Genomic DNA, 55,382 nt, shown 5'->3' with positions numbered 1-55,382 from the left:
CGGGATCGACGGCGACCGTGGGGGCCGCGCCGGCGCTTCCTCCGTCCGCGTATCGCGGCACGAGCTGCATATCCATGAAGGGCGACTTGCCGGGCTTGTCGAACTTCTGGTTGGGGAACATCGGATCGTACCAGTAAAGGACTTTGCCTGCCCCGGCGGGCGTGGTCGCCTCCGATTGCGGTGCCTGGCGATGGCCAGCCCAATAGCCTGTGCCGCCGGCCAGCAGCGCGACAGCCAGGATCGATGCGCCCCAGCGCAGCGCGGATTTATCGAGCGTCATGGCCGCTCCTCCCCATAGGTGATAGTGATGCGGACCGCGTCGCGCGCGACGTCGGCTTCGCGGTTGAGCGCCTCGACCTCGGCCTCCGCGAGCCCGAGCGTCGTGAGCAGCGCGGCGCCAAGGTCGAGCTTGCCGGCGCCATAGCTGTCGCGGTCGAGCTCGGCGCGGTGCCTGGCGAGTGGCACCAGCGTCTCGCGGGCATTGCGCAACCGGGAGAGATGCATGGCATGGTCTGCGAGATCGGCGTCGAGCTGCGCCACCAGCTCGCGGCGGATCGCCTCGCGGTCGAACCGACCCCCTTGCGCAAGGCTCTCGCTTGCAGCGATCCTGGGGTTCTGGCGCTTGCCGGCGAACAGCGGCAGGTCGATCGACACGCCGACCGAGGCCATGTCGCCGTACATGGGATCGCGCCGGCCATAGGTGACGCCGACCTTCCAGTCGGGGCGCTTGTCGGCGCGCGCGAGACGCACGTCCGCTTCGGCGACTGCGATCCGCGCGTCCTGCGCGCGCAGGGCGGGAAGCGCATCGATCCCGGCCCGCAGCCGGATCGGATCGACATCGAGCATCGGCGGGTCGCCCGTCGCCTGCGGGTCGGGGTCGCCGGTATAGCGCGCGAGCCGGGCCCGCGCCTGCGCCACCACCGCAGCCATCTCGGCGCGGCGATCGGCGATGGCGGCGCGGAGCTGGTCGGGCTCGAGCGCCTGGCTCGGGCGCGCGCTGCCCGACGCCAGGCGTGCGGTCACGGTCTTCTGCAGGTCGTCGAGGCTGGCATCGAGCAGGTCGAGCTGCCGGAGCCGGCGTTCTCCATAATAGAGATCGACCCAGGCGAGGGCGGTCTCGAGCCGCACGTTGCGGCCTTCGACCAGCTCGCCCGCCTCGGCGATACCGATATCGGCCGCGGCGCGCGCGGCGCGTGCATGGCGCTTGGCGAGATTGGGGAAGGTCTGGCTGAACCCGATCGTCGCCATAGTGAAATCGTCGCGCGTGAAGCTGCCGGCATTGGGGCCGCTCACCGGGAAGTTCTGCAGGCCCAGGTCGAGCGTCGGATCGGGCAGGCGATCGGCCGCGACCGCCGAAGAGCGGGCGCCGGCTGTCGCCGCCGCGCGCGCCTTGAGGCTTGGCGCGTTGGCGGCAGCGAGCCTCACTGCCTGCTCGTAGGTGAGCGGGCCGGCCGACACCGGCACGGCCCAGGCGCTCGCAAGCGTCGCACCGATAGAGAGCAACAGGCGTCGCACAGCGCGCCTCGGCATCATGATCATGGATATCATCCCCTCATGACAGAGGCGGCGCGCCAAGATGTGACGCGCCGCTCCGGAGCGGGTTTAGCCCTTGTCCGACCTGACTGCGCCGCGCATGCAGTCGGCGGCGCTTGCCTGCATCATCGCGCAATCGCAGCTGGCCATGTCCCGGCTGTCGGGCACCCATATGCGGACACGCGCAGGGCCAGTCGCCCGCGGACCATATTGCGGCGCCGACCGCCATTCCCAATGGCCTTGCGGCGTGCGGCTCGCGTCGGTTGCAAGCGCAGGCGCGGCGAGACTGAGGGCCGCCACAAGGGCGGCCGGAAGCAGTTTGATCATCACGAAAACCTTTGACTGAAAAGAAGGAAACCGGGCGCGCACGCATCGATCGATGCGCGCAGCCCGTGCTCGTTCAATCAGGCAAGGCTGGTGGGAGGATCCGGCTCGGGCGCAACCGCCTTGCCGGTCAATATCGTGTCGGTCGTCCAGAAGCTGGGCGCGTCGTAGAGACGCGCAGGCGCAACGCCGCCTGCCAGGTCCGCTGCGACCAGCGGGATCACGCACCCCATCGCGGCGATGCAATCGAGCGTCAGGCCCTTGCAGGGCTTTTCGCTGGGCGCAGGCTGCTGCTTGGCCATCATCGCCATGCAGTCCGCATCCATGCCCTTGGCCAGCGGCGCGCCTGCCGCCTGCGGCACGCTGTGCGCGGCCGCCATCTGGGCTCCGAAGAGACCGGACAGCGCTCCGATGACGAGCAGGAGGGCGAGCAGGCGTTTCACGGGCCTCGATATCTAGCGGGTTTCGCGGGCGCAGCCAACCAAAGTCTCGCGCCGCGCGGATTTTGAAGTGCTGACGGCTGATTCCGTCAACTCCGCGTCAATAAAGATCCGGCCCGGGGAAGAAGATCGGCTGCGGCCTCTACGTATATCGAGGCTGGACCCGGGACCGTAGTCCCAAGCCTGAAGAGACGCTCTTCCCCTCGGCAAAGTCCGGGCGGTGGCTTACCATCCAAGGAGGTGAATATGGTCAGAAAAACTCTCATGGTCGCGCTTGCCGGCATTTCGATGCTTGCTGCCGTCCCCACTATGGCCCAGAGCATCGGGCACAGCTTCTTCATGCGCGGTTCGATCGTCGACACGGGCAACAACGGCACCGTCGTGTGCATTGGCAAGGCCGACGGCGCCGAGGTCGGCCAGAAGCTCGAGGTCTATCGCGTCGTGACCCATCCGGGTCCGTCCAAGGGCGTGGCGCCGACCTATCACCGCCAGCTCGTCGGCCATGTAACGATCGACCATATCTTTGACGATCACTTCGCGCACGTGTCCGTCGCCGACGGCACGCCTGCCAAGCACGACATCGTCGAGCTTCGCAAGAACTGGGCGGCACGGGCTGCCCTGATGCGACGCGTCGGGGCAGCGGGCCGCCGGCGACGAGGAGACCGTTCGGGGTCAAAGCGAAACCGCTTGACCCTGGACCGTGGTCCAACCGGCATGATCGAGCGGATGACATGGGCAATTTCAAGATCGGCGAACTGGCCGCGGCCGCAGGCGTGGGGCGGGATACGATCCGCTATTATGAGCGAATGGGCCTGCTGCGCGAGCCCGCGCGCACGGCAGCGGGCTACAGGCTCTACGACGCGACCGACCTCGAGCGCGTCAACTTCATCCGCTCGGCGCAGGAGCTTGGCTTCACCCTCGATCAGGCCCGGCAGCTGCTGGCGCTCAGGGCATCGGACACCGCGCATGCGCAGGCCGTGCTCGATATCACGCTCGCCAAGATTACGGACGCCGAAGTCCGGCTCAAGCGCCTGTCCGATATTCGCGACATGCTTCGATTGCTTGCCGATGAGTGCCCGGGCGAAGTTCCTGTTTCCGATTGCCCTATTCTCACGTTCCTCACGGAAAGGCGGAGAACTGATCACCGAAAGATATAAGAGCAAACCTCGCAGGAAGAACAAACACCATTATTAAAAGGGGATTTATCATGACACGAATACATATAGTGGCTGGGATTGTTCCAGCATTGCTTCTGGGCGCCTGTGCGACGACGCCGCCTACCTCCGCACAGGTCGAAAGCTGTAGGGCCATGGAGGGCGATATGGGTCTCCAGACACGTCATGACCATGGCGAGATGAAACAGCAGGGTCGTAATCCCATGAACCTGTCGCACGATCAGTGCCGCAAGATTCTTCGCCAAGCCCAATGATTTCTGCTCCGGGTGGCTCACGGCCACCCGGAGATTCCTCCAGTACGAAAGGAAGAAGCAATGGTCGGAAATCGAAAAGCCATACTGTCGCTAATCAGCGTTAGCCTGCTCTCGATGGCGGCGCTTTCGGGCTGTGAGCGCAAGACCGATCAGACGGTGCCGGCTGCGGCCAACAGCGCCGCACCCGCGGCTGGCGCTGATAGCGTAAATCCCGCCGGCATGGATCATTCGGACGCCATGGCCAATGAACAGGAGATGGAGCGGCATCACCAGCAGGCCATGGACCATGATGCGATGCGCCAGGGAGGCATGAACAGCAGCGCTCCGAAGACCGAGCCTGCGCCTGCGGATTCGGCGATGCCGATGAAGGACATGTAAGGGCGCGAAGGGGGTCGACATGTGCGTTTGGACCAGCCTTCGCCTTTCGGGTCTGGGGTTGTTGCTCGCTTTCAGCCTTCCCTCTGCGAGCGTGCACGCTCAGGAGGGCGAAGACCATTCGGCACATCATGGGGATACTTCGGGCGGTGCGGGGATGGCCGATGGCGCAATGTCCGCAAAGCCCGAGGTCGGCACCTCCGATATGGCCTCGATGATGAACTCCATGATGGAGCGCATGATCAACGGCGAAGGCGAGAATGAACATGGGCACGATTCCCGCCGCACCGCATTTTTTTCGCAGTTGCTCGCCTTTCCCGCGCTCGACGAAGCGGCCCGGCAGCGGGTCGCTGCGCAGGCCGGGGAACGGGTAAGCATGGGCTTGGCGATGATCAACGCCGCCTCGGCCGACGGCGCGCGTGCGACCACGGTCTCGGCCCGGCTCGATGCGGCGCGCCGCCTGCGCGAGGGAACCGACCTGTTCCGGTCCGGCACCGCCGCGCAGGGCGCGATCGGAGGCTTGCAGCCGCCCCGGGAGGTCGGGCTTGCCTGGCTGCGCGATCAGCTCGACATCGACCAGGCCGCGCCCGGCCATGCCGATCACTGGTTCGGCATCTCGCCTTCGCACCTCCTTCTCATGCTGTTCCTGGGGCTGGTGAGCGCCACGCTGATCGCGCTGCAGATCTTCCGCCTGCGGCGTATCGCGGCGATCGCCGGCGGTGTCGCCACCGGCAAGGCATTGGCAAAGCCGGAGCCGAAGGCTGCCCCTCCCGCTACCAGGGTTGCGCCCGCGCCCGCGCCTGCACCCGTTGCCGATAGCGCTGGGCTCGCGCCGAGCAATGCGGCCGCGCCCGCGGGGGCTTCGCTGCGCAAGCCCAAAAGCTGGGCGGGGCAGCTGCGTGTGGTACAGATCGTGCGAGAAACGCCGACCGTGCTGACCTTCCGGCTCGCGGACCCGGCTGCCGACCGGCTGCCGTTCGACTTCCTGCCGGGACAGTTCCTGCAGGTCGAGGTGGTGCCCGAGCCAGGCAAGACCGCGCGTCGCTCGTACACGATCGCCTCCTCCCCGACCCAGCGGGCCTATGTCGAGCTGACGGTCAAGCGCGAGGAGCAGGGCGTGGTCTCGCGGCACCTGCACGACAAGATCGTCGCAGATGATCTGCTGAAGGTCAGCGGACCGTTCGGCACCTTCACCTTCACGGGGACGGATGCCGAAAGCATCGTGCTGATCGCGGGCGGGGTCGGCATCACGCCGATGATGTCGGTGCTGCGCTATCTCACCGACACCGCGTGGAAGGGCGATATCTTCTTCTTCTACGGCGCACGGTCGACCGAGGAATTCGTGTTCCGCGACGAGCTCGAGCGGCTCGAACGCCGTTTTCCCAACCTCCATGTCGTCGCCGCGATGCAGCGCGCGCCCGGCACCGTCTGGATGGGCCCCGAAGGGCCGATCACCCGCGAGATGATCCTGGCCGCGGTGCCGGAGATCGCGAGCCGGCGGATCCATATGTGCGGCCCGCCGGCGATGATGGGCGCGATGCGCGGCGTGCTGGCGGAACTCGGCGTCCCCGAAGCGCAGCTGCACACCGAGGCGTTCGGTCCGGCCTCGCTGCCGGCCGACCACGAGGATCTCGAGGTCAAGCCCGCGCCCGCGCCAGCGGATAAGCCCGCCCCGAGCACCGAGGTGGCGCCGAGCACGGTGACCTTCTCCGTGTCGGGGGTGTCGGCCGCCTTGCCCGCGGACGAGACCGTGCTCGAGGCGGCCGAGGGCGCGGGCGTCGAGATCCCCTATGCCTGCCGTGCGGGCACATGCGGCGCCTGTGTCGTCAAGCTGCTGCAGGGCGAAGTGACGATGGAGGTCGAGTCCGGCCTCGCGCCCGCCGACAAGGCGCAGGGCTATGTGCTGGCGTGCCAGGCGAAGGGGACGGGCACGCCGCTCGTGGTCGAAGCCTGATGCGCGAACGCAGCGACATCGCCGTCGGCCTGCTGGTCGCGTTCCTGCTGCTGTTCCCGTTCGGCTACCTCGTGCATGTGTCACCGCGCTTTCCGGGCAGCCTCGCTGGCGGGATCATCGGGATCGCAGCGCTCGTGCTGATGCTGCTGACGCTTCCCTATGTCGCGGCCAAGCACATCGCCTGGGTCGACAAAGTGCTCTCCCGGCTCGTCAGCAAGCCGACCCTGCTCGCCATCCACATCTATGCCGGCGTGCTGGCGCCGATCCTGGGTCTGGTCCACGCCGCGCACAAGCTCGAAAGCCCGGTCGGACTGCTTCTGACCGTCCTCCTGCTGATGACGGTCATTACCGGCTTCATCGGCCGCTACCTGCTTGCCCAGCTTGGTCGGGCGCTGCGCGGACGCAGGTCGGAACTGGCCTCGCTTCGCGCCGCCTTCCTTGAGGAGCCGGCGGCGCCGGCGCAGGCCGATACCGCAGCCGCGCCGCTGTCGGGCTGGAGGCGCTATCTGTTCGTCGCCGGGGATGCGCCCGCGGGCCAACACCCCCAGGACAAGGCGGGGATCGCCGCGGCGCTGGCCGATACCGAATTCGCGATCCGTGCCGAAGAGGCAACCAACTCCCTGTTCACACGGTGGCGGATCCTGCACATCCTGCTGGGCTGTCTCATCTTCGCGCTGCTCGCGCTCCATGTCGGCGCGGCGCTCTATTACGGGCTGCGCTGGCTATGAGCTGGCAGCGTCTTTCCTACGCCGTCTTCATCGCAGCCCTGCTGGTGATGGTCGCCGCGGTCGCAATCCGGATGCGATCGGACGCGCCGAGGGATGCCGGCCCGCGAAAGCGACGCAGTGCACCTCCTGCCACGTCGAACATGAGGGAGAGCGCGGCATCATCCGCATGGATCACGCCGCGTTGCTCGACATGGCGAAGTGGCGGCAGCCGTTGGCGGGCATGTCGACAAACATTCGAAGCGTGACCCCCGAGACCGCGCTCAATTGCGCAAGCTGCCATGCGTTCCGCGATCCGCACCAGGGCCTGTTCGGCACCGACTGCGCGAGCTGCCACAAGACCGACAGCTGGAAGATCGCCAATTACCGCCATCCATCGGTCAATTCGATGCAGTGCGCCGAGTGCCACAAGGCGCCGCCCAGTCACTTCATGGAGCATTTCAGCATGGTCTCGCAGCGCGCAGCCGGATCGAAGGCGCGCGTCGACCAATGCTATGCCTGTCACGCCACCGACAGCTTCAACAATATCCGCAAGCGAGGCTGGTATGATCACCATTGAGGCCGACTGGCTGAGCGCCTTCTTCCGGCTTGCGGTGATCGGCCTGGAACTGGCGGGCACGCTGACCATCCTCGTCGGCGCGGGGCTCGCAACCTTTCTGTTTGCGCGGCGGGCGAGGGCGGGCGACCGGACCGAGGCCTATAGCGCGTTCCGCTCGGCGCTCGGCCGCAGCATCCTGCTCGGTTTGGAATTTCTGGTCGCCGGCGACATCGTCAAGTCGCTGGCGGGGCTCGCAACCTTTCTGTTTGCGCGGCGGGCGAGGGCGGGCGACCGAACCGAGGCCTATAGCACGTTCCGCTCGGCGCTCGGCCGCAGCATCCTGCTCGGCCTGGAATTTCTGGTCGCCGGCGACATCGTCAAGTCGCTAGTGATCAACCCGACGCTCGACGATCTCATCGTGCTGGCCGGGCTTGTGCTGGTGCGGACCTTCCTGAGCATCTCGCTTGGGGTCGAGATCAACGGCCACTGGCCCTGGGAGGAAACCCGGATGGCGCGGGAGAAGGCGCGTGCGGCGTCGGATGGGTCGCCGGCGACGGCTGAGGCCGCCGGATGCGGCACACCGCGCAAGGGATAGCCGATGGAGGGTGCATGATGATCGAGAGACGCGAATTGCTGATGGCGGGCGCCGGCCTTGCCGCCGCCGGAACGCTGGCTGCGCCGGCGGCGGGGCAGCAGCATCGAATGGAAGGGATGGCGATGTCGATGACGGACTGCATCGACGATTGCCTGGCTTCACACCGCATGTGCCTCGAAACCGCCGCCTGGCTGACGAAGCAAAGCAGCGCGCTGGCGAGCGCGTCGTTGATCGCCATGCTGAACGACTGTGCGGAACTGTGCCAGGCGACAGCCAACTCGATGCTGCGGGAATCGGCTCTGCACCGCATCCTGTGCCGCGCCTGCGCCGATGCTTGCGAGCGCTGCGCCGAGGAATGCGGGCGTCATAGCGAGGACCAGCGGATCGCGCGTTGCTCGGCCACCTGCAAGAAATGCGCGGCGAGCTGCCGAATGATGGCGGACATGACCGGCTGACCACCCGCTTCGCATATTACGTATACTGCCGGGTCAGGACCGATACCATCTCAAGGGCAAGCTCCCGGAGGAGCGAGAAACGACCGGATCTGAAGCCGGTCGAACGGAAACCAGACTTGAAGGAATCGATAGTGCGCAAGAAAACGGTAGTTATCACTTCGCTCGCAGCCCTCGGCCTCCTTGCCCTCGGTGCCGGGCCTGTTCTCGCCGATGGCATGCCGTCGGACATGCCGGATCTCGAGGAGACGCTCAAGGCCAAGCCTGCGCCGGCTCAGTCCGGCACGGCCCATATGGAGGGCATGCGGCACGGCAAGGACCAGATGCACGGTGAGATGATGCGAGGCCACCGGATGGCCATGCGGGAATCGGGGAGCCAGGAGGGGGCTTCTGACATGTCGCATCGGTCGGGCGGGGGGTGCTGAACCAAAAGCCCATCAGAGGTCGGTTGATCAAAGCCTCACCATACAAGGCGTTGGTATCGTTTGACCGGGCCGCAACGTTGGTCCGCCGTTTCCCCGGCGGGCCAATTGCGTTTCAGAATAAAGGTCTGCACGAGCTTTAATGCGATGCAGTCATGAATCCGCTGGACCCTTGGACCATGTTTTCGCCCGCAAGATCGCGGGCCTGCCAGTCCTGATCCAGTGCGGATTCGTAACTTACGTATTCAGACCAAAGGGCCAAGCCCGCATGAGGGGTCGGTATGGTCGCGGTCGCAAACGGCGATCGGGCAAGGACTCATCATGCGGAGAACCACAATGCGAAAGACGAAACTTCTAGTCGGCGCGATCGGCTGCCTGGCGACCCTGAACTTCGCTGGCGCGGGTCTGGCGCAATCGGCACCCGCCGCGCCCCAGCACGCCCCTGCGCAGCCGAAGCCATCCACCGCCCATGCCCATCAGCAGGGGATGGATCATGGAGGGCAGCAGATGCACGACCAAATGATGCAGGATCACCAAGCCGGCATGCAGAAGCCGCAAGGCCAGCAGGGCGCTGCGGGCATGGCCGGAATGTCTGGTGGCTCGTCGCAGGGGAGCGGTTCGAGCAAGGCTGGCAAGCCCAAGAGCGGTTGCTGCAAGATGCCGATGAAAAAGGCAAAGCCGGCCGCCAAGAAGAAACCGGCCACGCCTATGGCCGACAAGCCGATGAGCGACATGTGAGGTTTCCAGCCCCGAGAACAGACCCCTGGGTCTGAGGGCCCGCCGCTGCCCCCGCGGCGGGCCTGTTCTTCAAGAGGTGTTCCAAGTTTCTAGGATTTCATAACGAGAAGCAGGCGTCCACCGCGAGAGAGAGGAGCCCGCGATGCGTAAAGCTCCAGGAGTTGGCACCGAGCTGCGGGTCCGCGCTTACGATTAAGAGGTCCGACCAAGCATGGCCGGATCGACTTCAGTGACCTCTGCGCCGCGATTGAATGGCGAGAGCCATTGCCTGCTTAGGCGACGAGATAATCTATGAGCTGATGAGAAAATCATCGGCTTCTTTTGCGTGTCCAGCCTGGCGCTTCGTAAAAACTCTGCCTGATTTTTGTCTGCGGAACTTACTTATAGGCCGTCTCATCAGAAGGCCTACTTCATCAGGCATCGGTAAAGATGGAGACAGGCGATGTTCGAGAAGGCGATCGGGACCATCAATGCTGCGGCGTCCTTCCGACACCGCTATGATAATTTCATCGGTGGTCGATGGAGCGCTCCAGCGAGCGGCGAGTATTTCGCGGACACGAGCCCGATCAATGGCGCCCAGATCGCCGAGTTTGCGCTGTCGACGCCGGAAGATGTCGAGCGCGCGCTCGATGCGGCGCACGCCGCCAAGGATCAATGGGCAAGGATCTCGCCCGCCGACCGCGCCAGGATTCTCAATCGCGTCGCCGACCGGCTCGAGGATAATATGGAGTTGCTGGCGCTTGCCGAGACGATCGACAACGGCAAGCCGATCCGCGAGACGCGCGCTGCCGACGTTCCGCTCGCGATCGACCATTTCCGCTATTTCGCCGGCTGCATCAGGGCCGAGGAAGGCGGGATCTCGACGATCGATGCCGACACCATCGCCTATCATTTTCGCGAGCCGCTTGGCGTCGTCGGCCAGATCATCCCGTGGAACTTCCCGCTGCTGATGGCGGCGTGGAAGATCGCCCCGGCGCTGGCGGCGGGCAACTGCACCGTCATCAAGCCCGCATCCCAGACGCCGCTCACCTTGCTGATGTTCGCCGAGCTCACCGCCGACATCCTGCCGCCCGGCGTGCTCAATGTCGTCACCGGCCCGGGACGGACCGTCGGCCAGGCGATCGCCGCCAATCCGCGCATCGCCAAGGTCTCGTTCACCGGCGAGACCGTCACCGGCAAGCAGATCATGCATGCGGCCGCCGACCATCTGATCCCCCAGACGATGGAGCTTGGCGGCAAGTCGCCCAACATCTTCATGGCGGACGTGCTCGACGAGGACGATGCCTTCTTCGACAAGGCGCTCGAAGGCTTCACGCTGTTCGCGTTCAACAAGGGCGAGGTCTGCACCTGCCCGTCGCGCGCGCTGATCCATGAGTCGATCTTCGATCGCTTCATCGAGCGCGCCGTGGCGCGCGTCGCCGCGATCCGCCAGGGCGATCCGCTCGACCCCTCGGTCCAGGTCGGCGCGCAGGCGTCGGAGGACCAGCTCCACAAGATCCTGGGCTATATCGATATCGGCAAGGCCGAGGGCGCGCAGTGTCTGGTCGGTGGCGCCAAGGCGCTGCCGGGCGGTGCGCTCGACCAGGGCTATTTCGTACAGCCGACCGTGTTCGTGGGTCAGAACCACATGCGCATCTTCCAGGAGGAGATCTTCGGTCCCGTCCTGGCGGTCACCACCTTCAAGACGGTCGAGGAGGCGATCGCACTTGCCAACGACACCGCCTACGGTCTTGGCGCGGGCGTCTGGACCCGGAGCGGCAACACCGCCTACCGTCTGGGCCGCGCGATCGAGGCCGGGCGGGTCTGGACCAACTGCTATCACCAGTACCCCGCCCATGCCGCCTTCGGCGGATACAAGGCGTCGGGCTTCGGGCGTGAAAATCACCGGATGATGCTCGACCATTATCAGCAGACCAAGAACCTGCTCGTCTCCTATGACGAGCACGCGCTCGGCCTGTTCTGACCCCTCGCTCAAAAGGAGAAACGGACATGGCGAAAACCATGAAGGCGGCGGTCGTCCGCGAATTCGGCAAGCCCCTGGTCATCGAGGACGCGCCGATCCCGACGGTCGGCCCCGGGCAGATCCTGGTCAAGATTGCGGCAACCGGCGTGTGCCATACCGACCTGCACGCGGCAGAAGGGGACTGGCCGGTCAAACCCAACCCGCCCTTCATTCCTGGCCATGAAGGCGTCGGGCATGTCGCCGCCGTCGGTGCGGGCGTCACCCATGTGAAGGAAGGCGACCGGGTCGGCGTGCCCTGGCTCTACACCGCCTGCGGGCATTGCGTGCATTGCCTGGGTGGCTGGGAGACGCTTTGCCACGAACAGCAGAACACCGGCTATTCGGTCAATGGCAGCTTTGCCGAATATGTCCTCGCCGATCCCAACTATGTTGGTCACCTTCCCGACAATGTCGACTTCCTCGACATTGCGCCGATCCTCTGCGCGGGCGTCACCGTCTACAAGGGATTGAAGGCCACCGAGGCCCGACCCGGCGAGTGGGTGGTCGTCTCAGGGATCGGCGGGCTCGGCCACATGGCGGTGCAATATGCCCGTGCCATGGGTCTCAATGTGGCCGCGGTCGACATCGACGATAGCAAGCTCGACCTCGCTACACGCCTTGGCGCCACACTGACGGTCAACGCGCACAGCGAGGACCCTTCGGCAGCGCTCAAGAAGGCGATAGGCGGCGCGCACGGAGCGCTCGTCACCGCCGTTTCGCCCAAGGCGTTCCAGCAGGCGCTCGGCATGGTCCGGCGCGGCGGCACGGTCGCGCTCAATGGTCTGCCGCCGGGCGACTTCCCGCTGTCGATCTTCGACACCGTGCTGAACGGCATTACCGTGCGAGGCTCGATCGTCGGCACGCGGCTCGATCTGCTCGAGGCACTGGCGTTCGCCGGCGACGGCAAGGTCAAGGCCACGGTCCATGCAGACAAGCTGGAGAACATCAACGACGTCTTCTCCCGCATGCACCATGGCGACATCGAGGGCCGGATCGTCCTCGACCTCGCCTGAACCCGACTTCGCGAAAGTACAGTTCATGTCTCCCTTACATATCCGGCCGATCGCACGGCGCCGTTTCGTCCAGGGGCTGGCGATCGGCGGCGCGGTTGCCGGCTTCGCCCCGGCGCTTCTCGCGCGATCCGCCCCAGTCTCGCCCGCCGAGCTTAGCGGGACCGAGTTCGACCTCGAGATCGCCGAGCTGCCAGTCAACTTCACCGGCAAACGCCGTATCGCGACCGCCGTGAACGGCAGCGTGCCCGCGCCGGTCCTGCGCCTGCGCGAAGGCGACACGGTCACGCTCCGTGTGCGCAACGGCCTCAAGGAGATGTCGAGCATCCATTGGCACGGCATCATCGTGCCGGCGGAGATGGACGGCGTGCCCGGCATCAGCTTTGCCGGCATCGCGCCGGGCGAGACCTTCACCTATCGCTTCGAGGTCCGCCAGAGCGGAACCTACTGGTATCACGCTCACACGCTCGCCGAGCAGACGGGACTCTATGGAGCGATCATCGTGGAGCCGAAACAGGCGCCGGCGGCGCGGGCGCCCGATCGCGACTATTGCATCGTGCTCAGCGACTGGTCGGACGAGCCGCCGCTGCAGATCTTCCTCAATCTCAAGAAGCAGAGCAGCTACTATAATTTTGCGCAGCCGACAGCCGGCGACTTCCTCAAGGATGTCGGCGCCATGGGCCTTGGGAAGGCGCTCGAGCGGCGGCGGATGTGGAACAGCTCGCGGATGAACCCGACCGACTACAGCGATGTCTCTGCCGCGACCTACACCTATCTGATGAACGGCGCGCCGCCCGCCGGCAACTGGACCGGTATCGCCGCGCCCGGCGAACGCGTGCGCCTGCGCTTCGTCGGCGCGGGGACGGCGACGTTCTTCGACGTGCGGATCCCGGGGGTCGAGCTGACGGTCGTATCGGCCGACGGGCAGCCGGTCGAGCCGGTCACGGTCGAGGAATTCCGGATCGGCCCGGGCGAGACCTATGACGTCGAGTTCACCATGCCCGAGGGCGGCGCCCGCACCATCTTCGCGCAGGCGATCGATCGGAGCGGCTATGCCCGCGGCACGATCGCACCGGCTCCGGGCATGGCGGCAGCCGTGCCGCCGCTCGATGCCCGGACCTGGCTCGAGCCGGTCGACATGATGGGCGCGATGGCGACGATGGGCGCAATGGGAGGCGACGCGCATGCCGGGCACGGCATGACCGAGATGCCGGCCAGGGCACAGCACGCCCGCACCGAATATGGCGCCAATACCGACATGCGCGTCGACTATCCCCGCACCAATCTGGACGATCCCGGCGCCGGGCTGCGCGGGCGCGGCTGGCGCGTGCTGACGCTGGCCGATCTGCGCACGCCGGGCGGCGATCCCGACCCGCGCGAGCCCGAGCGCGACATCGAGCTGCATCTGACGGGCAATATGGAACGGTTCATCTGGTCGCTCGACGGCATCAAGCTCAACGATTCCCGGCCGCTGCATTTCAAGCCGAACGAGCGGCTGCGCGTCACCTTCGTCAACGACACGATGATGGCGCATCCGATGCATCTGCACGGCATGTGGAGCGATGTCGAAGGCCCGGACGGCGCCTTCCAGGTCCGCAAGCATACGGTCGTGGTCCAGCCCGCCCAGCGGGTGAGCTTCCGCGTCACCGCCGACGCCATGGGCCGATGGGCCTTCCACTGCCATCTGCTCTATCACATGGCGGCCGGCATGTTCCGGGAGGTGGTGGTCGCATGATCCGGATTATCCCCTCGCGCGGCATTGCTCTTGGCGTTGCCCTCTTCCTGGCGCCGGCGATCACGGCTCCCGCCCTCGCGCAGGATGCCTTGCCCCCGTCGCCCGCCGCCACCCCTGCCCAAACGGCCACTCCCGATCCAAACTCACCTTCCGCGCAAGGCTCTCAGGAGCATGCGGGCATGGACATGCCGGGCATGGATATGACCGACACGAAGGCGTCCGGTAACGGCGCCACGATGGACATGGGCTCGATGCAGGGTGGCAAGGCCCCGCCGGACGCGCGCAACTCGGACGATTATGCCGACGGCTATCGCAACTCGACGCTGCCGGGCTATGAGATGGCCGACAAGCTCTCGATCCCCAAGATACTTGTGGATGAGCTCGAGTTCACCAGCGGCAACGAGGGTCAGGGCGTGGGCTGGACCGTGCTCGTCACCAAGGGTCAGGACAATGACAAGCTCTGGCTGCGCAGCCAGGGGCTCAAGAACTCCCGCGACCAACGTCTCGATCCGGAGAGCAGCGTCGAGGCGCTGTGGTGGCACAGCAAGAACCCGTTCTGGGGCACGCTGCTCGGGGTCAGGCAGGATCTCGGCAAGGGTGCGACCACCTGGCTCGCCGCCGGCGTCGAGGGACTGGCGCCCTATTGGTTCGACGTCCAGCTCACCGGCTATGTAGGAACCGATGGGCGTCTCGCGGCGCGCGCCAAGGCCTCCTATGAGGTCCTGTTCACCAATCGGTTGATCCTTACGCCGCAGGTGGAAACCAATATCTATTCGAAGCGGTCGAGCGATCGGCAGCTCGGCAGCGGCTTCAGCAATGTCGAGCTGAGCGGACGGTTGCGCTACGAGGTGTCGCGCAAGTTCGCGCCCTATATCGGCTTCGTCTGGGAGCGCGCATTTGACGGCACGGCCGATTTCCGTCGCCTGCGCAGGGAAGGGCCTTCCGAACACAGGCTGGTGATCGGCTTGCGCGCCTGGTGGTGATCCGCGGATGGCCACTCGAGGGATCGACCGCGAACGCGCCGCGTGACAAGGCTGGATCGCAAGCCAACGGTCGCTGGCCGGCCTCCTTTTTCGTCTTGTTGCTCGCGGCGGCTGCGGCGTCGGCGGGACAGACGGCCATTCTCGCCTTCCTTCCGGCACTGGTCGACCCGGCTCGTGGCGCGCTATCGTCAAGCGCTCATGATTTTCACGTCGCGAGCCTGACCGCGGTCCATCCCCTGGCAGCCTTGCTGGCGGCGCCGCTCTGGGGCTGGATCGCGGACCGGGTCGACTATCGGGCGATGTTGCGCGCAGCGCTGGTCATCCTCGCGCTGGTGACCGCGCCGATCGGCCTCGTCGGGTTGCCTGAGCTTTATGCATTGCGTCTGGTGGCGGGGATGGCGTCGGCCGCCATCATACCGTTGGGCTTGCTCTGCGCGAGCTTTGCCGCAAGCGGGCGCGCGGACCAGGCGCGCCGCTTCACCTGGCTGACCGCCTTCGTGTTTCTGGGCGATCTCGCCGGTCCGCTGGTGGCGGAGGTCTCGGCCGCGATCCTGCCCCGCGCTCCCCTCATGATCCTCGCTCTCGGCATCGGTGCCGTCGGGGCGGCGCTTTGCGCCGTGCGTCTGCCGCGCTGGTGTGCACCTTGCATCGATGGCGGAGACCTGCCCGCGCCTACGCTCGGCGCGACGTTGATCCTGCTTTTTATCACGATCGTCGCGGGCGGCGGGCTGGCGGCGATGCATGTCAATCTCCTGGTGACGCGGAGCGCCATTTCGCTGAGCCGCGAAGAGATCGCCTGGATGCTCAGTCTCTGCGGATTGGGCATGCTGGCGGCACAGATCTTCCATGCAAAGCTGGATTGGCTGGTCACTGTGCCGAGGCGGCTTGCCGGATTGACGCTGGGCCTGCTGGCTGTGGCACTTTTCATGTTTCCTGTCGCCGCGAGTATGGCCGAGCTCAGTGGGATCATCGTTGCTGCCGGCTGGAGCTCGGCAACCCTTCGATTGGTCACCAGCTTCTGGATCAGCGGCGGCGGGGCCCCTTCAGGCGTGAAGCTCGGTTTCCAGCATTCCGCCGCCAGCATCGGGCAGGCGCTCGCGCCGCTGGCGATAGCCATCGTCGCTCCCGGGGCGCAGCCGCTCGTTCTGTGGGGGATTGGTGGTCTATCGCTAGCGCTGCTTGTGTCCCTGCCGCTAGCCTGGAGGCCGCCCGCCATCGTAAAATCATCTGCGTGATGAGGGGAGGGGCGCATTGATGCGTATAGAAAAGAAGGGGCCTCTGCCCCATGCTTATCGTTCTTCCGGGAGTCATTTCATGAAGACCCGCCTATTCGTCGCCTTGCTGTTCCTCGCCATGCCCGGCGTAGCGCTTGCGGCCAGTGATATCGTCGTCCACCGGGATCCGGGATGTGGATGTTGCGAGAAGTGGGCGCAGGCCGTGCGCGCGAAGCTGGGACGCAAGGTCGTCATGCGTGACGATGCGTCGCGCAGCGAGCTTCAGCGCAAGGCCGGCATGCCCCGGACGCTGGCATCTTGCCACAGCGCGATCGTCGATGGCTATATGATCGAGGGCCATGTCCCGATATCCGACGTCAAGCGCTTGCTGGCGACCCGTCCTGCGGGCGTCAAAGGCATTGCGGTTGCGGGGATGCCGATCGGTTCGGAGGGCATGGAAGTGGCAGGCGCTGCCCGCCAACCCTATACGGTGGTGGCCTTCGGCAGCGCCGGTCAGCGAATTTTCGCCCGCCATTGATATCGCGCGGTTTGCAGCATCCTGCAGAATTGCCCGGTGGTAGAGGCCCCCGCTGTCGAGTGTAGAACCTTGTGTCAAGCGAGCTGATGGCGTCCCTACCCCTACCTACACTGAAAAAGCAACGATTTGTCTTGTAAGTTGTTCGCGGTCGTCTCCCTGATTTGCCTGAATTTGGCCCAAAATGTGGGAACGATTGTGGGACCGTTTGCCCACCGAAAGTGTGAGAACGGCCCCAACATTCCCGATCAGGGCCCCGAACCGATGGCACTCACAGCATTGAAGGTGAAAAACGCGAAGCCCGGTCGCCATGTCGATAGCCGGGGCTTTGCCTGATTGCACTTTGCGTTCGCTTGCATTACATCGTCATGCAGAAAGGAAATCGACATGGCCGCAAACGCTCTTGTGCAGACCCGGATCGACGGAGCGGTGAAGGAGGAAGCCGCGACCGTGCTGGCTGCTATGGGGCTGACCGTCTCCGATGCCGTGCGCCTGATGCTGACCCGCGTTGCCCGCGACAAGGCCTTGCCGTTTGAACCGCTGGTGCCCAATGCCGAGACGATCGAGGCCATGAAGGAAGCGCGCGAGGGAAAGGGCAAGCGGTTCGCCACGGTGGTCGACCTGATGGCCGACCTCAATGCGGACGATTGAACGCTTCGGGCGGTTCAAGCGCGACTACAAGCGGGAGAAGAAGGGGCAGCACGCCAAGACGCTGGACGCTGACCTGATCCCGATCATCGAGGCGCTGGCATCCGACGAGCCGCTTGAACCGCGCCACCGCGACCATGCGCTGACCGGCGACTGGCGCGACCATCGCGATTGCCACATAAAGCCCGACCTCGTGCTGATTTACCGCAAGCCCGATGACGACACCTTGCAGCTTGTGCGCTTGGGATCGCACGCGGAATTGGGTTGGTGACGCCCGCGCATGGCGAGCTTATACGTTTGTCGGGTATGTCAGCCAGAGGCACGATTACGGGTTAGGTGTGATCAGCGAGCATCCGATGCCAACAAGCTTTTGCAGAAGACATCAATCGCAGAGATGCATTCGGCAGGCGCTGCTTGAAACAAAAATGAGGGCCATAAATCACTTTCACCCTCAAATTCTGACAAATTTGCCGTTAGTTCACGACTGGTGAGCGAGAAATGAGCCGATCGCGTTGGGCTTGAAGAGCCGACCGCTCGCTCCACCGTCGTGACCCCTACGTTGATGACCGGCGGATGCTGGCCCGGTAGACGATGCTGCCGAGAGCGACGACGACGCCCATGATGGCAAAAGATTCCATGCTCGAATGGCTCAAAAGCCAGATCGTGAGAAGGAACGTCACGGTCAAGGACGATATTGCTGCGGTCGTGGCCCGGGCGCAGGCGCGTCGACCCGTCGATATTCTGGTCAACAACGCCGGCGGCGGCGTGATCGGCGCCACCGAAGAGATGTCGGACGCCGAGGTCGAAGGCCAGATCGCGCTCAATCTCATGGCGCCCATCCACATCACCCGCGCCTTTGTCCCCGCGATGCGCCTGCGCGGGAGCGGCCGGATCATCCAGATCTCCAGCGCCAGCGGTCAGGGCTCGCTTCCGACGAGCAGTCTCTATCATGCGGCCAAATGGGGCCTGGAGGGCTTCAGCGAATGCCTCCGCCAGGAGCTTGAACCCTTCAACCTGTTCGTGACGCTGATCGAGCCGGGTGGCGCGCGCACCAGCTTCAGCCACAACCTGCAATTCGCCAGCGAGATCGCCGCCTATCGCGATACGCCCGCCGGCGATATCCGCAAGATGTTCGAGACCGCCGGAAACGAGCTCTACACGCTCGACCCGCAAAAGATCGCGCAAGCGATCGTCGATGTCGCAACCAGCGACCATCCGCCGCTGCGCGTGACTCTGGGGGGTGACGCTTTCGGCGTTGTCCAGGCGGCGCTGCAATCGCGGCTCGCCTTTCTGCAGTCCCAGGAAGCGCTCGCGCGCTCGGTCGCTTTCGACAGTTGAGCTTTCCCGTCTTCCAGCTTTCGTCTCCGCGCGGTGCGATGCGCCTCACCGGGGCCCGGCAACCCCTGTCGTCAGCGCCGCTATCCGATACTTAGGTATAGCCATCCGACACGATTGCCGAAGCGCCAAACGGGCAATCGCTTGGTACCATCGCAAGAGAGGACGAAGCCCTCGCGGTCGCCAATCAAGGGTGCGCGGACCTTCGCAGTCTGCGTGCCCTTGATTTGGCAGCGCGCCGCCCAGCCACGCGCGTCATGAACGGGAGCGGCCTTCTGCGAAACCCAACGCTCCGCCGCTTTTTCTACAAGCTCTCGCTCGAATTGCTGCGCGCCGCTTTCTTCTTCCTGCGACTGGGCTTGAAGAATGAGGCGCGTCTGCTCGTGCGCGCGTCTCAATGGGCCAGGCACACGGCTTCCGGTCGCCGCCGCAGTGGCGGCACCGGAAAGTGCCATGAGCGTCGTCGCCGCCTTTCTTTATCACGAGGGCAAACGGCTACGGCCGGTGACCCTGATCGATCCGGCGTGCGAGCATATCGCCAAGGATGACTTTGTGTGGATCGGCCTCTCCCAGCCCACCGAGACAGAACTTGCCGACATCGCCGGAAATTACGGCCTTCACCCGCTTGCCGTGGAAGATGCCGGCAACGGCCACCAGTTTTCCAAGCTCGACGTCTACGGTGACCAGTTGTTCATCGTCGCCAGGACGGCACATCTTGAAGGCGATCATATCGCCTACGGCTCCACCGCGATTTTCCTGGGCAAGAGTTTCCTGATCACCGTTCGGCAGGGTTCGGCACGTTCGCACAGCGAGCTTCGCGCGCATCTCGAAATCACGCCCGAGCTGCTGCGCGAGGGCCCGGACTATGTGCTCCATGCCATTCTGGACTTCATCGTCGATGGCTATTTCCCGATCGTCGAGGCGATCGAGGAGGACGTCCTCAAGATGGAGCAGCGCATGCTTGCAGCCTTTCTCACCCGCGAGGAGGTGACCCGGATTTTCACGCTGCGGCGTGAGCTCGTCCGCTTCCAACGCGTGCTCGGACCCATGCTCGAGGTCGGTCGCAAGCTGGTGAACCTGCAGCTTCCGCGGCTTGATGAGGCCTCCAAACCCTATTTCCGTGATTTGCTCGATCACATGCTCAGGGTTGAGAGCGCCATCACCGGCATCCGCGACATCCTGATCTCGGTGTTCGAGGCGAGTCACCTGCTCGAACAGCAGCGCCAGGGTGCGATCACGCGTCAGCTTGCCGCCTGGGCCGCGATCCTCGCGGTGCCTACCGCGATTGCCGGAATCTACGGCATGAATTTCGAGAATATGCCCGAACTGAAGACGCAATGGGGATATTTCGTCATCCTCGGCGTCATCGCTGCGGTCTGCATCGGACCCTACATCCGGTTCAAACGCAGCCACTGGCTTTGACGTCGCTGACCGCTTTCCACATCGCGCGGGCTGAGGCCGCTGGGGCAGGCCGCCATAACTCAATGCTTTCGAAGCGTCTCGGCGCGGTGCCGGTCCAACGCATCGAGCAAAGCCCTGCCGATCAAAGGCTTTGCGAGAACGTGATCGAAGCCCGCCTCGGCGGCCCGCGAGGCCAGCAGCGTGTCGTGAAAGCCTGAGATCATGATGGCGCGTCCCGACCATCCGATCTCGCGAAGGTGACGCAGCATCGCGAATCCGTCGATGTCGGGCATGCGATAGTCGAGGATGACGCAGTCTGCTTCCTTCGCGCGCGGGTCGGCCAACAGCGCGTGGCCGGTGGTATATCCCCACACAGCATAGCCGCGCGATCTCAGCAGCAGCTGGAGGCCACGCCGCACGCCGGGATCGTCGTCGGAAACGAGGATGGTGTATCTGCCATCATGCTGGGTGGAACGGACCGATGGCATTGCGAGAAGCGGACACCCGTGTGACGATTGCACCATCGATCGCATATCGCGCCCCGTCCCGTCGCTACGTAGAGGTCGCAGTCACTTCGGCTTGCGGCCCATGCCCGCGGCAAAGGCGATCCGCAGGGCTTCGGACAAATTGCGGACCTCGAGCTTGGCCATCAGGCTCGCGCGATGGACCTCGACCGTTCGCGATGAACAGCCCAGGTCATAGGCGATCGTCTTGTTGGGCAGGCCGTTCGCCAGCCTTTCGAGCACTTCCCGCTCCCGGGGCGTCAGTGCAGCGACCCGCACCCCTGCTTCGGACGTTTCCAGGGTACGAAGGTCGACATCGTCGAGACGTGCGAACGCGCGGCTGACGGCGCCGAGCAGGGCCGCTTTCTCGAAGGGCTTCTCGAGAAAGTCGACCGCGCCGCCTTTCATGGCCTGCACCGCAACCGACACGTCGCCATGGCCGGTCAGGACGATGACCGGCATGTTGACCCCGCGTGCTGCCATGGCGGCCTGAACCTCGAGACCGTCCATCTCGGGCATGCGCACGTCAAGGATGACGCAGCCGACGGCCGCCGACTTCGCCTCCTTGAGAAACTCCACGCCCGAGGCATAGGTCACGACGTCGTAGCCCGCGGTCTTGAGCGCAAAGCTCGCCGCCTTGCGGATGCTCTCCTCGTCGTCGACCAGATGGATGACGCGTCTATCCCCCATGTTCCTCCTCCGCCCGCGCATGGATCAAGGTAAAATGAAAGCGGGTGCCGCCGCGGTCGGGGCGCTCCATCCAGATACGGCCGCCATGCGCTTCGATGATGGTCCGGCAGATCGAGAGGCCGAGGCCCATGCCGTCGGCCTTTGTCGAGTTGAACGCCGTGAAGAGCTGCTCGCGGATTCCGTCCGCGATGCCGGGACCGGTATCCTCCACGGTCACCTCGATCAGCCCGTCAGGGCGCAACCTGGTCGCCACCTTGAGGTCGCGAACCGGACACTCCGCCATCGCCTCGATGGCATTGCGCATCAGGTTGACCAGCACCTGCTGGATCTGCACCCTGTCGACGAGGACCGGCGTCGCGGCGGGATCGACCGCAAAGAAGCTGCGGATGCCGCGCTCGCGTGCACCGACCAGCGCGAGCTGGCTCGCCTCGGCGATGACCTGCGGCAGCTCGTGGAGGCTCTTGTCGACCTCGCCGCGGGCGACGAAATCGCGCAGGCGCCGGACGATATGGCCGGCCCGCAGCGTTTCCTGTGCCGCATCATCCATCACCGACCGTAGCGACACGAAGGGTTCGTCGTCCCGCTCGTCGAGCATGTCGCGGATCGTCTCGAGATAGAGCGCGACCGCGGCAAGCGGCTGGTTGAGCTCATGCGCGAGCGTCGAGGCCATCGTGCCCATCGCGCTCAGCCGAGAGACATGGACCAGCTCTGCCTGCAGTTCCTTGAGCCTGAGCTCATCCTGCTCCTTGGCGGTGAGATCCCGGATAAAGCCGGTGAACAACCGCTGCCCGTCTTCACCGGCCTCGCCGACCGACAGCTGCATCGGGAAGGTTGAGCCGTCGCGGCGCTGGCCGACCACGACGCGACCGAGGCCGATGATCCGGCGCTCGCCGGTCTGCAGATAATGCGCGAGATATTCGTCGTGACGGTCGCGATCGGGCTGGGGCATAAGGCAGGAGACGTTGCGGCCGACGAGCTCGGCTTCGCTGTAGCCGAACAGGCGTTGTGCCGCTGCGCTGAACGACGTGATGGCGCCGGTCTCGTCGATGATGATCATCGCATCCGGCACCGTCGCCAGAATCGATTGCAGATGCTGCTCGCGGGTCTCGATCGATGCGCGGACCGCCGCCTCGTCGGTGACATCGCGGCTGATGCAGGCGAAGCCGCGATGTGTGTCGCCTTCGAACAGTGCGGTGATCGTCAGGCGCGCCAGATATTCCGCGCCGTTCTCGCAGACCCGCCACGCTTCGCGCTCCAGCGTGCCCTCGTGAAGGGCGGCCGCCAGGTCTGCGCCTGGACGCCCCGCCGCAATCTCGTCGGGCGGGTAGAACAGGTCGTGGGGCTGTCCCAGGACGCGATCGAGCGGCCAGCATTCGGCACGCTCGCCTTCTTCATTATAGCTCAGCACGATCCCGGAAGGATCGAGCAGCGTCAGGACGTGGCCGCCAGCCTGTCGCAGGAACAGCGGCGCAAGCCGCGCTACGTCGCTTGCAATCTCGTCCGCCCCGCGCCTCGTGTCGACCATCGGCCGGCTCACATACCTGGCCGGGCGCACGTATCCGGGCGTAGCCCGACCGTGCCACTCAGCGCCGCGCGAGTATGGCCTTCATCTCGTCGATTTCCTGCCGCTGCGAGCGCTTGATCGATTCGCAAAGCCGGATGACTTCCGGATCGCTGAGCTTTGCTTCCTGGCACATCAGGATCGCCCCGGAATGGTGCGGGATCATCGAGCGCAGAAAGGCCGTGTCGCCGATCGTGGTCTGGGTGCGGATGAGTGCAAAGCTGCCGAAGAAGGCGACCAGCGACGCGGCGATCAGCGCGATGTTGGCGGCTTTCGATGGGAACATATGTCGCATCGCAAGGATCATCAGCACCACCATGGGCGCGACCATCATCAGCGTCATGTAGAGCATGTTGAGGTTGTTGTAGAAGCTGTCGAGCCCGTCGATCATGACGAACATCACCAGATACATGATGACGCCGCTGATGACGGTCTGAACGGCAAGGCTCCAATAGGCGCCCATCTTCCGGGTGTTCATGTGGGACGAATGGTCCATGGCGTATCTCCTTCGCTCGGCGCCGGCCGACCTGGGTATGAGTGCAACGCCCCGCTCTCTTGTTCGCCCCCGCCATCAGCCGTCCTGATGCTAAAACCAGAAGCGAACGCCGGCGACGAAGCTGGTGGCATGGACGTCCTCGCCCGCAAGCCTCGACAGCCGCGCCGTGTCTCCGGCTTTGCGCAGATAGGAAACGCCGATGTAAGGCGCGAACTGGCGGCTGAATTCGTAGCGCAGGCGCGCGCCGAGCTCTATGTTGACCAGCCCCGAACCGATGTCGTTCTCCGGAATATCCTGTGCGGCGAAATTGACCTCGGCGCGCGGCTGGAGGATCAGGCGCTGGGTGATGCGCTGGTCGTAATAGCCCTCGACCCGGCCCAGAACATCGCCCTTGGTCGAGAGGAACAGCGCGCCTTCGACCTCGAACATGCCAGGAGCCAGGCCCTCGACGCCGATCGTCGCGTAGGTGCGGTCGGGCCCGCGGCCGAAGTCCTGGCGGATACCGCCCTGAAGATTGAAATAGGGGTCGATGGCCCGGCTGTAGAGCACCTGCACCTCGGCGCTGTCGATGCCGCGGCCGAACTCGCCTTCGCCCTCGCTCTTGAGCCAGAGCCGGTTGATGTCGCCGCCGTAAAAGCCTTCGCCATCCCAGCGATAGCCATCGCGGCCGCTATGCGCCTGATACTCGAACAGGTTGAGCAGCATTTGCCCGAAATTGTTGCCGCCGCTATCCTTCATCATGATGTCGCGCGAGCGCGCCATCTCGCCGCCGGGAAAATCACGATCGGCGAAGTGGTCGCTTGGGGGAGGCGGCGGGGGCGCATTGCCGGCCGGAAGCGCCGTGCCGGTCATTTGCATGCCGGGCATGGCGGGCATTCCCGGCATCGTTGTCTGGCCATGCTGCGAATGGTCCATACCCGGCATCTCCGGCATCGCGGGAGACGCGGGTTGCGGCTGACCGGCCGCATCTCCCTGCGGCGCAGGACTGGCCTGGTGCTGCGAATGGTCCATCGCCGAGGTGGCGTCCGGCGCTGGTGTCTGAGCGCGCGGCCTGGCGGCGGCCTTGTCCTTCTTCTTCTCCTGCGCCGGCGCCACTTCGCCCGGCGGCGCCATGCCGGGCATGCCGTGCATCGAATGATCCTGGGCAAAGGCGGGCGCGGCAGCGAAAAGGGCGATCGCGCTCACCAGCGGCGTGAGGATGCGGGTCATTACGCGTCTCCCTTCGGACGGACGCTCACGACCCGCATCATCCCTGCATGCATGTGGTAGAGGAGATGACAGTGGAAGGCCCAGTCGCCGACCGCGTCGGCGGTGAAGTCCCAGGTCACCTTGCCGCCGGGCTGGACGATCACCGTATGCTTGCGCGGCGCATGATCGCCATGCCCCGTCACCAGCTCGAAAAAATGCCCGTGAATATGGATCGGATGCCCCATCATCGTGTCGTTGATGAGATTGACGCGCACCCGCTCGCCTTCGATGAAGGGGATCGGCTCGTGATGGTCCGACATTTTTTCGCCGTCGAACGACCACATGAACCGCTCCATGTTGCCGGTGAGGTGAATGTCGATGCTGCGGCTCGGCGCGCGCACGTCCGGATTGCGATCGAGCGCCATCAGGTCCCTGTAGACAAGCACCTTGTGGCCGACGTCGGCGAGGCCCTGGCCGGGCTCGCCGGTGCGGTCTACGGGCATCGGCGAGATGGTCTGGACGCTCGGGTCGCGCTTCACCTGCGGCGCGTTCGAGAAGTCGCGCATCTTCATCGAGCCCATCGCGTGCCCGCCATGATCCATGCCCGCCATCTGGCCATCGGCGCCCATCGCGCCGTGGTCCATGCCGGCCATCGATCCATGATCCATCCCCGAATGATCCATGCCTGCCATGGCGCTATTGTCCATGGTCGCCATCGCTGCCGCCGCGCCGGTCGCGAGGCGCGCGGACGCGTTCTTCTCGGCCGTCGGATCGACGCCCCGCATAGCGCCGCCCGACATGTCCATGCCTTCCATGCCCGGCATCGAGGACATGTCCATGCCCATGTCCTTCATGTCGGCGAGCGGCCGTTTGCGTAAGGGGGGAACCTCGCCGGCCATGCCGGCGCGCGGCGCGAGCGTGGCACGCGCCATGCCCGAGCGGTCGATCGCCTCGCCGACAAGGGTGTAGGCCTTGTCATCGCCTGGGCTGACAACGACGTCGTAGGTCTCGGCAACACCAATCTGGAACTCGTCGACGGTGACCGGCACCACATTCTGCCCGTCGGCCTGGACGATGGTCAGCGGCAGGCCGGGGATGCGGACGTTGAAGGTGGTCATCGCCGACGCATTGATGACCCGCAGCCGCACCCGTTCGCCCGGGGTGAAGAGCGCGGTCCAGTTGTCCATCGGACCATGGCCGTTGACGAGATAGGTGTAGGTGGATCCGGTCACATCGGAGATGTCGGCCGGGTCCATCCGCATCTGGCCCCAGTCGAGCCGGTCCTTGAGCGGCTGATCCTTGCCCGACAGGAGCCCGGCCAGGGTCTGGCGCTGGAAATTGAAATGGCCGGGGTTGACCTTGAGGCGCCGGAAGATCGCCTGCGGCGAGAGCGCGCTGTGATCGGCGAGCACGATGACATGCTCGCGGTCATAGGCGACCGGATCGGCACCGGCGGGATCGATGATGATCGGGCCGTAATGGCCTTCCTGTTCCTGCAGGCCTGAATGGCTGTGGTACCAGTAGGTGCCGCTTTGCACGACGGAGAACTGGTAGAGGTAGTTCGAGCCCGGCTTGATGCCCGGAAAAGACACGCCCGGCACACCGTCCATATTGGCCGGCAGGATCAGCCCGTGCCAGTGGATCGAGCTGTCCTCCTCCAGCTGATTGATGACGTTGAGCCGCACGCGCTGGCCTTCGCGCAGCCGGATGAGTGGCGCAGGGACCGTGCCGTTGACGCCGATTGCCCGGAACTGGCGACCATCGATGCTCATCGACTGCCGGGCGATCGTCAGCGTGATGTCTTCGCCCGACACGGTCGGCAGCGTCGGCCGCATCCCCGGCGAGATCGTCTGCGCCCAGGCCGGCAGCCAGGCTGACAAGGCGGCGCCGCCACCGGCGAGGGCCGCGCCGCGAAGGAACTGGCGGCGGTCGAGAGCAGAAATCATTCGGTTTGTCTCAGCTTGCGGAAAGAGGGCGGGCCTACTGGAAATACGCAGCCCGCCCGCGTGCCCCTCAAACTTTCTTCAAAATTTCCGCGAGGCGCGCCCGGGCGCGGTAGAGGCGTGTTTCGACCGCCTTCTGGGAGATGCCGAGAATCTCGGCGGTTTCGGCTTCCGATTTCTCATCGATCGTCCGCAAGACGAGCGTGTCCTTGAGCGATGCGGGCAGGGCGGCGATCGCTTTCATGGCCTCTGCCAGCTGCTGCTCGGCGCCGATCGCCTGGTCGGGTAGTGGCGCCTCGTCGACGACATGTTCGGCTTCCCCCAGCGCCAGCGCGTGGGAGAAGAAGTTGCGGACCGCGCGGCGGCGGCGCCAGTCATGGCATTTGTTGATGACGATCCGCGACATCCAGACCGGAAAAGGTCGCGCAGCGTCATAGCGGTTGAGTGCGGCGAAGGCGGCGACGAAGCTCGCCTGGGTCACGTCGAGCGCTTCGTCGCGGTTCCCGACATGGCTGCGCACGAGGCGGTGCACCCAGCCCTGATGCCGGCGGACCAGCTCGCCATAGGCCGCTTGCCGGCCTCCAAGCGCCAGAGCCGCGAGCTCCCCGTCCGAGCAGTCGGGGAGGCACGCGGTCATTTGGACTTGGCCGTCAGCGCTTTCACCACGGCGTCGTCGAACTTGTCCGTCTGATCCGGGCGCAGCACGGCCCGCATCGCGAAGATATGCTCGAGTGTTTCCTTCTGCAGCGCGCCCATCGCCTGGTGCGAGCGATCCACCGCCCCTGCAACCCGAGGACCATAGCCATGCTCCGCCTCGATCGCCTCGGCGAGCCGCGCGTTATCGGCGCGCAGTTCGGCCTCCAGTGCCTGACGCCGGATCGCATAGTTCTTCTCGATCGTCTCGAGACGGCTATGTTGCGCGGTGTCCAGCTTCAGATCGCGATGGAGCAGGTCGTGCAACTCATTTTCGACCGGGCGCACCGGAACCACATAGACGCGGCCGATGACCACACCGGCGATCGCCGCGGCAAAGGTCAGCAGGACGAGGAGCAGGAGCCGGCGGTCGCGCATCATTGTGAACTCAGCAGCGTCGAAGGAGCGAGCGCGAGCCGCGCGTTAAAGGGCGATATCGGCCCGGCTTCGGTCGACCGCACAGGCACGGCCGAGCCGGCAATTCCCAGGAACAAGGCTGCTGCCGCGGCGATACCGAATGTCGTGGCGCTCAGGCGGGGCATGGCCTGGAGCCGGGCGATCTCGGCCATGACGCGGCTGTCCAGCCCGGCAAGCCGGGGATCGAGCGGCGCTTCCCGCAACCGGCTGAGCATGTCGTCGAGGTGGTCCATGATGTTTCTCCGTCTTCTCTTCACAATACGCATTCTGGCCCACGACCCCTTGGCTCGGAACAGAAAAGAAATTTGAGAGGGGTGCAGGCTGCAGCTGCGTATTCTCTCATGTCACTGACAGGAGAATGTCCAAATGCGCTTCTTTTCGCCGCTCGCAGCCATCGCCGCCGTCGGCCTGAGTGTTTCGGCTCCGGCCTACGCCCATCCCAAGCTCGTGTCCTCGACGCCCGCCGCCAACGCCAGCGTCCCGGCGCCGTCGCGTATAACGCTCACCTTCAGTGAAGGTCTGATGCCGAAGCTGTCGGGCGCCGAGATCGTGATGACCGGCATGCCCGGCATGCCCAACCACCGCATGGCGGTAACCGGCTTCAAGACGTCCGTCGAAGGCGACAAGACGCTCGTGCTGACGCTCGCCAAGCCGCTCATGGCGGGCAGCTATCAGGTCGCCTGGCACGTCGTCTCGACCGACACGCACCGCATCCAGGGCAATCTCGCCTTTACCGTCAAGTGACGCCATGAACGACGTGGCACTCGTCGCCGTCCGCTGGGCGCTCTACGTCGATCTCGGCCTGTTGTTCGGCCTGCCGCTGTTCGCGCTCTATGCGCCCGGCGGCGGCCGGATGGTACAGCGGCATCTGCCGATGGTAGCAATGGTGGCCGGTCTCGCCTGTCTCGCCCTCCTGCTGTCGGCGCTGGGGTTCGCGTTGCAGGCAGCGGCCATGACCGGGCTGCCGCTCACCCAGCCTGATCTTTCCATGGTCGCAGAGCTGTTCAACGGCACGTCCATGGGAACGGCGCTGAAGGCGCGCCTCGTCGCGCTCCTCGTTCTTCTGCTCTCCATCCCCTTCTATCGCCGGCAATCCCGTCCTGCCTTCATCGCCTCCACTCTGGCAGGCGCGGTCGCACTCGCGACCCTCGCCTGGAGTGGGCATGGCGCGGCTGGCGAAGGCGAGGCGGGCTGGCTGCAACTGGGGGCCGATCTCATCCATCTGCTCGCCGCCGGCGCCTGGGTCGGCGCGCTTGCCGCATTCCTCGCGCTGGTACTTCCCAGGCTCGCAACCGACGATCTCGCCGCTCAAGACATGGACCGGGTCACGCTCGCCGAGGAAGCGTTGCGGGGCTTCTCCCTCGTCGGCACGATCATCGTCGCCCTGCTGATCCTGACCGGGACGGTGAACGGCTGGTTCCTCGTCGGTCCGGGCAACATCGCCTCGCTCGGGCAGTCGACCTACGGCCTGCTGCTCATCGCCAAGCTGCTGCTGTTCGCCGGCATGCTGGGCCTGGCCGCGCTCAACCGTTATCGCCTGACCCCGGCACTTGCGCAGGCGATCGAGGAAGAGGACGCGCCACGGGCGCAGGCGCTGCTGCGCGCGAGCCTCGTCGTCGAAGGCGGTCTTGCGATCGTCATTCTCGGGCTCGTCGCCTGGCTGGGGACACTATCGCCGCCCATGTCGATGTAGCTTATCGTTTCGGACGCCTCGCGTTGGGAGAAGCCAATGCAATCCTACACCCCGCCGCTCGGGACCGGATCGACGAAAGACTATGATCGCGCGATCCGCCTGTGGACGCGGGAGAAGCGGTGGCGTGCCGCCATGCTCGCCGCCCTGGCGCCCAAAGCCGGTGAGACGGTCGTCGACGTCGGCTGTGGCACCGGCAGCTTCGCGCTGATGCTCAAGCAAGCCGAGCCCAGGACGCAGGTGATCGGTCTCGATCCCGATGCCGAGGCGCTCGACATCGCGCGGCACAAGGCCGCTGTGCGGCGGGCCGATATCGACTGGCGTCAGGGATTTGCCAGGGACGTGGCCCCGGGTACCGCCGACGCTGTCGTGTCGAGTCTCGTGCTGCATCAGATGCCGGTCAGGGAGAAGGCGGCAACCCTGCGCGCCATCCTGCGCGCCATGTTCGCCATGCTGCGCCCGGGTGGGCGCCTGGTGATCGCCGATTATGGCCGCCAGCAGGGTTTCATGCGGCTTGCCTTCCGCCTGACCGTGCAGCGGCTCGATGGCATCGATGATACCCGGCCCAATGCCGACGGCGTGCTCCCCGGCCTGATCGCGGCGGCCGGCTTCAGGCATGTGGCCGAGACGTTTCGGCTTTTGACCATCACCGGCGCGATCGACTTGTTTACGGCGCATCGACCGGCGCAGGACCACGGCCTTACGGTTGCCAATGACCTTGGCTGATGGCGGCCAGGCGAACGGGCCCGCCGATTTGTCCGCTTAGGCGATTACGTATTGACCCTGACACGGTGTCAGACCCTAGATCGTCAGGCGTCGAAAGGAGCAAGGCGATGAACGAGACACATGGAGCGGCGCATGGCGGCGGTTGCTGCGGCGGCCACAGCGCCGCGAAAGCGGCGACCGGCGTCAAGGACCCGGTCTGCGGCATGACCGTCGACCCGGCGACCACGGCGCATCAAGCCGAGCATGGCGGTGAACGCTATCATTTCTGTAGCGCGGGCTGCCGGACCAAATTCATCGCCGATCCCGAGCGCTATCTCGGCCCGCCAGCGCCGCCGGTCGCGGCGCCCGAAGGCACGATCTGGACCTGCCCGATGCATCCAGAGATCCGGCAGGACCATCCCGGATCCTGTCCGATCTGCGGCATGGCGCTCGAGCCCGCGACCGTGACTGCCGACAGCGGCCCCAGCCATGAGCTGGTCGATTTCACACGGCGCTTCCGGGTCGGCCTGATGCTGGCCCTCCCGGTGCTGATCCTCGAGATGGGCGCGCATCTCTTTCCCGCGATCCATCGCCTCGTGCCGATGTCGATCTCGGTATGGATCCAGTTCGTGCTGGCGACACCCGTCGTGCTCTGGGCGGGCTGGCCCTTCTTCGAGCGTGGCTGGGCCTCGCTCAAGACCCGCAACCTCAACATGTTCACCCTGATCGCGATGGGGACCGGGGTCGCCTGGATCTACAGCGTCGTCGCGACGCTCGCGCCCCAGCTGTTCCCGCCCGCCTTCCGCGGAGAGGACGGCATGGTTGCCGTCTATTTCGAGGCGGCCGCGGTGATCACTGTCCTCGTGCTGCTCGGCCAGATGCTCGAACTGCGCGCGCGCGAGCGGACCTCGGGCGCGATCAAGGCGCTGCTTAACCTTGCGCCAAAGACCGCGCGCCGGATCGGTTCCGATGGCAGTGAAGAGGAAATCAGCCTCGATCTCGTTGCGGTCGGCGACCGCCTGCGTGTGCGTCCCGGCGAGAAGGTGCCGGTCGATGGCGTGGTCGAGGACGGCCGTTCCTCGCTCGACGAGTCGATGGTCACCGGTGAGTCCATGCCCGTCACCAAGGCCAAGGCCGACACGGTGATCGGCGGCACGCTCAACCAGACCGGCGCGCTCGTTATCGTCGCCGACAAGGTTGGCCGGGACACCATGCTGGCGCGCATCGTCCAGATGGTCGCCGAGGCGCAGCGCTCGCGCGCGCCGATCCAGCGCATGGCCGATCAGGTGTCGGGCTGGTTCGTGCCCGTGGTCATCGCGGTCGCGGTGGTCGCGTTCATCGCCTGGGGCATCTGGGGCCCCGAGCCGCGCTTCGCCTACGGGCTGGTTGCGGCGGTCGCCGTGCTGATCATCGCCTGTCCCTGCGCACTGGGTCTCGCCACGCCGATGTCGATCATGGTCGGGGTTGGCCGCGGCGCCGGGCTCGGCGTCCTCATCAAGAATGCCGAAGCGCTCGAGCATATGGAAAAAGTCGACACGCTCGTCGTCGACAAGACCGGCACGCTGACCGAAGGCCGGCCTGCCGTCACCCAGATCGTGCCGGCGCCCGGCTTCGACGAAGCCGAACTGCTGCGGCTTGCCGCCTCGGTCGAGCGGGCCTCCGAGCATCCGCTCGCGCTGGCGATCGTCGAGGCCGCCAAGGATCGCGGCATCCCCACGAGCGACGTCACCGACTTCGATTCCCCCACCGGACGCGGCGCGCTCGGCACCGTCGACGGCCGCCGGATCGTGCTCGGTAATGCGCGGTTCCTCTCGGAAGAGGGCATAGCAACCGACGCGCTGGCGGAGCAGGCCGACGCCCTGCGCCGGGATGGCGCCACCGCGATCTTCATCGGCGTCGACGGCACCGTCGGCGGCGCCTTTGCAATCGCCGATCCCGTGAAGCAGACGACGCCGGAGGCCCTGGCCGCACTCAAGGCCGAAGGCATTCGCGTGGTGATGTTGACCGGCGACAACCGCACCACAGCAGAGGCGGTGGCAAGGCGGCTCGGCATTGACGATGTCGAAGCCGAGGTACTGCCCGACCAGAAGAGTGCCGTCGTCGCGCGGTTGAAAAGCGAGGGGCGCGTGGTGGCGATGGCCGGCGACGGGGTCAACGACGCCCCCGCACTGGCTGCCGCCGATGTCGGTATTGCCATGGGCTCGGGCACCGACGTCGCGATCGAGAGCGCGGGCGTGACGCTGCTCAAGGGCGATCTCATGGGCATCGTGCGGGCACGGCGGCTGAGCCAGGCGACCATGTCCAACATCCGCCAGAACCTGGTCTTCGCCTTCATCTACAATGTCGCCGGGGTGCCGGTGGCGGCGGGCGCGCTCTATCCGCTGTTCGGCATCCTGCTCTCGCCGATCATCGCGGCCGCCGCCATGGCGCTCTCCTCGGTCAGCGTGGTCACCAACGCGCTGCGCCTCAACCGGAAAGCGCTGTGAACATCGGGGAGGCGTCGAAGCAAAGCGGGGTCTCGGAGCGGATGATCCGCCATTATGAGAAGATCGGCCTCATCCCGGCGCCGCCGCGCCGGGGAGCGGGTTATCGCGACTATGGCGAGAGTGACCTCCATCGCCTGCGGTTCATCGCCAATGCCCGCGATCTCGGTTTTCCGATCGAGGAGATCCGGACCCTGCTCGGCCTGTGGGCCGACACGGGCCGCAGCAGCGCCGATGTAAAGCGGGTCGCGTTGGCGCGGGCGGAGGAATTGCAGCGCAAGGCCGAAGCGCTGACGACACTGCGCGAGACCCTCGTCGATCTCGCCGAGCGCTGTCATGGCGACGAGCGGCCAGATTGTCCCATCATCGCCGAACTGAGTCTCGACAGAAAATGTTAGCGCCGGCCGCCTCTCGGACCAGACCCGCTCTGGCGGCCGGGGTGCTGATCGCACTTGGCATTCTCACGACGGGCCTCGCGATATATTTCCTCGCAGTCCGCCCGCCACTGCTGGCGGAGGATCTTCGCCATATCGGCGGCAACCCGCAGACCCTTTCGCCGGTATTGCGGGACTGGTTCGGCGGGATAGCTGGCTCGCCCGTGCGACCGCACTGAGCCTCCTGATCGTATTTGGCCGCTTTTCATACAGCAATGTCGTGCTGAGCTCTGACTTCTGGGGCTGGCATATGCGAGGCAATCCCTCCGTAGGACTACGGAGTGCGCAGAGGCTTCCTGCGCTTCAGGGCTTGTTGCACCGCAGCAGGAGCGAAAATGTGCAGAGTCGAAGCAATATCCCTGACCCGTTGGACGGTCTGGCCACGACGCTGGATCGGTCGAGCTTCGCCGCCATCGCGCAGCTGACTTCAGGCCAGTCGCCCGCCACTTTGGCGCAGTCTTTTTCCGACTGGTGGACGCACATTCTCTGCTCGCCAGGCAGGCAGCTGCAGCTCGCCGCCAAGGGCGGGCGCAAGCTGATGCGGCTCGCCGACTATGCCATGCGCAGCGCATCCGGCAGCGATCCCGAGCCGGCGATCGATCCGCTGCCCCAGGATCGGCGCTTCGCCGACGCAGCCTGGAAGCGCCATCCGTTCGACCTGATCGAGCAGGCCTTCCTGCTCCAGCAGCAATGGTGGCATGCCGCGACGACCGGCGTGAGCGGCGTCACCGGGCACCACGAAGCGATCGTCGAGTTCGCGACCCGCCAGATGCTCGACATGGTGTCCCCGACCAATTTCATCCCGACCAACCCCGTGCTCCAGCAGCGCATCCTCGAAACCGGAGGACAATGCCTTGTCGAGGGTGCGCGATTTTTTTGCGACGACCTGGAACGCCTGGTACGCGGGGAGCCCGCAGCGGGCACGGAGGCCTATCGGGTCGGCGAGAAGGTCGCAGCCACGGCTGGCAAGGTCGTGTTTCGCAACAGGGTCATGGAACTGATCCAATATGCGCCCGCAACCGAGACGGTGCGTCCGGAGCCGATACTGATCGTGCCGGCATGGATCATGAAATATTACATCCTCGACCTCTCCCCGGAAAATTCGCTCATCCGCTGGCTGGTAGGGCAGGGCTACACCGTGTTCTGCATCTCCTGGCACAATCCCGACAGCGCCGACCGCGATCTCGACATGGAGGATTATCGCCTGCTTGGGCCGATGGCCGCCGTGGATGTCATCCAGGCGATTACCGGCACCGAGAAGATCCACGCGGCCGGCTATTGTATCGGCGGCACGCTGCTCGCCATCACCGCGGCCGCGATGGCGCGCGATGAAGATAAGCGTCTGGCGAGCGTCACGCTGTTCGCCGCCCAGACCGAGTTTAGCGAGCCGGGCGAACTTGGCCTGTTCATCGACGAGGCGGAAATCAACCTGATCGATGCGATGATGTGGGCGCGCGGCTTTCTCGACAGCAGTCAGATGGGCGGCGCCTTCCAGATGCTGCGATCCAACGATCTGGTCTGGTCGCGCATCCTCTCGACTTATCTCATGGGCGAGCGCGAGCCGATGACCGACCTCATTGCATGGAATGCCGACGGCACCCGCATGCCCTATGCCATGCACGCGCAATATCTGCGGCGCTTGTTCCTCGACAATGACTTGGCCGAAGGGCGCTACGAGGCCGGCGGCCACCCGGTCTCGCTCTCGGGGCTGCGCATGCCGATCTTCATGGTGGGCACGGAAACCGACCACGTCGCGCCGTGGCGCTCGACCCACAAGCTCCACATGCTGACGGGCGCGGAGATCCGCTTCGTGCTGACGAGCGGTGGCCACAATGCCGGGATCGTCTCCGAGCCCGGGCATCCTCATCGCCACTTTCGCGTCGCGACACGGATGCAGGATGGCCCGGCGCCAGGTCCCGATACCTGGCTGGAGCGGGCCGAGCTGCGCGAAGGGTCGTGGTGGCCGGAATGGAGTTCATGGCTTGGATCGCACTCGGGCAAGGCGGCCGCCCCACCGTCGATGGGCGCGCCCGAACGGAACTATCCGCCGCTCGGTGATGCCCCCGGGCGCTACGTGCTGGAGCGCTGAGCCATGGCCACCGCCAACCTCATCGAGAACCGCACGTTCGACGAGATCGCCGTCGGCGACACGGCCAGCCTCACCCGCACGCTGACCGCCGACGACATCCAGCTCTTCGCGGCGGTGTCAGGCGACGTGAATCCGGCGCATCTCGACCCTGTCTATGCCGAAACGGACATGTTCCACAGGGTCATCGCTCATGGCATGTGGGGCGCGGGGCTCATCTCGGCGATCCTGGGAACCGAGCTGCCAGGGCCCGGTGCGATCTATCTCGGCCAATCGCTTCGCTTCACCCGCCCGGTGGGCGTCGGCGACACCATCACGGCCTGCGTCACCGTCGCGCAGAAGCGCGCCGAGCATCATGTCATCGTTCTCGACTGCGCCTGCGTGAACCAAAAGGGCGAGACCGTCATCAGCGGCCAGGCCGAGGTCAAGGCGCCCACCGAGAAAGTCAGCCGGCCCCGCATGCCGCTTCCCGACGTGCGGATCGCCAGCCACGACCGCTTCCGCCAGTTGATGGAGCGCGCCAAGGACGGATCCGCGTGCGTCACGGCCGTGGTCCATCCGTGCAGCGCCGACGCCATGCGCGCGGTGGCTGAGGCCGCCGACGCCGGCATCGTCGTTCCAATTCTCATCGGACCTGCGGCGCGTATGACGAATGCGGCGAAGGACGCCGGTGTCGATATTGCCGCCTTCCGGGTGATCGGGGTCCCGCACAGCCACGCCGCCGCCGCCGAAGCCGTCGCGCGCGTACGGGCCGGCGAAGCCGCGCTGCTGATGAAGGGTTCGCTTCATACCGACGAGCTCATGGGCGCGGTCGTATCGTCCGACATGGGCCTTCGGACCGAACGCAGGATCAGCCACGCCTATGTGATGGATGTGCCCGGCTATCCGCGCCCGCTCATCATCACCGACGCCGCGATTAACATCGAGCCGACGCTTGAGGACAAGGCCGACATCGCGCGCAACGCGATCGACCTTGCCCATGTGATCGGGATCGAACAACCCAGGGTCGCGATCCTCGCCGCCGTCGAGACGGTCAATCCAAGGATGCGCACCACATTGGATGCCGCGGCGCTCTGCAAGATGGCGGACCGGGGCCAGATCGAAGGCGCGCTGCTCGATGGACCGCTCGCCCTCGATAATGCGATCAGCGAGGCGGCCGTGCGCGACAAAAGTATCGTCTCGCCGGTCGCCGGCCGGGCGGACATCCTGCTGGTGCCCAATCTGGAGGCCGGCAACATGCTCGCAAAGCAGCTGACCTTCCTGGGCGGCGCCGATGCCGCAGGCGTGGTGCTCGGCGGGCGCGTTCCGATCATCCTCACCAGCCGGGCAGACAGCGTGCGCACGCGCCTCGCCTCCTGCGCGCTCGCGGTGCTGCTGGCGCGGGCTGCAACCAAGGCGTCTCCCGGCGTTGCGGGACAGCGCCGCGATGGCTGAAATCCTGTGCCTCAACGCCGGTTCGTCGAGCCTTAAGTTCGCGCTCTACGCCGAGCCGGGCACTGATGAGCCCTCTTTGCTGGCGAGCGGCAAGATCGAGAATATCGGCCTTGAGCCGCACCTGATCGCGCGCGATGCGAAGGGGGATGTCCTTGCCGACCGGCGCTGGACGAAAGACGTCACGATCACGCATGAGACGCTGCTCAAGGATTTGCTGCGGGAGATCGAAGCTTCGGTCGGCGAGGATCTGATCGCGGTAGGACATCGGATCGTTCATGGGGGCGCCGACTATTCAGCGCCGGCGCGGGTCGACGCGCCACTCCTCGCCGCACTCGAGGCGCTTTGCCCACTGGCGCCATTGCATCAGCCCCATAATCTCGCCGCGGTCCGCGCCGTCTCCAGGCTGCGCCCCGCTCTGCTGCAAGTCGCCTGCTTCGACACCGGCTTCCATCATGGCCAGCCCCCGGTTGCGACGCGCCTCGCGCTGCCGCGCGCGCTCGGCGAAGAGGGCATGCGGCGCTACGGCTTTCACGGCATCTCCTACGAATATATCGCGCGGCAGCTGCGTTTGATCGATCCCGATACAGGCGGTGGCCGCACGATCGCCGCGCATCTCGGCAACGGGGCCAGCCTCTGTGCGATGGACGGGGGGCGCAGCATCGACACGACGATGGGGTTCACCGCACTCGACGGATTGGTGATGGGCACGCGGTGCGGAGCGCTCGACCCGGGCGCGGTGCTCTATCTTCTCCAGCAGAGGGGCATGACGGCGCGCGAAGTCGAGCATCTCCTCTACAGTGAGTCCGGCCTTTTGGGCGTGTCCGGCACATCGAGCGACATGCGCGCGCTTCTCGGCAGCGAAACGCCCGCCGCTGGGGAAGCGATCGACCTCTTCGTCTGGCAGATCGCGCGCCAGGCTGGCGCCCTCGCATCCTCGCTCGGGGGGCTCGATAGCTTCGTGTTTACCGCCGGGATCGGCGAGAATGCGCCTGAAATCCGCGCCCGCGTCGCCGATCGGCTCCGCTGGCTCGGCGTGGCGCTCGACACGGACGCGAATCTCCGCGGAGCGTCGGTCATCAGCGCGCCGTTCAGCCGTGTCACGGTGCGCATCATCCCGACCGACGAGGAGTGGATGATCGCCATCCACACCGCCGATCTTCTGCGTGAGGAGCCGAAACCATGAAACCTCTCGTCGATCTTACTGGCAAGCGCGGCCTGGTGATCGGCATCGCCAACGCGCAGAGCATCGCGGCGGGCTGCGCCCAGGCCTTCCACGACTGTGGCGCGAGACTGGCGGCGACCTATCTCAACGGAAAGGCCGAGCCGCTCGTGGCGCCCGTCGCGGAGACCCTGGGAGTCGAATGGCTCGCCGCGTGCGATGTCCGGGTGCCGGGCGAACTGGAGGCCCTGTTCGAGCGGGTGAAGTCCGAATAAGGCGGCCTCGATTTCCTGCTTCATTCGATCGCTTTCGCGCCGAACGAGGATTTGCACGGCCGCGTCGTCGACAGCTCGGCCGAAGGCCTCGCGCTGGCGATGGACGTCTCGTGCCACAGCTTCCTGCGCATGGCGCGTCTCGCCGAGCCGCTGATGTCGGATGGCGGCTGCCTGCTGTGCGTCACCTTCTACGGGTCGGAGCGGGTGGTCGAGCACTACAACCTGATGGGGCCGGTCAAAGCGGCCCTCGAAAGCGCGACCCGCTATGTCGCGGCTGAGCTTGGCCCCAAGGGCATTCGCGCCCATGCGATCTCGCCAGGCCCGATCGCGACCCGCGCTGCCAGCGGCATCGACCGCTTCGACGAGCTGCTCGAACGGGCCGCGGCGACGGTCCCGCAGCACCAGCTCGTGACCATCGAGGATGTCGGAGGGCTCGCCGCCTTCCTGGTGAGCGATGCCGGCCGCCATATCACCGGTACGATCATTCCGGTCGATGGCGGTCAGCACCTGCTCGGCTAGGGCGGCTCGCCGCGATCGGGGGCTATCCTATTTGTCGCTGGTGGCCTGCTTCTCGCCGTCGCCCGGGCTTTTCTGCCCGAACCATGGTCCGACAATGGCAGCAAAGGCATCCAGCGCCCCGGGAGCCGTCTGAGCGCTCGCGACGGCCTGCCAGGCCTGCTGCCATTCCTCGAACGCCGATCTTGTGCCGGCAATCATATGCTCGCGGACCGTGGCCATGTCCTCGAACAGTGCCCGCGGTCCGGCCGGGCTGACCGCGCCGGCGTCCGACGTCTTGTCCGTCGCGCCCGCAATCGAGGCACGCGCCTCTTCGGCGAAGCGGCCGGCGGCGCGGTTGCCGACCTCGAGCGACTCTTCGCCACCTTTCCGGGCGACTTCGGCGAGCTTCAGCATCAGGCCGACATTCGCTTTGGCGAGCGCGGCAAGTTGATCGACCGGATAGGGCATGGGACGATGAACCTTTCTCTTCGCGTCTAAGCTCCAGCGTATCGGGCATGCAGCCCTGGCCTGAGGCTCATCGCGTCGCGCCGCCGATATTCGGCGAGGCTGAATCAGAGAGAATCGGTAACTCTACGTATGCCGAATCTGCGGCTTGCCTGCGACGCTCAGCCAATGCACTTTTGGCTTGTCGTCCATGTCGTGCCCGCGGGCAGCGACTTCTACCCGTCCCGTCATGATCGCGGCACGGTCGGGCATGATTATGGTCTGACCCGGCAACCGGCATGGGCGTGATACCGTCCATAGCCAGGCTCGGCCGGATTGCGGCGCTCCGCGGTCCCGTCCTCGATGTCGAGTTCGACGAAGGGCCGCTGCCCGCAGTCAATGAAGCACTGCGCATCGATGCGGCGTCAGGCCCGCTGGTCGCGGAAGTGCAGAGCCATATTGATGATCGGACCGTCCGCGCCGTCGCGCTTCAGCCGACCTCCGGTCTGGCGCGCAATGTCGGCGTGGTGGCCTTAGGCGCACCCATCGCGGTTCCGGTCGGAGACAAGGTTCTTGGGCGGCTCCTTACGCCGACCGGGCAGGTGGGGGACGGCGGCGCGCCGCTCGGACCGGATGTGCCATTGAGGCCGATCCATCGCGCACCCCCACCGCTCGACGAGCAGAGCGCGGCGACGGCGATGTTCGAGACCGGCATCAAGGTCATCGATCTGCTCGCACCGCTTGCCCAGGGCGGCAAGGCCGCCATGTTCGGGGGCGCGGGGGTGGGCAAGACCGTGCTGGTGATGGAACTCATCAACGCGATGGTCGCCCGCTACGAGGGTGTCTCAGTGTTCGCGGGCATCGGCGAGCGATCGCGCGAGGGCCATGAGCTGCTCACCGACATGCGCGGCTCGGGTGTGATCGACAAGACCGTGCTCGTTTTCGGGCAGATGAACGAGCCGCCGGGCGCGCGCTGGCGGGTCGGGCTGACCGCGCTCACCATCGCCGAACATTTCCGCGACGAGCAGAAGCGCAACGTCCTGCTGCTCATGGATAATGTGTTCCGCTTCGTCCAGGCCGGCACTGGCCAGCGAGGTGGCCGCGCTGCAGGAGCGCATCGCCTCTGTGCATGGGGCTGCGGTGACCGCGATCGAGGCGGTCTATGTGCCCGCCGACGATTTCACCGACCCGGCAGTCACCGCCATCTCCGCCCATCTCGACAGTTCCATTCTGCTCTCGCGCGCCATGGCGGCCGAAGGCATCTATCCCGCGGTCGATCCCTTGGGGTCCTCGTCGATCCTGCTCGATCCGCAGGTCGTGGGCGATCATCATTACGCGCTCGCCCAGCAGGCCCGCGAGACGATCGCGCATTATCGCGAGCTCCAGGACATCATCTCGCTGCTCGGCATCGAGGAACTGGGCCGCGAAGACCGGCTGATCGTCGGCAGGGCGCGGCGGCTCCAGCGCTTCCTGACCCAGCCTTTCATGGTGACCCAGGCCTTCACCGGACAGGCCGGCCGCTCGGTGGCGCTGGCTGATACCCTGAAGGGCGTCGCGGCCATCCTGTCGGGCGAGACCGACGACTGGCCCGAAAGCGCCTTCTACATGGTGGGCGATATTGAAGAGGCACGCTCTCGCGTGGGGCAGGGCGCATGAAGCTGCGCATCACCGATCCGACCGCGATCCTCGTCGACGCCGATGTCGCGTCGGTTCGCGCCGAGGATGCCAGCGGCAGTTTCGGCATCCTGTCGGGCCATGCCGATTTCCTGACCGCGCTTGGCGTCTCGATCGTCTCCTGGCGCGGCCCCGATGGCGCTCCCGGCTATTGCGCGGTGCGCAACGGCATTCTGACCGTGAGCCACGGCACGGAGGTCGCGGTCGCGACGCGCGAAGGCCATGTCGGCGATGACCTTGGAACGCTCGAGCATGACGTGCTCGCGCGCTACCGCGAGCGCGACGAGGGCGAACGATCCGAACGGACCGCGTCGGCGAAGCTCAGGATGCAGGCGATCCGCCATATGGTCGAGGCCCTGCAGGGTGGTGGCCGGGAGATCGGCCTGTGAGCACGGACAAGCCCGAGCAGCCGATCGTCGAAGCCATCCGGACCCGCGCGGAACGGCGGCGGCTTGCGCAGCGGCTTCCTTCCGTCGCCCGCAATCTCGGCCAGATCGGCGTGCTCGGCTGGCAGATCGTCCTGCCCGCGCTGGTCGGTCTCGCGATCGGCCGCTGGCTCGACCACCGGCTGGATAGCGGCATCTTCTGGACCGCGCCGCTCCTGCTCGTCGGGCTCGCCCTCGGCTGCTGGTCGGGCTGGCGCTGGATGCACCGGCAATGAGCCAGCTCTCCCCCATCCTGTTCCTGGCCCTCGGATTTGCGGTCGGCCTCGCCCATTTCGCGGCCATCGCCAGAGAAGCCGACCTCGTCACCCATGGCGGCCCGGCATCGCGCGCGATCCTGCTCAGGCTCGGGCGCCTCGCCGTCACTATTCTGGTTCTTGTCATCGCCAGCCGGCAAGGGTGGCCGGCGCTTCTTGCCGCAACAACCGGCTTCATGGGCGGGCGCCAGATCATGCTCCACCGGCTCGGAGGCGCCCGATGATATTCGCGTCACCACTTGAAAGCCATGTGCTGTTCGCGATCGGTCCGGTGCCGATCAGCCAGCCGGTCGCCACGACCTGGGGCATCATGGCCGTCCTTACAATCGGAAGCTGGCTGCTGACCCGCCGCCTTGCGTTACGCCCAACCCGAGCCCAAGCGGCGCTCGAGCTGGTCGTCGAGACCGTCGCCGGCCAGATCCGCGAGACGATGGAGGCGGAGCCGCGGCGTTATCTGCCGCTGATCGGCACGCTGTTCCTGTTCCTGCTGGTCGCCAACTGGTCGTCGCTGATCCCCGGCGTCGAGCCGCCGACCGCGACCCTCGAAACCGACGCGGCGCTGGCGCTGATCGTCTTCGGCGCGACGCTCTGGTTCGGCGTCCGCGCGCTCGGGCCCAGGGCCTATCTCGCGACCTTCGCGCGCCCCTCGATCCTGCTCGCCCCGCTCAATATCGTCGAGCTCTTCACCCGCAGCTTCTCGCTGATGGTGCGCCTGTTCGGCAACGTCATGAGCGGTGTCTTCATGATCGGCGTCGTGCTGAGCCTGGCCGGGCTGCTCGTCCCGATCCCGCTGATGGCGCTCGAAATGCTGACCGGCGCGGTCCAGGCCTACATTTTCGGCGCGCTCGCCATGGTCTTTATCGGCAGCGCTATCAGCGAGAACGGCGCCCGCCCGCCATCCAAACAGGAGTCCCCCGCATGAACTGGATCCATCTCGCCAGCATCCTCGGCGGCGCTTTCGCGATCTCGATCGGCGCAATCGCCCCGGCGCTCGGGCAGGGCAGGGCCGTCGCCGCCGCGATGGACGCGATCGCGCGCCAGCCCGAAGCCGCCAACACCATCTCGCGCACGCTGTTCGTGGGCCTCGCGATGATCGAGACGATGGCGATCTACTGCCTCGTGATTGCGCTGCTGCTGCTCTTCGCCAACCCGTTCGCCTGACATGCGGATCGACTGGTGGACGCTCGCGCTGCAGGCGGTCAATGTCCTCATCCTCGTGTGGCTGCTCGGACGCTTCCTGTTCCGTCCGGTGATGGATGCCATCGCTGCCCGCCAGGCATCGGCCCAGGCGCTGCTCGACGAAGCGCGGGAGGCAAAGGACCGGGCACAGGCCGAAGCGCAGGCGCTCAAGACGCAGAATGACGGCTTCGTCGCGGATGCGGCGGCTCGCCGCGCCGAGATCCGGACCGAGGCCGAAGCGGAGCGCCAGCGCCTCCTCGCGCAGGCCAGGCTCGAGGCGGACGCCGTCGTCGAGCAAGGCCATGCGGCGATCGATGCCGAACGCGGGCGGGTGGCGGCGCAGTGGCGGGAAAAGGCAGCGAGCCTCGCCGCCTCGATGGCAGGCACGTTGCTCGCTCGTCTCCCGCCCGAGCAGACGGTGCAGGCCATGGTCGACGCGCTCAAGGCGCGGCTCGGGGACCTTTCCGAGGCGGATCGCCTCAGCCTGGCGGCCGCCGGGCCCGTCACCGTCGCGACGCCCGCGCCGCTGACGGCCGATCTGCAGACGCAGGTAGCGCGCGCGCTTGGCGAAATCCTGCCGGATACCGCGACCCCGATTTTCGCGGTCGATCCAGATCTCATCGCCGGCGCGGAGCTTCGCACGCCCCACGCCGTCGTGCGCAACAGCTGGCGCGCCGATCTCGACGCCATGGTGGAGAGCCTCAATGAGGACAATCATGCCCGGATCGCCTGAAGACTGGCTGACGCAGGCCCAGAGCTGCATCGCGCGCGCCAATCTCGGGCCGCGTGTCGATGCAATTGGCCGGGTGGAATCGATCGGCGACGGCGTTGCCATGGTCTCGGGCCTTCCGGACTCGCGCCTCGACGAATTGCTCTATCTCGCCCGGGGCCAGACCGGATTCGTCCACACGCTCGACCGGGACCGGATTGGCTGCGTGCTGCTCGACGATGCCGCACAGGTGGAGGCAGGAGACACCGTAACCGGCTCGGGCGAGGTGGTGCGCGTGCCGGTTGGCGAGGCATTGCTTGGCCGAGTCGTCGATCCGCTCGGCCGTCCGCTCGATGGGGGCGCGCCGATCCGGGCCAGGCGCTTCGATCCTGTCGAACGGCCGGCGCCGGCGATCATCGAACGCGACCTCGTCGTCCAGCCGGTGCAGACCGGCACGCTCGCAATCGATGCGATGTTCGCCATCGGCCGGGGGCAGCGCGAACTCATTCTCGGTGACCGCGCCACCGGCAAGACGGCGCTCGCGGTCGACACGATCATCAACCAGCGCACCAGCGACATGATCTGCGTCTATGTCGCGATCGGCCAGAAAAGCTCGGCGGTCGCGCGCGTGGTCGATCAGGTGCGGCGGCATGGCGCGCCGGATCGCACCATCTTCGTCGTGGCGAGCCCCGCCGCGGCGCCGGGGCTGCAATGGATCGCGCCGTTCGCGGGCTTCACGATGGCCGAGTATTTTCGGGATGGTGGCGGCCATGCGGTGGTGGTGCTCGACGATCTCACCAAGCATGCCGCGACCCATCGCGAGATCGCCCTGCTGATCGGACAGCCGCCCGGGCGCGAGGCCTATCCAGGCGACGTCTTCTTCCTCCATTCCCGCCTGCTCGAACGTGCGGCGCGTCTCTCGACGGAGAAGGGGGGCGGTTCGCTCACGGCTCTGCCGATCGCGGAGACCGATGCCGGCAACGTCAGCGCCTATATTCCGACCAATCTGATCTCGATCACCGACGGTCAGATCATTCTCGACGCGAAGCTGTTCGCGCAGGGGCACAAGCCCGCCATCGACGTGGGCACGAGCGTGAGCCGGGTCGGCGGCAAGACGCAGCTTCGCGTCCTGCGCGACGCGAGCGGGACCATGCGCCTCGACTATGCGCAGTTCCTCGAGCTCGAGATGTTCACCCGCTTCGGCGAGCAGCCCGAGCCGCGTGTCCGCGCCCAGATCGAACGGGGCAAGCGCTTGCGCGCCTTGCTCGTGCAACCGCTGTCGAGTCCCCTACGGGTCGTCGACCAGGTGGCGCTGGCCGTGGCGCTCGGCGAAGGGTTGCTCGATGGCATGGTGGTCTCGGAGATACCGTCGCTCCGCGCGCGGCTGCCCGCCTGGATCGACGATCACGTCCCCGATCTATGCGCGCAGATCGAGCGGACTGGACAGATCGACACCGCGCAGCGGTCCGCTCTGATAACGACGGTGAAAGCGCTGATCGAAAGCCAGCCGGCCGGTTCTGCATCATGAGCGATCGCCTCGCCGAGATCGGCCACCGGATCGAGACCGTCCGCCAGCTCGGTGCGGTGGTCAACGCCATGCAGGGCATCGCCGCGCAGCGGGCGCAGCAGGCGCGCGCGCTGCTGCCCGCGGTGCGACGCTATGCGGAGATCGCCCGCACCGCCATTGGCCAGGCGCGCCGCCTTGACGAGCCACTGGCGCGTTTTCCGGCGCGGGCGGTCGGTGGTGCGAGAGGCGGCCTTATCCTGTTCGGTGCGGAGCAAGGCTTTGCCGGGGCCTTTCCGGAGCAGCTGCTCGACGGCGCCGCGGCCGACATGCAGGACAGGCATATTCTTCTGATTGGCGCGCGCACGGCCACGCTTGCGACCGAGCGCGGTCTGCGCATCGCATGGAGCGCGAGCATGCCGAGCAAGGCCGATGCGCTGCCCGCACTCGCGACAAGCATCATCGACGCGCTGTACGACTATCTGGACGAGACCGGCGCGGTGCCCATCACCATGGCTTATCCGGTCTGGAGCAGCGGCAAGGGCGTCTCGATCGTGCGCGCGAGCCTCCTGCCGCTCGACCTCGACACTTTCCCCGCGTCCACGGCGGATTTGCCGCCGCTCGTCAATATCAACGCGGCGGACCTTATCGGCGACCTGACCGCGGAATATGTCTTCGCCCAGATCTGCGCGGCTGCGGTCGAGACGTTCGTCGCCGAGAATGAGGCACGGCTGCGCACCATGGCGACCGCCCGCAGCCACATCGATCGCAAGGGCGAGGCCCTGCGCCTCGAGGAGCGCCTCACGCGTCAGGATCAGATCACCAGTGAAGTCGTCGAACTGAGCGGCGGGCGACATCGGCGAGAATGAATGCAGGGCAGGCACTTCTGCTGTTCAGCAAGAAACCGCAGAACCGCCATTGTCGTCGGGATCGAAGAGGGAGTTCGCCATGCACTATAGTAGCGGAAACTACGAAGCTTTCGTGCGCCCCCGCAAACCTGAGGGCGCTGACAGGAAGACGGCCTGGTTCGTCGGCTCGGGTCTTGCGGGACTAGCGGGCGCGGCGTTCCTGATCCGCGACGGCGGCGTCGCCGGCGAGCGTATTACCATCCTTGAGGAGCTGCATGTTCCCGGCGGCGCGCTCGACGGCCTCGACGTCCCCGAAAAGGGGTTCGTCATCCGCGGAGGGCGCGAGATGGAGGAGCATTTCGAATGCCTCTGGGATCTCTATCGCTCGATCCCTTCGCTGGAGATCGAGGATGCGAGTGTGCTCGACGAATTCTACCGGCTCAACAAGGACGATCCGAATTTTTCGCTGCAGCGCGTCACGCAGAACCAGGGCCAGGATGTGCCTGACAAGGCTTTGCTGACACTCAGCGATCGCGCGCGAAGAGATCTGATCTCCGTCTTCCTCGCGACGCGGGAGGAGATGGAGAACAAGCGGATCAACGAAGTCTTCGGCGATGATTTCCTCAGGAGCAACTTCTGGCTCTACTGGCGCACCATGTTCGCCTTCGAGGAATGGCATTCCGCGCTTGAGATGAAGCTCTATCTCCATCGCTTCATCCACCATATCGGCAGTCTGGCGGATTTCTCCTCACTCAAGTTCAACCGCTACAATCAATATGAATCGATGGTCCTGCCGCTGGTCAACTGGCTGCAGGATCGCGGCGTCAGGTTTCGCTACGGCGTCGAGGTCACCGACGTCGATTTCGACATCCGGCCCGGCCGCAAACAGGCGACCCGGATTGCCTGGATCGAAAACGGGGTCGAAGGCGGCGTCGATCTCGGCGCCGACGACCTCGTCTTCATCACCATCGGATCGCTGACCGAGAATTCCGACAATGGCGATCATCATACACCGGCCAGGCTGAATGAGGGGCCGGCGCCGGCCTGGGACCTGTGGCGCCGGATCGCGGCCAAGGACCCGGCCTTTGGTCGTCCCGACGTGTTTGGATCCCATATCCCGGAAACCAAATGGGCGTCGGCGACCATCACCACGCTCGACGCGCGCATTCCGGCGTACATTCGCAAGATCGCCAGGCGCGATCCGTTCAGCGGCACGGTGGTGACCGGCGGCATCATCACGGTCAAGGACTCGAGCTGGCTGCTGAGCTGGACGGTGAGCCGGCAACCCCACTTCAGGAAGCAGCCGAAGGACCAGATCGTCGCCTGGTTCTATGCCTTGTTCGTCGACCGACCCGGCGACTATGTGAAGAAGCCGATGCAGGACTGTACGGGCGAGGAGATCACGCAAGAATGGCTCTATCATCTCGGCGTGCCGGTCGAGGATATTCCTGGGCTCGCCGCGACGGGGGCGACGACCGTGCCGGTGATGATGCCCTACATCACCGCCTTCTTCATGCCGCGCCAGGCCGGCGACCGGCCGGACGTGGTGCCCGAGGGCGCGGTCAACTTCGCCTTTGTCGGCCAGTTTGCCGAGTCGAAGCAGCGTGATTGTATCTTCACGACGGAATATTCGGTGCGCACGCCGATGGAGGCCGTCTACACGCTGATGAAGGTCGAACGGGGCGTGCCGGAAGTGTTCAACTCAACCTATGATATCCGCACGCTTCTGGCCACAATCGGGCCGCTCAGGGATGGCAAAGGGATCGACATTCCCGGCCCGTCCTTCCTGCGCAAGCTGTTGATGAAGAAGCTTGAAGGCACAGAGATCGCCCAGCTGTTGGAAGAGTTTCATCTCCTTTCGCGATAGCAATCAAGCGCGACCCTTCGCCTGGGCTCACGAAAATTCCGCCAAAAGCTGATGAACAACGTCGATGCATCCCGGCAGGCACTATGTCCGCGCCATCAGGTGACACGCAGAGATTCAACCGCAGCAGCCCTGGCCGCCTTTACCTACAGCGGCCTTCCCATTCCAGCCGCAAAGGCGATCCGCAAGGTTTCGGCAAGGGTACGGACTCCAAGCTTGGACATGATGCTCGCGCGATGGACTTCGACCGTCCGTGAAGAAATGCCCAGATCATAGGCGATGGTCTTGTTCGGAAGGCCTTGCGCAAGGCCTTCGAGAACATCCCGTTCGCGCGGTGTCAGTAGATCGACCTGTCGGCATGCCTCGGCTTCTTCGAGAGCGCGCCCCTCGGCCGTGTCGATGCGCGCGAACGCTCGGTCTATCGCATCGAGCAGCAGCGCCCGTTCGATAGGTTTGGCCAGGAAATCGACAGCACCCGCCTTCATCGCTTGGACAGCAAGCGCAATGTCTCCGTTGCCGGTCAGCATCACGACTGGCATGCTTATATCCATCTGCGTCAGCGCTGCCTGAACCTGTAGACCGTTCATGTCCGGCATGTGCATGTCGAGAACGATGCTACCTCTTTCAGCTTCATCTGCAATTTTCAGAAAGTCGACTCCCGAGCCATAGGTCTCGACGGCAAATCCCGCTGTCCTTAATGTGAATCCTACAGCTTTCCTGATTGTTTCTTCGTCATCAATGACATGAACGACGCGCTTGCTCTCCATGGCCCCCCGGACGTGTTGGCATTGCTGCGCACCCCAGCGGGCACAGCTTCAAAGGGGAGACCTTCTACGGGTAGGACCATGGTCCAAGGTCAAGGCCGAAATACCGCCGCATCACAACAGGCAAGGCAGGTGCTCGGCGAGAGGGGGGTAAGCGACCCGGCATCATGTGCCGAACTTTGCGAGATGACCGCTCTTGCGAACGGGGCGGCGCTCCCTCTGGTCTCCCGGCGGCAAGGCGCCGCAAGACGCTGCCGCCGGGAGTGGGCACGCCTCTTGGGGGATGAGCGCGCTGGTTGCTCCTAAGCTCGACGCGTCATGTTGTCATGGCAAGAAGCTGATAATCGCTATTCTGTGTCAGCAGCGCGCCGTAACGCCGATGTCCGGGGCGGATCGCAGCTCCGCTCGCGCGCCGCTACGGCACGGCGAATCCGATTCAGCACGAACCGGTGATCATAGGGTTTTGAGATCGAAGGCTGATCATCGCAGAGATCGCCCGCCTTCCGTGTCGCAGTTTCGATATTCCCGGCGAGGATGGCACCGATACCGGGTTGTTCCTGACGAACCAAGGATGCCAGGCCCGCGCCGCGCTCAGCGCGATCGAGCCAGCGCAGCGCTGCCATCACATCGTCGACCGGCACCGGGATGCTGGCGGGCGACGGAGGGCCGGTTGGCCCTCGACGGCGGAGCGATCGGACGCCCAGGATGCAAGGATGGCGGGCTTCACTTCGGGCTCAAGCTGCGGGTCCGAGCAACGATGAAGGGATCAAGGAAAGAGCGTGTGTGCGACATGACATATCCTCCTTTCCTGCCGCGACTTTCTCCGAAAGCGAAGTTCCCGGAAGATTGGTTCGGGCTCGTGTAGGGTCAATGGATGGGAATGCGCCCGGCGTTTGCCGGGCGTTCGTTTTCATCGTGCATTGAGCATTGAGTACTGAAGAACTGACGCGCAGCGCACCGTTCAAATTCCGTGACGAACGGCCTCCGCAATCGCCGGCATCACGTCGATATCATTAGAGGTATGCGCAACAGCGTTCGTGCTCACGATCCTCTCGACGAGCCCACCCAGGACTTGCGCTGCATCGCCGGCGAAAAGCGGATGCACGACCACGCAATCCGGTCGCGCGAACCCCATGCCGACCAGCTGGCGCGCCGCCTCGGCGAGGGTCCGGCCGGATGAGGCGATATCGTCGACCAGCACCGGCTGGCGATCGAGAAACGCTGGGGCATTCGGAATCGAGATGGTGACGTCACGGTCGCCGGACCGGATTTTCTCGCACACGAGAAACGGAGCATCGGCATCGGCCGCCACCTGCGAGACCCACTGTTCGCTTTCCAGGTCCGGACCGATGATCAGCGGACGAGCGACATTGCGCTTGATCCACGAGGCCAGAAGCCGCGCAGCATGAACAACCTGGGTCGGGATGCGGTAGATTTCCGACAACGCATGATAGCGGTGGAGATGCGGATCGACCGTCACCAGCCAGTCGAGATGGCGGGACAGGATCGCGGCAAAGGTTCGCGACGTCACCGCCTCGCCGGCATGGAAGCGAATGTCCTGGCGCATGTAAGCGAGGTAGGGGGCGACGAGCCCGATCCTGCGAGCGCCCAGATCGCGCGCGGTGTCGGCTGCGAACAGCAGCGGCAACAGCTTGGCGTCCGGATGATCGAGACTGCACAGCAGGATGACGTCGCGGTCGCTGATGTCGCTTACGACCCTGAGATAGGTTTCCCCGTCGGGAAACTGACGATGCTCGATCGTGCCGACCTCTGCATCGAGTGCGGCGGATAGCGGCTGTGCCAGGGCCTCGCTGCCAGACAGCGCGAACAGCACGGGACGGTTCATAGCGCTTCAATCCCGAAGATCGGCCCGTCGCTCACCGCATAGGCCGCCGCATAATCGAGCTCGCCCGGGCTCTCGGCATGAATGGTGCTCAAGGGAGCCCCGGCATCCACCATCTGGTTCAGCCGACACTGCAGCGCGACGCCGGCGGCCTTGGCCATCGGCGCGCCGGCAAGCTTCGCGACCGTCGCGAGCTTGCGATTGTCGATACTCACCAGGCGGCCGCTATAGGGAGCGATCATATCCTGTTGGAACCGGGCGACCGGTGGAGCCCGCATGCCGCCCTGCGCTTCGCAGATACGTTGGAACTTGGCCCAGGCCCGGCCGCTTTCGAGGCACGCCCGCGCACGCGCATAGCCTTCGCCGGCCGGGGCCGCGTCCGCGAGCTCAAGCAGTCCTCCCGCCAGCTCGCAGGCCCGGTGGGCGAGATCCTCGGCGCCAGGCTGCCCCTGGAGCACGGCAAGGATATCCTGCGCCTCGAGCGCCGGACCGATGCCCCGTCCGATCGGCTCCGCGCCGGGGCCGCGCATCACGCGCGTGCGAAGCCCGAAGGCTTGGGCGACCGAGCTCAGCGCGCGCTCGAGCGTATCGGCGGCAGCGGCTCCGCGGACCTTGGCGGTCGGCCCGACCGGGATGTCGATGACCAGATGGGTCGCACCGGCCGCGACTTTCTTGGACAGCACCGAGGCGACCATCTGCCCGACGGCATCGATATCGAGCACGCGCTCCACGCCGATGATCACGTCGTCGGCAGGGCTGAGATTGACGGCGCCGCCCCAGGCGATGCAGCCGCCTTCGCGCTCGACCACCTTGCGGATTGCGGAAACGTCGAGGTCGACAGGTGCCAGCACCTCCATCGTGTCCGCCGTGCCGGCCGGCGAGGTGATCGCCCGCGACGATGTCTTGGGCATGATCAGGCCCTCCGCGGCCATGATCGAGACGATGATCGGCGTGGTGCGATTGCCCGGCAATCCACCGACGCTATGCTTGTCGACGATGACCGTTCCGGGCCACTGCAATCGCTCGCCGACATCGACCATCGCCCTGGTCAGGCTGATCGTTTCGTCCGTATCGAGCGGGACCGCCGAGCAGGCCGTGACGAATGCCGAGAGATGGACATCGCTATAGCGTCGCTCGGCGATGTCGGTGATGATCGCTGAAAAAGCCCCGTCACTGAGACGATTGCCATAGATACGCCGACGCACTTCGGCGAGCGAGGCGAGAGGCTGGGCGTGCGCGATCTCGACCGGATCGCCCTCGCTGACGCCGAGCCGCTGCCATGCGGATTCCGAGAGGCCGATCTCGCCGGGCGCTGGAGCCTCCGCGGAACTGTGCAGCAGCGAGACGACGATTTCCCGCCCGCCGGCGCGCAGCGCGACCTGCGCGCGGGACGCAAGACCTTCCGAGCGGCAGACGGGACAGTCGTGGCGCATGACCGCGATCAGATCGCTACCGGCACCCGACAGGCCGATGCGGCGTGCCCGCAGCGTCGTCGCGACAGACTCTGCTTCGGCGTTCTCGATGATCCCGGGCTTCACGCGAGCATGCCCCAGCTACCCAGCGCCGGTACGCTGCATGCCCAGCCCAGTTCCTCCGAGACACGCTTCGCCAGGACGTGGGCGCCGGTCGGCTCGCCATGGGTGACATAGACGTGGCGCGGGGCCTCGTGCAGCGAGCCGAGCCAGCGCATGAGCTCGTCGCTGTCGGCATGCGCCGAGAGCATCGTCAGGTTGGCGACCTCGGCTTCGACCGGGATATACTCGCCGTGGATCTTGATCGTCCGGGCGCCGCCGATCATGGCGGCGCCGCGGGTGCCCGCCGCCTGGAAGCCCGAGAAGAGGATGAGGTTCTTCCCATCCGGCGCGAAGCGCTTGAGATGGTGGAGCACGCGGCCGCTCGTTGCCATTCCGCTGGCCGAGATGATGACCTTTGGGGCGGGGTTGGCGGTGAGTTCCTTGGATTCCTCCACTTCGCGCACATAGTGCGCGACGCTGCACGCCGCTTCGCACTCGGCGCGGGCCAGGCGATGCTCGTCCATGAAATCGCACATCAGCCCGCTCGCGTTGATCGCCATCGGGCTGTCGAGGAAGATCGGGATGTCGCGGAGGCGTCCCTGCGCGCGCAGACGCGAGAAATGATAGAGAAGCGACTGGACCCGTCCCACGGCGAAGGCCGGGATCACCACCGTCCCTCCTCTCTCGACGCATCGTTCGACATGATCTCCAAGCGTCTTTGTCGGATCGACCTGCTCGTGGCGCCGATCGCCATAGGTCGATTCCACCAGGACATAGTCGGCGCGCGCGGGCGGCTCGGGATCCTTCATCACCGAATCGCCGTAACGGCCGATGTCGCCTGAGAAGAGGATTGTCCGCCCCTTCCAGTCGATCTCGATCGACGCCGCGCCGAGGATGTGGCCGGCGCGATGATAGCGCACCCTGATGCCGTCCGTGACTGCATGCCACGCTCCGAACTCGATCGGCCGGAAGAGCTGCAATGCCAGACGCGCGTCAGCCTGGGTGTAGAGCGGCAGCGCCGGCTGGTGCCTGGAGAAGCCGTGCCGGTTGGCGAACTCCGCATCCTTTTCCTGCAGATGACCGCTGTCGGGAAGAAGGAGCTCGCACAGGGCCGCGGTCGCCCGGGTGGCAAGGACGGTACCGTCCCAGCCCAGGCGCGCCATGCGCGGTAGCGCGCCCGAGTGATCGAGATGAGCGTGGGTCAGCAGGACTTGGCCGACATCGGCGACTTCGGGTGGAATTGGCGCCCAATTAAGGCGGCGCAGATCCCTGGGTCCTTGAAACAGGCCGGAATCGACAACGATCTGAGTTTCACCATCGTCCACCAGATAACGCGACCCTGTGACCGTTCCCGATGCGCCGAGAAAGGCGACGCCGAGACCATCGGCCGGGCGCTTAGCCAGATCGATCCTTGCTTCGCGCTCGAGGACGGTCACGCCGGACTGGTTGCGGGAATGGTGCCGTTTCTTTCTCTTGTGCATGGACGCGGGCCTGCCTCTCACGATTATGTTCGTGAGCGCAGCTTTGATTCGCGGACGCCGCACGCCTATACGCAAAAGCCGCAGCACGACTGCTGCTCCCGACAGTTGCGTCGCGCGAACACCGGTGGCCGATCCGATCGATCACCTTACCCATGCTTGCGCGATGCCCTTCGGACTTCGCTCTCTACTTATACCTTGCTCCTTGGACTCGAGCCTATGCAGGCTGGACGTTGACTAGAAGAGAACGGCATATGGGCGAACATGACCATCGCATGCGCAAGCGCGGCAAGATCGTTCTGATCGGCTTCCTGCTCGTCGCCAGCTTCTTCCTCATTACCGAGCATACCGCGCACTTCCTGGGTGTGCTGCCCTATCTCATCCTGCTCGCCTGCCCGCTCATGCACCTGTTCATGCACCACGGCCAAGGTGGGCATCAGCATGGCCATGAGCCCGGCCAGGCACCCGCCGGCTTGCCGGCCAATCCCAACGGCCGCATCGAAGGAGAGTCGCGATGACGCACGCCGACTATGGCTATGGTCTGTGGGGGCTCGCGCTGGTCAATGCCGCCGTTTTCATCCTCTTTGCGTTCAGCTTCTTCAAGCCGGCAACGCGGCGCGACTGGCGCAGCTTCGGCGCGTTCAGTGCGTTCATCGTCGCGCTCTTCGCCGAAATGTATGGCTTCCCGCTCACCATCTTCCTGCTGTCGGGGTGGCTCCAGTCGCATTTCCCCGGCGTCGACTGGTGGAGCCACGATGCTGGCCACATCCTGGAAATGATGTTCGGCTGGCGCATCAATCCGCATTTCGGCCCGTTCCACATCGCGAGCTTTGTGCTGATTGGTGTAGGCTTTTGGCTAATCTCGATCGCGTGGACGGCGCTTCACACGAGTCAGCGCAAACACGAATTGGCAATGACGGGGGTCTACGCCCGGGTGCGGCACCCTCAATACGTAGGGTTCATCCTCGTCATGCTCGGTTTCTTGCTACAATGGCCGACGCTTCTGACGCTTGCCATGTTTCCGGTGCTGGTGGTGATGTACATTCGTTTGGCTAAGCATGAGGAGAGATACGCGCTCGCGACCTACGGCGATAGCTACCGCCAGTACATGGCCCATGTTCCCGCCTTCTTCCCCAGCTTGCGTTGGAAGCGGGAGATTGCAGGACTGGCCTTCACAGGAAATGCTCGAATGGCAGGCCATCAGACGGACGGGCCGGTTAGCGAGGGTTCTCGAGAACACGACAACATGCTGCCAGGAGGTTAGACGTTGTCCTCCTCCGCAAGATCATCACGAACATGACGAAATCGAGGGGGCGTATGTGACCATGCAGGTGACGATCCTTGCGATTGTAGTAAACGGCGTTCCCGTCCTGAGCCTCCATCAGACCCGATCCGCGGCCTGGAAGCGGCTCATGAGATTCATAGACGCGAAATGGCCGGAGCGCCTGGGAGCGATGCTTCCCCCTGCCGAAGACGAAGCGAAGGCGCGCATGTTCTTTCGCGAGGAAGATAAAGACCTGTACGCGATCATCGACGCCGACATATCAGAGCTGCACGATGCCTTGGGGTGGGTCAAAGATCCCGTCGTTGGTTAGCCCGTCACGCGATCGCCCTCGAAAAGCTGGGCCGCCCACCGATCGAGATCGCAGCCACGTCCTGAACGTCACCGAAGTTCAGGACGTGACCGAGCCCGGGCAGTGCGATCGGGCGCTATCTGTAAGCCGGACAAGCAACTGACCTGTTCGACCGCCGTGCCAGCGGGCTGATTGCCAAGGGCGCGGCCGGATTTTGCGTCGGCGCAACGGGTGTCAGTCGGTGTCGGCCTCTATGGAGAGATGTGCAGCGGCTGTCATCTATCGCCCCGGCGCGGAGGAATCGGAGGTGAGCCAAGGCCCTTAACGGCAAGCCCCGAACTGGCGAGGGGTGGCGCAACGCCTCACGCCCGCTCAGCAGCCCTGGATTATCAAGCATGGTGTAAGCTGACGGCCGAGCCGGCGGGGGGCAAGACGCACCGGATCCCCTGTCTGGGACACGGTGGCGTTCGTGCGCTAACTCTCGGGGATGACGGCTGAGCCGTACAAGCGCTGGTCGCGGGCGCACCTGTCGGCCACGCGGGATGATGAAGAATCTGGCAGGCACGAAATGAGACACGCAAGGATGGAGATTCGACGGCTCTGTTGCAAAAATCGTGAAGCTTGAGCATGCTTGGCGGAGATTG

61 protein-coding genes and 3 pseudogenes (1 of these 64 running past the window's edge) are annotated in these 55,382 nt (G+C 65.5%); 43 read left to right on the top strand and 21 right to left on the bottom strand.

Annotated features, from left to right (window positions below; genetic code table 11):
• The 4 genes from ET21_RS0123840 to ET21_RS0123825 all read right to left on the bottom strand — a co-directional run.
• Positions 1–280 carry the 5' portion of an efflux RND transporter periplasmic adaptor subunit gene (locus ET21_RS0123840; protein ID WP_021243085.1) on the bottom strand. Its footprint begins 1,211 nt before the window's first position, so the window shows 280 of its 1,491 coding nt (coding positions 1–280); the start codon lies at positions 278–280; the stop codon falls past the left edge of the window.
• Entirely contained in the window at positions 277–1,539 is a 1,263-nt protein-coding gene (locus ET21_RS0123835; protein WP_013039107.1) for a TolC family protein, read from the bottom strand. Before ET21_RS0123835 ends, ET21_RS0123840 begins: the two co-directional genes overlap by 4 nt.
• A gap of 63 nt (positions 1,540–1,602) precedes the next feature.
• Positions 1,603–1,860, bottom strand: a complete 258-nt coding sequence (locus ET21_RS0123830; RefSeq protein WP_007683334.1) for a hypothetical protein — start codon at positions 1,858–1,860, stop codon at positions 1,603–1,605.
• A gap of 77 nt (positions 1,861–1,937) precedes the next feature.
• Positions 1,938–2,300 carry a hypothetical protein gene (locus ET21_RS0123825; protein ID WP_007406428.1) on the bottom strand — a complete coding sequence of 121 codons (363 nt, stop codon included), beginning with the start codon at positions 2,298–2,300 and terminating at the stop codon, positions 1,938–1,940.
• A 243-nt stretch (positions 2,301–2,543) separates the two neighbouring features.
• Between ET21_RS0123825 and ET21_RS28700 the strand changes: the two are divergent.
• From ET21_RS28700 to ET21_RS0123775, 9 genes and pseudogenes are all read left to right on the top strand, one after another.
• Positions 2,544–2,897: pseudogene (locus ET21_RS28700) on the top strand (hypothetical protein); the annotation flags it as partial.
• Between the two features lie 131 nt (positions 2,898–3,028).
• Positions 3,029–3,454 (top strand): heavy metal-responsive transcriptional regulator, encoded by a 426-nt coding sequence (locus tag ET21_RS0123815; RefSeq protein ID WP_030541634.1) that lies wholly within the window; start codon positions 3,029–3,031, stop codon positions 3,452–3,454.
• A gap of 284 nt (positions 3,455–3,738) precedes the next feature.
• The gene (locus tag ET21_RS0123810; RefSeq protein WP_237751665.1) at positions 3,739–4,104 is read left to right on the top strand and encodes a hypothetical protein; all 366 of its coding nucleotides are present in this window, start codon (positions 3,739–3,741) and stop codon (positions 4,102–4,104) included.
• Between the two features lie 19 nt (positions 4,105–4,123).
• Positions 4,124–6,055 (top strand): 2Fe-2S iron-sulfur cluster-binding protein, encoded by a 1,932-nt coding sequence (locus ET21_RS0123805; RefSeq protein WP_030541632.1) that lies wholly within the window; start codon positions 4,124–4,126, stop codon positions 6,053–6,055.
• Positions 6,055–6,783, top strand: a complete 729-nt coding sequence (locus tag ET21_RS0123800; protein WP_030541631.1) for a hypothetical protein — start codon at positions 6,055–6,057, stop codon at positions 6,781–6,783. Before ET21_RS0123805 ends, ET21_RS0123800 begins: the two co-directional genes overlap by 1 nt.
• 166 nt (positions 6,784–6,949) lie before the next feature.
• Complete coding sequence (locus ET21_RS26275) at positions 6,950–7,339, top strand: cytochrome c3 family protein (RefSeq protein WP_193378994.1); 390 nt, start codon at positions 6,950–6,952, stop codon at positions 7,337–7,339.
• Complete coding sequence (locus tag ET21_RS26270) at positions 7,275–7,913, top strand: DUF1622 domain-containing protein (protein WP_337587971.1); 639 nt, start codon at positions 7,275–7,277, stop codon at positions 7,911–7,913. Before ET21_RS26275 ends, ET21_RS26270 begins: the two co-directional genes overlap by 65 nt.
• A 14-nt stretch (positions 7,914–7,927) precedes the next feature.
• Positions 7,928–8,368, top strand: a complete 441-nt coding sequence (locus ET21_RS0123780) for a four-helix bundle copper-binding protein (RefSeq protein WP_007683338.1) — start codon at positions 7,928–7,930, stop codon at positions 8,366–8,368.
• A gap of 131 nt (positions 8,369–8,499) precedes the next feature.
• The gene (locus tag ET21_RS0123775) at positions 8,500–8,790 is read left to right on the top strand and encodes a hypothetical protein (RefSeq protein ID WP_013039105.1); all 291 of its coding nucleotides are present in this window, start codon (positions 8,500–8,502) and stop codon (positions 8,788–8,790) included.
• Between the two features lie 351 nt (positions 8,791–9,141).
• Here ET21_RS0123775 and ET21_RS27435 read toward each other — a convergent pair whose 3' ends face one another.
• Positions 9,142–9,321 carry a hypothetical protein gene (locus ET21_RS27435; protein WP_013039104.1) on the bottom strand — a complete coding sequence of 60 codons (180 nt, stop codon included), beginning with the start codon at positions 9,319–9,321 and terminating at the stop codon, positions 9,142–9,144.
• On the opposite strand from ET21_RS27435, the gene ET21_RS26265 reads away from it, so the two are divergent.
• From ET21_RS26265 to ET21_RS0123720, 10 genes are all read left to right on the top strand, one after another.
• Complete coding sequence (locus ET21_RS26265) at positions 9,307–9,525, top strand: hypothetical protein (RefSeq protein ID WP_236617702.1); 219 nt, start codon at positions 9,307–9,309, stop codon at positions 9,523–9,525. The two genes, ET21_RS27435 and ET21_RS26265, sit on opposite strands and share 15 nt — an antisense overlap.
• 442 nt (positions 9,526–9,967) lie before the next feature.
• The gene (locus ET21_RS0123765) at positions 9,968–11,488 is read left to right on the top strand and encodes an aldehyde dehydrogenase family protein (protein ID WP_007683341.1); all 1,521 of its coding nucleotides are present in this window, start codon (positions 9,968–9,970) and stop codon (positions 11,486–11,488) included.
• A 26-nt stretch (positions 11,489–11,514) separates the two neighbouring features.
• The gene (adhP, locus tag ET21_RS0123760) at positions 11,515–12,540 is read left to right on the top strand and encodes an alcohol dehydrogenase AdhP (RefSeq protein WP_007683342.1); all 1,026 of its coding nucleotides are present in this window, start codon (positions 11,515–11,517) and stop codon (positions 12,538–12,540) included.
• A 25-nt stretch (positions 12,541–12,565) separates the two neighbouring features.
• Positions 12,566–14,272 (top strand): copper resistance system multicopper oxidase, encoded by a 1,707-nt coding sequence (locus ET21_RS0123755; protein ID WP_007683343.1) that lies wholly within the window; start codon positions 12,566–12,568, stop codon positions 14,270–14,272.
• Positions 14,269–15,255: a copper resistance protein B gene (locus ET21_RS0123750; protein ID WP_009823975.1), complete on the top strand. Its 987-nt coding sequence runs from the start codon at positions 14,269–14,271 to the stop codon at positions 15,253–15,255. Before ET21_RS0123755 ends, ET21_RS0123750 begins: the two co-directional genes overlap by 4 nt.
• Positions 15,249–16,490: an MFS transporter gene (locus tag ET21_RS0123745; RefSeq protein WP_007683345.1), complete on the top strand. Its 1,242-nt coding sequence runs from the start codon at positions 15,249–15,251 to the stop codon at positions 16,488–16,490. Before ET21_RS0123750 ends, ET21_RS0123745 begins: the two co-directional genes overlap by 7 nt.
• 79 nt (positions 16,491–16,569) lie before the next feature.
• Positions 16,570–17,007 carry a DUF411 domain-containing protein gene (locus ET21_RS0123740; protein ID WP_007683347.1) on the top strand — a complete coding sequence of 146 codons (438 nt, stop codon included), beginning with the start codon at positions 16,570–16,572 and terminating at the stop codon, positions 17,005–17,007.
• Between the two features lie 384 nt (positions 17,008–17,391).
• Entirely contained in the window at positions 17,392–17,655 is a 264-nt protein-coding gene (locus ET21_RS0123730; protein WP_004212689.1) for a type II toxin-antitoxin system RelB/DinJ family antitoxin, read from the top strand.
• On the top strand, positions 17,642–17,923 hold the full coding sequence (locus ET21_RS0123725) for a type II toxin-antitoxin system YafQ family toxin (RefSeq protein ID WP_004212690.1): 282 nt from the start codon (positions 17,642–17,644) through the stop codon (positions 17,921–17,923). The genes ET21_RS0123730 and ET21_RS0123725 overlap by 14 nt, the downstream gene beginning before the upstream one ends.
• Before the next feature lie 320 nt (positions 17,924–18,243).
• Entirely contained in the window at positions 18,244–18,990 is a 747-nt protein-coding gene (locus ET21_RS0123720; protein ID WP_013039099.1) for an SDR family NAD(P)-dependent oxidoreductase, read from the top strand.
• A gap of 80 nt (positions 18,991–19,070) precedes the next feature.
• Here the strand turns inward: ET21_RS0123720 and ET21_RS0123715 are convergent, their stop codons facing one another.
• A complete protein-coding gene (locus ET21_RS0123715) occupies positions 19,071–19,442 on the bottom strand; it encodes a hypothetical protein (RefSeq protein WP_030541630.1) in 372 nt (123 codons plus the stop codon).
• Between ET21_RS0123715 and corA the strand changes: the two genes are divergently transcribed.
• Positions 19,441–20,409, top strand: a complete 969-nt coding sequence (gene corA, locus ET21_RS0123710; protein ID WP_030541629.1) for a magnesium/cobalt transporter CorA — start codon at positions 19,441–19,443, stop codon at positions 20,407–20,409. The two genes, ET21_RS0123715 and corA, sit on opposite strands and share 2 nt — an antisense overlap.
• 59 nt (positions 20,410–20,468) lie before the next feature.
• On the opposite strand, the gene ET21_RS0123705 is transcribed toward corA, so the two are convergent.
• The 9 genes from ET21_RS0123705 to ET21_RS0123665 all read right to left on the bottom strand — a co-directional run bounded on the left by ET21_RS0123705 (position 20,469) and on the right by ET21_RS0123665 (position 28,112).
• Positions 20,469–20,876: a response regulator gene (locus ET21_RS0123705; RefSeq protein WP_013039094.1), complete on the bottom strand. Its 408-nt coding sequence runs from the start codon at positions 20,874–20,876 to the stop codon at positions 20,469–20,471.
• An 81-nt stretch (positions 20,877–20,957) separates the two neighbouring features.
• Positions 20,958–21,581: a response regulator transcription factor gene (locus ET21_RS0123700; RefSeq protein WP_013039093.1), complete on the bottom strand. Its 624-nt coding sequence runs from the start codon at positions 21,579–21,581 to the stop codon at positions 20,958–20,960.
• The gene (locus tag ET21_RS0123695; protein ID WP_013039092.1) at positions 21,571–23,106 is read right to left on the bottom strand and encodes a nitrogen regulation protein NR(II); all 1,536 of its coding nucleotides are present in this window, start codon (positions 23,104–23,106) and stop codon (positions 21,571–21,573) included. Before ET21_RS0123695 ends, ET21_RS0123700 begins: the two co-directional genes overlap by 11 nt.
• 58 nt (positions 23,107–23,164) lie before the next feature.
• Positions 23,165–23,638 carry a DUF305 domain-containing protein gene (locus tag ET21_RS0123690; protein ID WP_030541628.1) on the bottom strand — a complete coding sequence of 158 codons (474 nt, stop codon included), beginning with the start codon at positions 23,636–23,638 and terminating at the stop codon, positions 23,165–23,167.
• Between the two features lie 90 nt (positions 23,639–23,728).
• Positions 23,729–24,847: a copper resistance protein B gene (locus ET21_RS0123685; RefSeq protein ID WP_030541627.1), complete on the bottom strand. Its 1,119-nt coding sequence runs from the start codon at positions 24,845–24,847 to the stop codon at positions 23,729–23,731.
• Complete coding sequence (locus tag ET21_RS0123680) at positions 24,847–26,772, bottom strand: copper resistance system multicopper oxidase (protein WP_030541626.1); 1,926 nt, start codon at positions 26,770–26,772, stop codon at positions 24,847–24,849. Before ET21_RS0123680 ends, ET21_RS0123685 begins: the two co-directional genes overlap by 1 nt.
• Positions 26,773–26,839: 67 nt before the next feature.
• Positions 26,840–27,406 carry an RNA polymerase sigma factor gene (locus ET21_RS0123675; protein WP_030541625.1) on the bottom strand — a complete coding sequence of 189 codons (567 nt, stop codon included), beginning with the start codon at positions 27,404–27,406 and terminating at the stop codon, positions 26,840–26,842.
• Positions 27,403–27,840 (bottom strand): periplasmic heavy metal sensor, encoded by a 438-nt coding sequence (locus ET21_RS0123670; protein WP_025550099.1) that lies wholly within the window; start codon positions 27,838–27,840, stop codon positions 27,403–27,405. The genes ET21_RS0123675 and ET21_RS0123670 overlap by 4 nt, the downstream gene beginning before the upstream one ends.
• Positions 27,840–28,112, bottom strand: coding sequence for a hypothetical protein (locus ET21_RS0123665; protein ID WP_030541624.1), 273 nt, complete (start codon positions 28,110–28,112; stop codon positions 27,840–27,842). Before ET21_RS0123665 ends, ET21_RS0123670 begins: the two co-directional genes overlap by 1 nt.
• Positions 28,113–28,245: 133 nt before the next feature.
• Here ET21_RS0123665 and copC point away from each other — a divergent pair, with 133 nt between their 5' ends.
• The 10 genes and pseudogenes from copC (at position 28,246) to fabI (ending at position 38,664) form a co-directional block, all read left to right on the top strand.
• Positions 28,246–28,623, top strand: coding sequence for a copper homeostasis periplasmic binding protein CopC (copC, locus tag ET21_RS0123660; RefSeq protein ID WP_007406420.1), 378 nt, complete (start codon positions 28,246–28,248; stop codon positions 28,621–28,623).
• A 4-nt stretch (positions 28,624–28,627) separates the two neighbouring features.
• A complete protein-coding gene (gene copD / locus ET21_RS0123655; RefSeq protein ID WP_007406374.1) occupies positions 28,628–29,572 on the top strand; it encodes a copper homeostasis membrane protein CopD in 945 nt (314 codons plus the stop codon).
• 36 nt (positions 29,573–29,608) lie between these two features.
• Positions 29,609–30,295: a class I SAM-dependent methyltransferase gene (locus ET21_RS0123650; RefSeq protein WP_007406390.1), complete on the top strand. Its 687-nt coding sequence runs from the start codon at positions 29,609–29,611 to the stop codon at positions 30,293–30,295.
• 107 nt (positions 30,296–30,402) lie between these two features.
• Positions 30,403–32,760, top strand: a complete 2,358-nt coding sequence (locus ET21_RS0123645) for a heavy metal translocating P-type ATPase (RefSeq protein WP_004206948.1) — start codon at positions 30,403–30,405, stop codon at positions 32,758–32,760.
• Complete coding sequence (cueR, locus tag ET21_RS0123640; RefSeq protein WP_007406402.1) at positions 32,757–33,155, top strand: Cu(I)-responsive transcriptional regulator; 399 nt, start codon at positions 32,757–32,759, stop codon at positions 33,153–33,155. Before ET21_RS0123645 ends, cueR begins: the two co-directional genes overlap by 4 nt.
• Before the next feature lie 41 nt (positions 33,156–33,196).
• The gene (locus ET21_RS27960) at positions 33,197–33,370 is read left to right on the top strand and encodes a hypothetical protein (protein WP_021245222.1); all 174 of its coding nucleotides are present in this window, start codon (positions 33,197–33,199) and stop codon (positions 33,368–33,370) included.
• 188 nt (positions 33,371–33,558) lie between these two features.
• Positions 33,559–35,280 carry an alpha/beta hydrolase gene (locus ET21_RS0123630; protein ID WP_007406387.1) on the top strand — a complete coding sequence of 574 codons (1,722 nt, stop codon included), beginning with the start codon at positions 33,559–33,561 and terminating at the stop codon, positions 35,278–35,280.
• 3 nt (positions 35,281–35,283) lie between these two features.
• Positions 35,284–36,711: a bifunctional enoyl-CoA hydratase/phosphate acetyltransferase gene (locus ET21_RS0123625; RefSeq protein WP_030541622.1), complete on the top strand. Its 1,428-nt coding sequence runs from the start codon at positions 35,284–35,286 to the stop codon at positions 36,709–36,711.
• Entirely contained in the window at positions 36,704–37,894 is a 1,191-nt protein-coding gene (locus tag ET21_RS0123620; protein ID WP_007406370.1) for an acetate/propionate family kinase, read from the top strand. Before ET21_RS0123625 ends, ET21_RS0123620 begins: the two co-directional genes overlap by 8 nt.
• Positions 37,891–38,664: pseudogene (fabI, locus tag ET21_RS26260) on the top strand (enoyl-ACP reductase FabI). Before ET21_RS0123620 ends, fabI begins: the two are co-directional and overlap by 4 nt.
• Positions 38,665–38,691: 27 nt before the next feature.
• Here fabI and ET21_RS0123610 read toward each other — a convergent pair.
• Positions 38,692–39,111, bottom strand: coding sequence for a hypothetical protein (locus ET21_RS0123610; protein WP_030541621.1), 420 nt, complete (start codon positions 39,109–39,111; stop codon positions 38,692–38,694).
• Positions 39,112–39,386: 275 nt separating this feature from the next.
• On the opposite strand from ET21_RS0123610, the pseudogene atpD reads away from it, so the two are divergent.
• From atpD to ET21_RS0123555, 10 genes and pseudogenes are all read left to right on the top strand, one after another.
• Positions 39,387–40,743: pseudogene (atpD, locus tag ET21_RS26255) on the top strand (F0F1 ATP synthase subunit beta).
• Positions 40,740–41,150 carry a F0F1 ATP synthase subunit epsilon gene (locus ET21_RS0123595; protein ID WP_030541620.1) on the top strand — a complete coding sequence of 137 codons (411 nt, stop codon included), beginning with the start codon at positions 40,740–40,742 and terminating at the stop codon, positions 41,148–41,150. The pseudogene atpD and the gene ET21_RS0123595 overlap by 4 nt, the downstream one beginning before the upstream one ends.
• Positions 41,147–41,422, top strand: a complete 276-nt coding sequence (locus ET21_RS0123590) for an AtpZ/AtpI family protein (RefSeq protein ID WP_030541619.1) — start codon at positions 41,147–41,149, stop codon at positions 41,420–41,422. The genes ET21_RS0123595 and ET21_RS0123590 overlap by 4 nt, the downstream gene beginning before the upstream one ends.
• Positions 41,419–41,685, top strand: coding sequence for an ATP synthase subunit I (locus tag ET21_RS0123585; RefSeq protein WP_017501319.1), 267 nt, complete (start codon positions 41,419–41,421; stop codon positions 41,683–41,685). The genes ET21_RS0123590 and ET21_RS0123585 overlap by 4 nt, the downstream gene beginning before the upstream one ends.
• The gene (locus ET21_RS0123580; protein ID WP_030541618.1) at positions 41,682–42,383 is read left to right on the top strand and encodes a F0F1 ATP synthase subunit A; all 702 of its coding nucleotides are present in this window, start codon (positions 41,682–41,684) and stop codon (positions 42,381–42,383) included. Before ET21_RS0123585 ends, ET21_RS0123580 begins: the two co-directional genes overlap by 4 nt.
• Positions 42,380–42,622, top strand: a complete 243-nt coding sequence (locus ET21_RS0123575; RefSeq protein WP_030541617.1) for a F0F1 ATP synthase subunit C — start codon at positions 42,380–42,382, stop codon at positions 42,620–42,622. The genes ET21_RS0123580 and ET21_RS0123575 overlap by 4 nt, the downstream gene beginning before the upstream one ends.
• A 1-nt stretch (position 42,623) precedes the next feature.
• Positions 42,624–43,373, top strand: coding sequence for a hypothetical protein (locus tag ET21_RS0123570; RefSeq protein WP_030541616.1), 750 nt, complete (start codon positions 42,624–42,626; stop codon positions 43,371–43,373).
• Positions 43,357–44,877: a F0F1 ATP synthase subunit alpha gene (locus ET21_RS0123565; protein WP_030541615.1), complete on the top strand. Its 1,521-nt coding sequence runs from the start codon at positions 43,357–43,359 to the stop codon at positions 44,875–44,877. Before ET21_RS0123570 ends, ET21_RS0123565 begins: the two co-directional genes overlap by 17 nt.
• On the top strand, positions 44,874–45,722 hold the full coding sequence (locus ET21_RS0123560; protein WP_030541614.1) for a F0F1 ATP synthase subunit gamma: 849 nt from the start codon (positions 44,874–44,876) through the stop codon (positions 45,720–45,722). The genes ET21_RS0123565 and ET21_RS0123560 overlap by 4 nt, the downstream gene beginning before the upstream one ends.
• Positions 45,723–45,801: 79 nt before the next feature.
• Positions 45,802–47,568 carry an oleate hydratase gene (locus ET21_RS0123555; protein WP_030541613.1) on the top strand — a complete coding sequence of 589 codons (1,767 nt, stop codon included), beginning with the start codon at positions 45,802–45,804 and terminating at the stop codon, positions 47,566–47,568.
• A gap of 143 nt (positions 47,569–47,711) precedes the next feature.
• On the opposite strand, the gene ET21_RS0123550 is transcribed toward ET21_RS0123555, so the two are convergent.
• From ET21_RS0123550 to ET21_RS0123530, 5 genes are all read right to left on the bottom strand, one after another.
• Positions 47,712–48,332 carry a response regulator transcription factor gene (locus tag ET21_RS0123550; RefSeq protein WP_030541612.1) on the bottom strand — a complete coding sequence of 207 codons (621 nt, stop codon included), beginning with the start codon at positions 48,330–48,332 and terminating at the stop codon, positions 47,712–47,714.
• A 344-nt stretch (positions 48,333–48,676) separates the two neighbouring features.
• Positions 48,677–48,970 carry a hypothetical protein gene (locus ET21_RS28860; RefSeq protein ID WP_021245236.1) on the bottom strand — a complete coding sequence of 98 codons (294 nt, stop codon included), beginning with the start codon at positions 48,968–48,970 and terminating at the stop codon, positions 48,677–48,679.
• A gap of 320 nt (positions 48,971–49,290) precedes the next feature.
• Complete coding sequence (locus ET21_RS0123540) at positions 49,291–50,175, bottom strand: ribose-phosphate pyrophosphokinase (RefSeq protein ID WP_030541611.1); 885 nt, start codon at positions 50,173–50,175, stop codon at positions 49,291–49,293.
• A complete protein-coding gene (locus tag ET21_RS0123535; protein WP_030541610.1) occupies positions 50,172–51,710 on the bottom strand; it encodes a thymidine phosphorylase family protein in 1,539 nt (512 codons plus the stop codon). Before ET21_RS0123535 ends, ET21_RS0123540 begins: the two co-directional genes overlap by 4 nt.
• On the bottom strand, positions 51,707–53,167 hold the full coding sequence (locus ET21_RS0123530) for an MBL fold metallo-hydrolase RNA specificity domain-containing protein (RefSeq protein ID WP_193378993.1): 1,461 nt from the start codon (positions 53,165–53,167) through the stop codon (positions 51,707–51,709). Before ET21_RS0123530 ends, ET21_RS0123535 begins: the two co-directional genes overlap by 4 nt.
• 272 nt (positions 53,168–53,439) lie before the next feature.
• Here ET21_RS0123530 and ET21_RS0123525 point away from each other — a divergent pair, with 272 nt between their 5' ends.
• The 3 genes from ET21_RS0123525 to ET21_RS0123515 are packed head-to-tail and all read left to right on the top strand — an operon-like array spanning position 53,440 to position 54,759.
• Positions 53,440–53,682 carry a DUF2933 domain-containing protein gene (locus ET21_RS0123525; RefSeq protein WP_302621747.1) on the top strand — a complete coding sequence of 81 codons (243 nt, stop codon included), beginning with the start codon at positions 53,440–53,442 and terminating at the stop codon, positions 53,680–53,682.
• Complete coding sequence (locus tag ET21_RS0123520; protein WP_021245240.1) at positions 53,679–54,428, top strand: isoprenylcysteine carboxylmethyltransferase family protein; 750 nt, start codon at positions 53,679–53,681, stop codon at positions 54,426–54,428. The genes ET21_RS0123525 and ET21_RS0123520 overlap by 4 nt, the downstream gene beginning before the upstream one ends.
• Positions 54,429–54,483: 55 nt before the next feature.
• Positions 54,484–54,759, top strand: a complete 276-nt coding sequence (locus ET21_RS0123515) for a hypothetical protein (protein WP_030541607.1) — start codon at positions 54,484–54,486, stop codon at positions 54,757–54,759.
• Positions 54,760–55,382: the final 623 nt, after the last annotated feature.

The organism is Sphingobium sp. DC-2, from assembly GCF_000722555.1.
GTDB lineage: Bacteria > Pseudomonadota > Alphaproteobacteria > Sphingomonadales > Sphingomonadaceae > Sphingobium > Sphingobium quisquiliarum.
This window is presented reverse-complemented; position numbering and strand designations above follow the sequence as displayed.

Coding starts and splice junctions, on each gene's coding strand:
- ET21_RS0123765 (WP_007683341.1), top strand. CDS start 9,968: ATGTTCGAGAAGGCGATCGGGACCATCAATGCTGCGGCGTCCTTCCGA.
- ET21_RS0123650 (WP_007406390.1), top strand. CDS start 29,609: ATGCAATCCTACACCCCGCCGCTCGGGACCGGATCGACGAAAGACTAT.
- ET21_RS0123610 (WP_030541621.1), bottom strand. CDS start 39,111: ATGCCCTATCCGGTCGATCAACTTGCCGCGCTCGCCAAAGCGAATGTC.
- ET21_RS0123725 (WP_004212690.1), top strand. CDS start 17,642: ATGCGGACGATTGAACGCTTCGGGCGGTTCAAGCGCGACTACAAGCGG.
- copD (WP_007406374.1), top strand. CDS start 28,628: ATGAACGACGTGGCACTCGTCGCCGTCCGCTGGGCGCTCTACGTCGAT.
- ET21_RS0123645 (WP_004206948.1), top strand. CDS start 30,403: ATGAACGAGACACATGGAGCGGCGCATGGCGGCGGTTGCTGCGGCGGC.
- ET21_RS0123550 (WP_030541612.1), bottom strand. CDS start 48,332: ATGGAGAGCAAGCGCGTCGTTCATGTCATTGATGACGAAGAAACAATC.
- corA (WP_030541629.1), top strand. CDS start 19,441: ATGAGCGTCGTCGCCGCCTTTCTTTATCACGAGGGCAAACGGCTACGG.
- ET21_RS0123520 (WP_021245240.1), top strand. CDS start 53,679: ATGACGCACGCCGACTATGGCTATGGTCTGTGGGGGCTCGCGCTGGTC.
- ET21_RS0123670 (WP_025550099.1), bottom strand. CDS start 27,840: ATGCGCGACCGCCGGCTCCTGCTCCTCGTCCTGCTGACCTTTGCCGCG.
- ET21_RS0123720 (WP_013039099.1), top strand. CDS start 18,244: ATGCTGCCGAGAGCGACGACGACGCCCATGATGGCAAAAGATTCCATG.
- ET21_RS0123830 (WP_007683334.1), bottom strand. CDS start 1,860: ATGATCAAACTGCTTCCGGCCGCCCTTGTGGCGGCCCTCAGTCTCGCC.
- ET21_RS0123530 (WP_193378993.1), bottom strand. CDS start 53,167: ATGCACAAGAGAAAGAAACGGCACCATTCCCGCAACCAGTCCGGCGTG.
- ET21_RS26275 (WP_193378994.1), top strand. CDS start 6,950: ATGGATCACGCCGCGTTGCTCGACATGGCGAAGTGGCGGCAGCCGTTG.
- ET21_RS0123595 (WP_030541620.1), top strand. CDS start 40,740: ATGAAGCTGCGCATCACCGATCCGACCGCGATCCTCGTCGACGCCGAT.
- adhP (WP_007683342.1), top strand. CDS start 11,515: ATGGCGAAAACCATGAAGGCGGCGGTCGTCCGCGAATTCGGCAAGCCC.
- ET21_RS0123625 (WP_030541622.1), top strand. CDS start 35,284: ATGGCCACCGCCAACCTCATCGAGAACCGCACGTTCGACGAGATCGCC.
- ET21_RS0123695 (WP_013039092.1), bottom strand. CDS start 23,106: ATGGTCGACACGAGGCGCGGGGCGGACGAGATTGCAAGCGACGTAGCG.
- ET21_RS0123665 (WP_030541624.1), bottom strand. CDS start 28,112: ATGGACCACCTCGACGACATGCTCAGCCGGTTGCGGGAAGCGCCGCTC.
- ET21_RS0123700 (WP_013039093.1), bottom strand. CDS start 21,581: ATGGGGGATAGACGCGTCATCCATCTGGTCGACGACGAGGAGAGCATC.
- ET21_RS26265 (WP_236617702.1), top strand. CDS start 9,307: ATGATGCAGGATCACCAAGCCGGCATGCAGAAGCCGCAAGGCCAGCAG.
- ET21_RS0123800 (WP_030541631.1), top strand. CDS start 6,055: ATGCGCGAACGCAGCGACATCGCCGTCGGCCTGCTGGTCGCGTTCCTG.
- ET21_RS0123675 (WP_030541625.1), bottom strand. CDS start 27,406: ATGACCGCGTGCCTCCCCGACTGCTCGGACGGGGAGCTCGCGGCTCTG.
- ET21_RS0123585 (WP_017501319.1), top strand. CDS start 41,419: ATGAGCCAGCTCTCCCCCATCCTGTTCCTGGCCCTCGGATTTGCGGTC.
- ET21_RS0123620 (WP_007406370.1), top strand. CDS start 36,704: ATGGCTGAAATCCTGTGCCTCAACGCCGGTTCGTCGAGCCTTAAGTTC.
- ET21_RS0123835 (WP_013039107.1), bottom strand. CDS start 1,539: ATGATCATGATGCCGAGGCGCGCTGTGCGACGCCTGTTGCTCTCTATC.
- ET21_RS0123750 (WP_009823975.1), top strand. CDS start 14,269: ATGATCCGGATTATCCCCTCGCGCGGCATTGCTCTTGGCGTTGCCCTC.
- ET21_RS0123690 (WP_030541628.1), bottom strand. CDS start 23,638: ATGGACCATTCGTCCCACATGAACACCCGGAAGATGGGCGCCTATTGG.
- ET21_RS0123715 (WP_030541630.1), bottom strand. CDS start 19,442: ATGGCACTTTCCGGTGCCGCCACTGCGGCGGCGACCGGAAGCCGTGTG.
- ET21_RS0123575 (WP_030541617.1), top strand. CDS start 42,380: ATGAACTGGATCCATCTCGCCAGCATCCTCGGCGGCGCTTTCGCGATC.
- ET21_RS0123565 (WP_030541615.1), top strand. CDS start 43,357: ATGCCCGGATCGCCTGAAGACTGGCTGACGCAGGCCCAGAGCTGCATC.
- ET21_RS0123705 (WP_013039094.1), bottom strand. CDS start 20,876: ATGCCATCGGTCCGTTCCACCCAGCATGATGGCAGATACACCATCCTC.
- ET21_RS0123525 (WP_302621747.1), top strand. CDS start 53,440: ATGCGCAAGCGCGGCAAGATCGTTCTGATCGGCTTCCTGCTCGTCGCC.
- ET21_RS26270 (WP_337587971.1), top strand. CDS start 7,275: ATGCCTGTCACGCCACCGACAGCTTCAACAATATCCGCAAGCGAGGCT.
- ET21_RS0123815 (WP_030541634.1), top strand. CDS start 3,029: ATGGGCAATTTCAAGATCGGCGAACTGGCCGCGGCCGCAGGCGTGGGG.
- ET21_RS0123680 (WP_030541626.1), bottom strand. CDS start 26,772: ATGATTTCTGCTCTCGACCGCCGCCAGTTCCTTCGCGGCGCGGCCCTC.
- ET21_RS0123555 (WP_030541613.1), top strand. CDS start 45,802: ATGCACTATAGTAGCGGAAACTACGAAGCTTTCGTGCGCCCCCGCAAA.
- ET21_RS0123570 (WP_030541616.1), top strand. CDS start 42,624: ATGCGGATCGACTGGTGGACGCTCGCGCTGCAGGCGGTCAATGTCCTC.
- ET21_RS0123730 (WP_004212689.1), top strand. CDS start 17,392: ATGGCCGCAAACGCTCTTGTGCAGACCCGGATCGACGGAGCGGTGAAG.
- ET21_RS0123805 (WP_030541632.1), top strand. CDS start 4,124: ATGTGCGTTTGGACCAGCCTTCGCCTTTCGGGTCTGGGGTTGTTGCTC.
- ET21_RS0123755 (WP_007683343.1), top strand. CDS start 12,566: ATGTCTCCCTTACATATCCGGCCGATCGCACGGCGCCGTTTCGTCCAG.
- ET21_RS0123780 (WP_007683338.1), top strand. CDS start 7,928: ATGATGATCGAGAGACGCGAATTGCTGATGGCGGGCGCCGGCCTTGCC.
- ET21_RS0123580 (WP_030541618.1), top strand. CDS start 41,682: ATGATATTCGCGTCACCACTTGAAAGCCATGTGCTGTTCGCGATCGGT.
- copC (WP_007406420.1), top strand. CDS start 28,246: ATGCGCTTCTTTTCGCCGCTCGCAGCCATCGCCGCCGTCGGCCTGAGT.
- ET21_RS0123560 (WP_030541614.1), top strand. CDS start 44,874: ATGAGCGATCGCCTCGCCGAGATCGGCCACCGGATCGAGACCGTCCGC.
- ET21_RS0123740 (WP_007683347.1), top strand. CDS start 16,570: ATGAAGACCCGCCTATTCGTCGCCTTGCTGTTCCTCGCCATGCCCGGC.
- ET21_RS0123540 (WP_030541611.1), bottom strand. CDS start 50,175: ATGAACCGTCCCGTGCTGTTCGCGCTGTCTGGCAGCGAGGCCCTGGCA.
- ET21_RS0123685 (WP_030541627.1), bottom strand. CDS start 24,847: ATGACCCGCATCCTCACGCCGCTGGTGAGCGCGATCGCCCTTTTCGCT.